This window comes from Sporosarcina sp. 6E9, assembly GCF_017921835.1.
Lineage (GTDB): Bacteria > Bacillota > Bacilli > Bacillales_A > Planococcaceae > Sporosarcina.
On the sequence record NZ_JAGEMN010000006.1, the window covers coordinates 57,672 to 115,342 of the forward strand.

Here is a 57,671-nt window from a genome sequence, read left to right on the forward strand (position 1 = left end):
ATCGCGATTGCCAAACAAATTGGTATTTTAAAAGATCCATTAGAAGCGATTGAAGGTCATGAAATTGAAAGATTAACGGATCAGCAACTTCAAGAAAAGGTTCAAGATATCTCAGTCTATGCCCGCGTCACACCAGAGCATAAGATTCGTATCGTTAAAGCTTGGCAGGAAAAAGGAAATGTCGTCGCGATGACGGGAGATGGTGTCAATGATGGCCCGGCCTTAAAACAAGCGGATATCGGCGTCGCAATGGGTATAACCGGTACCGAGGTAGCGAAAGATGCATCCTCTATGATCTTAACGGATGATAATTTCTCCACAATTGTCAAAGCGATTTCGAATGGAAGAAGTATGTACACGAACATTAAAAACGCCATTCTATTCTTATTATCGGGGAATGCAGGTGCCATATTTGTTGTTTTATATGCAACGGTATTAGGTCTGCCCGTTCCTTTTGCACCCGTGCATTTATTATTTATTAACTTACTGACCGATAGTTTGCCGGCGATTGCAATCGGTCTAGAACCGCATAATAAAAAAACAATGAGGGACAAGCCGCGTGATATTCATACGCCATTATTAAATAAGTCTTTTACTACGCAAGTAGTGCTGGAAGGTTCATTGATAGCCATCTCTACGATTATTGCTTTTCGAATGGGATTGGCATCAGGAGATACGCTAACGGCAAGTACAATGGCATTTACAACATTATGCTTGTCGAGATTAATTCACGGCTTTAATTCCAGATCTAAAGAATCAATTTTCACGATAGGTATATTTTCGAATAAATACACTTGGCTAGCATTTTTAATCGGTTTTGTATGTCTACATGCAGTATTATTTATGCCATCACTTACGGGCGTGTTTCAAGTCGCAAATTTAACAGGCTCACAATTAAGTATGATTTATTGTTTGTCCTTTCTGCCATTTTTGGTGAATCAGTGGTATAAAGTACTGTTTGTAAGAAGTAAATGACAGATGCCTGTCCTCATTGGGGGCGGGCATTCTTTGATAACATGCACGTGTATTTAATAGCGTATAAAGGTATTGTTTATTCCAATGTTGAATATGTAGATTGGTAAAAGAATTAGATTATGACGGGCAAAGTTTCAATTCTTTAAAAACATTAATGTATTAAGGATTCCATTGACTGGAAATCAAAGGGGGAAGTTTTTAAATGAAAAAGCGGATATTATGGACGCTATTAATTATAAGTCTTTGCTTCAACGTGTACGCTATAGGCAAAAACTTTTGGGTTGGCATGTATACACCTAACCTAGAGGATCAAGATATTTTAGGTGAGATGACACAACTCGTTGTAGAAAGCGATGCTTATCAAAAACTTACTGAAACGGAAAAGGTTTATGCCATTACAACAGGAGTAGATCGTAATAAGGGCGGCGTATATCCGTTTCATTACGGCGTGTCGGTAAGAACCGATAAGCAATCCTATATTTTCAGCTGTAAAGACAAAACATGTTCGGAGATGAATATCGGAGAGTCGACGTACTCTAGATATAGTGAAGAAGATCCTGTATTACCCCTTAAGTGATAGATGGAGATATGGCAGTCAATAGAATAGGAGGCGGATATTGTGATTCATCTTGTATTTGGAAACGCTGCAACGGGCAGTGTAAAACGTAAGCGAAATCGTAAGGTTATTGGATTCCCCGTCGATTTTGCGGTTGGACCTATTACCAATATTCATTAGGAAAGTGGCATAATACATCATTTTGATTGGTTGAAATCTTCATTCCGCACAGAGTTGAATTGGGGGGATTTTGACGAAGATCAAACAGCGTATTGTGAATCTCTGCAAAAGTTGTTGAAAATAGAAGATGGTGAGCAAGTAACCATTTGGACTTGTGAAAATGCATCAGAGCAAATAGGCCTTCGAACCAGCTGCTATTTATTGAAAGATAAAGATGTCGAAATAAATGTTGTCAATACATTCACAGCAATGCATGATTACATGAAGCATAAAGAAGTCCGATTTGATATTCGTCATACGGCTGAATGTCATGCTGAGCTGCTCGCTCATTTTTATAAGCATTCTACATATCCAATTTCAGAAGTAATGAAAAGAGATTATGTGCAGAGTGGGGAAAAATTGCTTCGCAGTGAAAGCGTTGTTCGTTCTTGGCAACACGGAGAAGTCATAGATGATTTGGAAACAAGAGACGATGCATTTATATTGGAATGTGCCACAAGACTACATAATGAAATGCCTGATCAAGAATTTATAAATGCACCAAGAGTAATCGGCGAAGTGTTGGGTCATTCAGTTCAATCATTGTCTGACACATGGATTGAGTATAGACTCCGCTCGCTCATTAATTCCAACCAATTAGCGTATAAAGGTAATCTCAACTCGATGCGTATGTATGAAATAAAAGTTATCTAGTAAACTGCTGGAGAGAGGTATGAGAACATTAAAAAGCATCGGCATTATATACCGATGCTTTTTTAGATTAACGGACTTGTGATATTTTGGTAAACACGCCGAGCTTATCAAGCGTGAATGCATATAGTTCCGCGGCTTCCTTCAAGTGATTGAAGCGACCAGACTTGCCGAAATGACCGGCACCCATATTCGTTTTCAGTATGATTGTGTTGTTATCGGTTTTTAGCGCTCTCAAGCGTGCCACCCACTTGGCTGGCTCCCAATACCCGACACGCGGATCGTTGAGGCCAGTTGTAATATACATATGCGGATAGTCTTTCGCTTCTACATTGTCATATGGGCTATATGACTTCATATATAAATAATCATCCCGCTTCCGAGGGTCTCCCCATTCGTCCCACTCCAAAGTGGTAAGCGGAATCGTGGTGTCGAGCATCGTTGAAACGACATCGACAAATGGCACTGCTGGGATAACAACTTCAAACAGCTCACCGGCCATATTGGCCACTGCGCCTATGAGAAGGCCACCTGCACTGCCACCGCGCGCCGCCATTTGGCTCTTAGTTGTGTAGCCCTGCTCAATAAGAAATTTTGCAACAGCGATAAAGTCGGTGAACGTGTTGCGCTTATTTTGCATCTTTCCATCCTCATACCAATTTCGTCCCATTTCGGAACCACCGCGAACTTGTGCTGTGACAAATACAATTCCCTTTTCTAACATTGGTAGTCCGTATGGGCTGAAGTAGGGATCACTGTTAGCTCCATATGACCCGTACCCGTTTAAAATCAACGGAGCTGGCCCATTTTCAAGTGCGCCTTTCTGATAGACCATGGTCATCGGCACTTTGACGCCGTCCTCGGCTACCGCCCATAATTGTTTTTGAATGAAACGATTAGGATCAAAATCGCCACTGACAGGCGCAACTTGCAAACAATGTTTTTCTCCAGTCAAAAGATCCAACCCGTATGTTGTTTTGGGGGTGAGATGTGATTCATAATTAAATAATACTTCTGTCGTCTCGTAGCTTTGATCGGATAAGATCGACACGGTGTAAAGCGGTTCGTCCCATTTGATTTGCTTCAATTCATCGTTTTCTAATGACCAAATTTGTGTCAGGCCATTCTCGCGTCCAGCGACGAGCAACTCGTCTTGAAATGGGTAAATACTTTGAAGGTAGCGTTCCTTACGATACGGAACGACGTTCTCTCTTGATTGAAGATCATTGACCGGGCAACGGATCAACTGGAAATTCAAGGCCTCTTCGTTTGTCAGAATCAGCAAATCCTCTCCCCAATGCTCGACATCATATAAGATCCCCTCACGCCGTGCGTCTACTAGTTTCAAGGGAGAGAGCGGCGAATCCGCGTCAAGTAGGCGGATTTCGCTCGTCATTTTTGAGCTGGAATGCACAAAAATAAACTTCCCGCTTTGTGATTTTGTCACGAATAAAGTGAACGTCGTGTCTTTTTCTACGAAGACTAACTCATCATTTTCCTTCTCGCTACCCAAGCGATGTCGCCATAGCTGGGATGGACGCTGGTTCTCATCGACGCTGATGTAAAAAATATAATCACCACATCGGCTCCATTCCATGCTGCCATACAAAAAGACATCGGGAATCCGGTCAGGTAGCAGCTCGCCCGTTTCCATGTCTTTGATATGAATTGTATACCGGTCGGTGCCGTCCCGGTTCTCCAAATAGGCAAGACGGGTATGGTCGTAGGACATACGTTGTGCCGTTACGCTTAAATACTCATCTTCTTCAGCCAATTCATTCAAATTGAGCACAATTTCCTCGGACGTTTTTGACAACAGTTCACGGTTTGCAGCCGGTTTACGCGCATAAATTGGATACTGCTTGTCTTTGTCTTGGCGGGAGTAATAGAAGAATGGACCGCGTTGCACCGGCACATTTACTTCTGTTTCAGGAACACGGTCAATCATACTTTGATAAAGTTCTTTGGTTTGTTCTTTAAGTGGCTTCATAATTTCATCGAAATACTTATTTTCCTCTTCTAGATAATGGATGACTTCCGGGTTTTCGCGGTCCTTCAACCAATAAAAGTCGTCCTCTCGCACATCGCCATGCAATTCATGGGGATGGGAAATACGTTTTGCTATAGGTGGTTTCATAAGGATCCTCCTTTATTTTATAAGTAATAGTTTCGTGACATGTTCCTGAAAATCCTCTATTTTAGAACACTATAAATCCTCTGCTAGCAGGGGTTTCATTACGGAAGGTATGCACGTCTTGGAAAAATCGAGAAAGACTGCTAAGGTGATTGAAAGTACAGATAATAATGGAGGTCATTGATGTGAAATGCGGTGCTAAACAATATCATATTGAAATTGAAATAGATGGGGAAAAGAAAACAAAGACTATCGCGGCAAGAACACCTGCTGAAGCAAGGAAAAAGGTCCGCGTCGAGTACGGAGAAAAACTACAGATTATATCAGTCAGGGTTTAATGATCTAAAAGGAAGCCAATCAATTATTTCATTGAGTGGCTTCCTACCTGCATTGATGTAGACATGTATAAAATTAGTAATAAAACAAATAATACCAAGGAAAATGAAATTGAAAGTTGTGGTGTCCTTGGTTCAAAAAAGTCTTATCATACTTTTCATGATTGCTTATCTCGCTCCATCTCTATCAATTTATGAGGGGAAAAATGAGAACACGGTATCAGCAATATTAACTACTAAAGTCACAACAACTTCTGAAGAGGATGGTACACCAATTAGTAACGCACGAATTATTGTAGTGAATTCATCAGGTGAAGTAATCGGAACAGAGTTAACAAACTCTGAAGGACAAGTAAACATACCTGTTACAGTTCAGAAAGACCCTAGATTTCCAATGAAAAACATGGGGGAAGTTACTGTCATCGCAGTTGCTAATGGGTATAACGAGTATGTCGACTTTAGTGTTCCGATTAATGAATTCGATGATCATACTGGCACAGTTTTTATACCCCTTTGGAATATAGACCCTACTAGACGCAATGAACCGCAATTTCTCAACGGAAGTTTTCATCGTCTTACAGTCTTTGAAATGCTTGATGATTATGCGGAGAAAATTGGATTGAAAAGGCAAGAACTAAAAGTAGATATTGGGAAGGAAACACCTTGGAGTTCCGATTTTAAAGTCAATTAATCATATACCCAAAAGCATCGGCACTATAACCGATGCTTTTTTGGTCGTTGAAGTCAAAGAAGAAAAAATCCAATCCCCATAATTAAATACGCCGCGAAAAGTATTAATCCCTCAAACCAATTCGATTCACCATCATTACTAAGATTAATAACAAGAAGCGTCGCGGTAATCATTGCGACCAATTCAGGTACTGTAAAGACAAGCGGCATTGGTTCGGGCATCAGCAGGGAAACCAGGACAAGTACGGGTGCAACGAACATAGCAACTTGCAGTGTCGAGCCGACAGCAATCTCGACCGTTACATCCATCTTGTTCTTCATCGCCATCGTAATGGCAGAGAAATGTTCAGCGGCATTACCAATGATGGCAACGACAATGACACCGATGAATAATTCGGTCCATCCGAATTTATCGCCGATTGTCTCAAATGTCTGGACCAGTCGTTCCGATACAAAAGCGACCGCGACCGTCGATAGAAGAAGCACCCAAATCGATTTGCGTTTCGTCCACTCCGGAATCTCCGTTTCGCCTTCTTCCTTATCAGAGGAACCGAAAACACCTCGGTGCGTAACAAGCTTAAAGAATAATCCTGCGAGATAAAGGGTAATCAGAATGACTGATATGCCGATACTTAAGCTTAATGTTTTCTGTGGATTCAACGTCATCGAAAATATTTCCGGAATGACAAATGCCACAATGACAGCGAAGATGAGCAGTCCAGAATTATAGCGGGCGTCATGAATACTGAAATTTTGGCGCTTAAACTTGAGGCCGCCCGCAAAGAATGAAAGGCCAAGCACGAGCAAAAGATTCCCAAGAACGGATCCAGTGAGTGACGCCAAAACGATACCAATCATCCCGGCTTTCAATGTGAAAATAGAAATGATCAGCTCAACCGCATTCCCGAAAGTCGCGTTCAACAAACCACCGACCCTCGGACCACTCACAATAGCCAAGCTTTCTGTTGCTCTTCCAATAACGCCCGCCAGCGCGATGATACTCAAACAACTAAGAAAAAACATCAATATATCATTCCAATGAAAAATTGCGCCCGCAATGACAAGCGGTATACCTGTAAAAATTATAATAGCGAATATTCGATTCAATAAAACCACCTCTTTAGTTCGTTAAATGAAGTATTCCCTTACTGAAAGTTTAAAACACATTTATGACTTCTATCATATTTTAGTTATACTTACACCACAATAAAAATATAGTCATAATCAGTAATTATTTATTGTTAAACGATAAATAACGTGTTAATATAAAATTAATAATAAATTAGTGAGGTGCTTTTTATGAAACGAGGTTCAACATTCTTTTTAAAAATAGCTGTTTTTTTAATCGGAGCTCCAGTTCTAGCACTTGGCATATTTGGCGTGACGTATTTAGTTAATAATCCCGCCAATCCAGATTACGCACATATTCTCTATCCGATAGTAATCGGCATGTATGTATCAGTAATTCCGTTTTTCGTTGCATTGTACCAGGCATTTAAACTTTTGAGCTATATTGACAAAAGCCAAGCTTTCTCTGATATGTCTGTAGTAGCTTTAAAGAAAATAAAATACTGTGCACTAATAATTAGCGGCTTGTATGCGGTAATTTTACCGTTTGTATTTCTTGTCGCAGATCTAGACGATGCACCGGGACTCGTAATCATTGGAATGGTCCCTGTTTTCGCTTCAATGGTGATTGCTGTCTTTGCCGCTGTTCTTCAAAGGCTTTTACAAGAAGCGATTACTATAAAATCCGAAAATGATTTAACGGTCTGAGGTGAATGATATGGCGATTATTGTAAATGTTGATGTGATGTTGGCAAAAAGGAAGATGAGCGTAACAGAACTAACGGAGAAGGTCGGAATCACGATGGCGAATATTTCGATACTGAAGAATGGAAAAGCAAAAGCGATTCGTTTTTCTACTTTAGAAGCGATATGTGAGGCATTAGACTGTCAGCCTGGAGATATTTTAGAATATCGAAAAGATGACAACCCAGATTAACTAGAAAATTTATTCAGCTGTAGGCCAAAACCTTGGGAGGTACAAAACATGCGCGCGCTAAAACAATTTGTTCGTTTCGGATGGGAGCAGGCCCTGTCATGTTTGTTTCCTGTCGTTATTTTTGCATCTTTGGCGATTACACAGATCATTCCACTTCCATTCCTGCCGAGGTATGACTGGATCCTCATCATCTGTATTTTGATGCAATGGTGGATGGTGCGTTCTGGGCTTGAAACACGAGATGAACTGAAAGTCATCTCATTGTTCCACCTTATTGGGCTTGCTCTCGAAGTTTTCAAGGTACATATGGGTTCCTGGTCATATCCGGAGGAAGGCTATTTCAAGATTTTTGGCGTGCCATTGTTTAGCGGCTTCATGTATGCAAGTGTAGCGAGTTATCTTTGCCAAGCATGGCGGAGATTCAATGTTGAACTGGTTAAGTGGCCGCCATTTTTGGCAGTTGTCCCTCTTGCGGCTGCGATTTACCTGAACTTTTTCACTCACCATTATTGGATAGACATGCGTTGGTGGTTATCTATACTAGTGATAATCGTTTTTTGGCAAGCATGGGTCACATACGAAGTTGGTGAAACTCGTTATCGGATGCCACTCGTATTTTCCTTTGTGCTCATTGGATTTTTTATATGGGTAGCCGAAAATATCGCAACATTTTTAGGCGCTTGGCAATATCCGAACCAAACCACTGCTTGGAGTCTCGTTCATCTAGGAAAGGTGAGTTCATGGCTATTACTCGTGATTGTTAGCTTTCTAATCGTAGCGTCTTTAAAGCAGGTTAAGGGGAAAATTCGAGTAGGTAAAGGTGCTAGGCAAGTTTTATAATTGAAAGTCGGATCCTTTCTTAATTAGGAATCCGACTTTTTTGTTTTATGAAACATATCGGTTGATAATAACGTATAGTATTTTGGTTTTATCAAACTAAAGATTAGAGGGGATCTGTCAGCCATGTGGAAAGAGTATATCCAAAATGTTACATCAGGTTACCATTTTGCAAAGCCCGCAAGAAAATCTGATATTCATCACATAAAAGAGAAACTAGGTGTTGAGCTGCCTACTGACTTATTGGAATTACTGAATGAAACGAATGGGGTATTTGACGCGTTTGATTGTCCGCTAATTTGGTCAACCAATCAAATCATCGAGGACAACTTATTCTTTCGAAGTTTCGAAGATTATAAAGATATTTATATGCCGTTCGACCATTTACTCTCTTTTTCGGATGCAGGAAATGGGGATTTATTCGGATATCCGATATTAAATGGAAGCATTCAAAGAGACGATGTTTTTGTTTGGGATCATGAATCGGATAGTCGTAAGTGGGTTGCATCTTCTTTAAAGGATTTCATTGAAGGCTGGGCGAATAGCAGAATTTCTGTATAAATAGTGTGTTTCCAAAGGAGTGTTGAAATGGAGTTCTGGGAATTAATTGAAAACCCGACAGGCGAAACGTATTGTCATTTAATTAAATTGTTATGTGATTACTCGGATACGTTTTATTTTGTGACAAGAAAAGAATTGAAATATAATTCGGTGGTTCTTGAAAAATTTGAACCGTATATGATTGAAGTTTATAAGACAAAGAGATGGGCGAACACGGAAACAAAAGGACCAGCTGCAACCGTGTATGTCATTGAAGCGAATTCGGATACTTGTAAGCTACTTCAACAATCAGCGAAATCGCTTTATGATTGGGTAGCCCCCAATTTGCCAGAGGACTTAACATTCAAGAAAAATGACTTTGCATGGTTTTCTTGCACAACACATGAAGAGTCTGGCGGTTTTTCCATACGATCTGACTATTATAGAAAGTTACTAGATCAAGTATCAGGTTTGAAAATAGTGAAAGTAGAATGAGTTCACTTTGAAAGGTGAGGAAATATGTGAAAAAGCTAACAGTTTTTATTGCATTGCTTATAGTAATTGTGTTTGGAATTTTATTCTATTCTAAAGTCTATTATCCTACCTTGCCAATAGACTCAGTATCTAAGCGTGAAGTTGTTAATAAAGGGAATTCCGCTAATGAAAAAATTATAAAATTGGCGGAAGAAAAGGGTTACGAATGGTACATCTCAAAAATAAATCAGGGAAATGCAAATGAACAACTAAAACAAATGATGGAAAGTAAAGGTTGGACTTTTAAGGAACAAATGGGGGCGGGATTCTTTTTTGAAAAGGATAATGAAGAAATTATTGTGGAAAGTGAAATGTGGACAGGAAAATACGTTATATTTCGAATGCCAAAGGCTCATTAGACAATGAATGCCAATCAACTATATAAAGACGAGGGAAAAAGATGGATACTAATATGTTGTATTACAAAATATATAAAGGCGATGTTAAGTCTTACGATTATATTAAATGGGCTATTAAGATGTTGGAAAATGATTGTTCCTCTGCAAGTATAAATGTACTTTCAGCCCTAGAAGAACCCTTGAATATATTTGAAGTGGAAGATTATTTTAATAGGGCTTCAAGTGAAATCGATTTGCGTAAACCTTCATGTGAGGAATGTAATCAGTCTTACAAGAACCATTTATTAAAAACCATTTTGAAAGATGAGAATAATGCTATTGATCTTGCTTATGAAGTATATAAAGTGGTTCGCGAAAAAACAAATACCGAAAATTTTTCAAGATGGTTTGAGCTTTCTGAGATGATAGATGATTTTCTGTACGGTGATAACGTTGAAAACTTAACCCGAACCTACTTAACATCAGTGATTGTTCAAGTAGCTGAAAATCAAATAAAAGAGAGCAGAAAGTAGCATTTGGATGTAATTATTGACAGGTGCCTCCGTAAGAAACGACCATGATTGTTTCTTTCGCAGGCACCTGTTTTAGAATTAACTCTTTGTCAGCACTTCAATTTTTCGGACAACTCGTTCTCCCATTTCCGGAGAAGCATTGTACAGATACGTTAAAATAATACGTCGCGTTTCATGGGATATACCAGCAAGATCAGCGGATAGATTATTCACTAGATGGTCTTTTTCCACAGTGGACAGCGCGTGATAAAATTGTCCTGCCTGCGTAAAATTATCTTGTTTTGGCAAATCGAATCGTACAAGATGCCCCTTCACAAATCTCCCCTTACCGCTAGTCACAAGAGAATCTGGCGACCAGTCTTTTTGATGATTAATCGGTATTTTGCGGAAGTCTGCTCCTAGACGCCGCCTCTGCGAATCCCAGTAAATATTGGCGCGTCCCTGTAGCATCTTATCATCTGATAACTCAACCCCTTCTAAAAGGTTGGAAGGGGAAAACGCGACCTTCTCTACTTGCTCCATATAATTATCCGGATTTCGGTTCAACGTCATGCGGCCAACTGGTATGAGAGGATACTGCTGTTCATCCCAAATTTTAGTATCATCCAATGGATCATAAGGAAGATTGCTTTCAGCTTTGGGATTCATCAGTTGCACATAAAGCCCATATTGAACAGGGTTTCCTTTCGCGATTGCATCATATAAATCCTGACCTGCAATATCTGGATTCTTACCATTCCATCGGGCGGCTTCTGTACTATCTATATTCTGTTCTCCAGCGTAAGGAACCCAATGATATTTAACATAATTGCGAACACCCTGCGCATTCTTCCAAACATAGGTGTTCACACTATGGCCTGGCATGTGACGAAAGCTTTTTAATGTGCCTGCATCTGAGTAAAGCCGAACAACAAAATGCGTTGATTCTGGAGCTCTGGCTACGAAACGCCAGAACCGTTCGGGATCCATCAAGTTATTTACTGGTGAGGGTAATAATGCATTAATCGCTTCTGGAAAACGAATCGCATCTCGTATTAAAAATACAGGGAGATGGTTACAGATTAAATCAAAAATACCTTTTCCAGTGTAAAACTTGGTAGCAAATCCACGTACATTTCGGGAAGTATCCGGTGTGCCTTTATTGCTTACGGCGAGCGAAAACCTTACCGTTACTGGAATCTGCTGCCCGGGGTTTTGTAAAAAGTTAAGTTTGGTGTATTTAGTCATAGAGTAGACCGTTTCAAAGTAACCGAAAGCACCAAAACCTTTCACATGTACCGGTCTTTCGATAATTTTGGTATGGACAAAAGTCTCCAAAGTTTCATGTAAAATACTATCCTGCTCCAGTACGGGACCTCTTTCACCTACTGTCTGGGAATGTATTTTCAGGTGAACAGAAGAATCTGTTTCCCGTCCATTATCTTCTATCATTTTTTCCGCCTCCTGTACCCTTGAGTTAAAATCAACGGGTTACCCTATTATTTATGTGAGGCTGAATGCAGTTATGAATGAACTCAGTTGTACGTTGTTTTTGCAGCATTTTCCTTGGTATTATAGGTAAGAAAGTGTTTATGCGAACACTTTTTCAATATAATGAAACATAACAAATCAAATGCCTATTAATAAGAAACTAGAACTTGGCATCCCAGGAGGCAATATAATGTCGAATGAAGAAGTTATTATAGGATCCGGAACAAAGTACCCGCTAAATGGATTATTGGAAATACCTGATGATACGAATGGATTAATTCCCGCGGTTGTATTGGTTCACGGCTCTGGACCAAGTAATATGGATGCGCAAATTGGAAATAACTATCCTTTTAAAGATCTCGCTGAAGGGTTGTCCAAAAAAGGAATTGGGGTACTTCGCTATGATAAGAGAACGCTTGTATACGGTAAAGAAATGAAGAATGACACGGGGTTATCGGTTAAGAAGGAAACGATTGAAGACGCGATCCTAGCTGCCAATTTATTACGAAAAGATTCACGTATTGATGCAAACAAAATATTTATCATAGGTCATAGTTTAGGTGGGATGTTAGCACCTCGTATTGATGCGGAAGGTGGGGACTTTGCCGGAATCATTATTATGGGTGGTTCCCCGCGTAAATTTGAAGAAATTTTGATGGATCAAAATAACGATGTTTTAAACTCATTAAATAAGTTTTTTAAAATGATTGCTAGGAAACAGATTGCGACACTATCTGCCAAGTTTTACAATATCCACAAAATGAGTGATGAAGAAGCAAAATCAACCACGGTTTTAGGGAAGTACACCAGGGCTTACTATTTCAAAGAGATGGGGGAACATCTCACCTACGACTATCTTAAAGTTTTGAATAAGCCAGTATTTATTTTACAAGGAGAGAAAGATTTCCATATATCAGTCGAAAAAGATTTTGGTGGTTATAAAGAAATATTAAATGACAAGCAAAATGTAACATTTAAACTTTACCCGAATTTGAATCATTTGTTTATGCCCTCTGTTTACGGCAATATAAAAAAGTCGAAACAAGAATATAAAGTCGCGCAACATGTGGATGAACAGGTAATCAATGATATTTCGGATTGGATTTTTTCTGTTTAGGTAGGATTGACCGTGATTCTCTAATCAAAAAGTTTGCGAAATTCGAGCTGCGTTATGCTGATAAAAGGTGTAGAATAGTTCGCTAAAATGGCTGAATATCTAGAAAGCCACCAGCTGGAAAGAATTTCTTTAACGCATCGCGAAATTTATCTTTCGGATATAGGAAGGATTGATCCGGAAAAATTGAAAACAGTTCTTAGATATCAAGTAAAACCACGCGCTTGAATCTTTACGCATGAAGATAATTTGAATGAGTGTAGAGGTTACTGAATCCAATAATGGATTCTTTTTTTTACTGCATTTTTATGAATTACAAATCATAATTGTTAGTAAACTTGACTTTTATCCAATCATACGCATTCGATTCAGTGTATCTGCGATTTTTCATTAATGTTTCTACTATATGATAAAGTTAATTCAACAGAGGTGAAACAGCGACTCAAATAATCAAAGGGATTAATGGGAATCTATTCAAATCCTTACCACCATTTCAAGAACTAGTAAATCTATTGGAATTGGAGTGAATGACAATGTCGCTGAACAAGGAAATTAAAGCGGATGGATCCTTTAATCGCCAAAAAATATTATTTTCCAGACCATTTGGAACAAAAGCAGGAGAGCTTCCAGTGGAAGAAAATCGATATCGTCTGATTTGGTCCGCAGCTTGTCCATGGTCACATCGGGTAGTGATTGTAAGAAACATTCTTGGGTTAGAAAATGTGATTAGTTTGGGTGCAGTGGATCCGATTCGTCCAGACGTTGACCGTATTGACTGGGCTTTTTCATTAGATGAAAACAATGTGGATCCGGAATTAGGGATTCAGTATTTAAGTGAGATTTACACGAAAATAGATGCCGAATACGCTGGACGTCCGACTGTCCCGGTGATGGTTGATTGTAATGAAAATATGGTTGTGAATAATGACTATTTCACACTGACAATCGTGCTTGAAACCGTTTGGGCACCTTTTCATAAAAGTGGTGCGCCAGATTTATACCCGGAACCACTACGTCAGCGGATTGATGCGTTAAATGATGTTATTTATGCTGATATTAATAATGGGGTGTACCGATGTGGATTTGCGGGGTCACAGGAAGCTTATGAACAGGCATACGATAATTTGTTTGAGAAAATGGCAATCCTTGATCAACTTTTAGCGACACAGCGTTTCTTATTAGGTGATTACATTACGGATGCCGATGTTCGATTATATGTTACGTTGGTACGATTTGATATTGCGTATTATTCGGTATTTAAAGCAAATAAACAGCGGCTAATTGATTTTTCACATTTATGGGCGTATGCACGTGATTTGTATCGTACGCCTGGCTTTGGCGATACAACTGACTTTGAAGCTATTAAAAAGCATTATCATTTATCTGCGCGTCTATCGGCTGATTTGAAAAAGGAAAAGGTGATTATCCCCAAAGGCCCGGACTTATCGGGCTGGGACGCGGAGCCTAACAGGCAGCATTTAAGTGGGAAAGAAGAGAAGTTTTTAAGGTAGCGACCGCGTGCTAGCCAATCAAGTTGGCTTGGATGATTATTGAGTTGGGAATCGGAAAAAACGTTAAAAAGTATAGCAAATGGGGATACAATTCATACTTGAATTGGTATCCTTTTTTTATGGTTACATCAATGTTTATAGCAAATAACAGCAGAAAACAATCCAATTGGTAAACTCATTAACAACAGTTAACAACAGCACGTAAAATTATGTGCCTCTGCAAATTACACTGCTAATAAGCTTGTTAATTGGAGGTTGAAACAACTTTTAGAAATAACTGAAAACATTGAAGGGGACAAATGATTGTGTGCTAAACTAGAGATATTAGAAGACGGCTAATTCAACAATCGGGCCAGATTGCGGAATAGGGGAAACCAAGGGTAAGTTTGTAATTCATAATCGTAGGGGTGAACGAAATTGGAGAAGAAAAATAATAATGGGGTTCTCATATTTCTAGGTATTTGTATTCTTTTTGCTGGAGGATTTATAGGAAGTGGTCTTGGCGATGTGGCGGAGAGTGTTAGTATTAATCAGTCCTATGATGGAGAAAGTGACTCATATAGAGTGGTTGTGCAAGATGGAATTATTTATATGTATGACATAACTACAGGACAAGTTTGGAGAAAGGCCGATAATTCCGATTCCAAATGGGAAGAAGTCGACGACTTGTATAGTGATTAAATAAGAGGTGCCTCAAACGGGTGCGATTGTTGCACAAATTTTATGCCGTTAATGGGACAGATTGTGAATTAGGGGGAATTAAAAATGCAGAGTAAAAACTTCAGGTATTCAGTAATAGGAATTATTATACTTGCGATCTGTTTTTCCCTAAAGGTAATTAATGATTATAGAGAAAAAGACTTAATTAGTCTGATAAACTACAAGCAAGCTGATTTTCTTTCTATGGGTTTTACCTCAGATATCAACGAAGTACTAGAAGGAAAAGGTTTTGAGTGGTTTACAAAGGACCAGGAACCAACTGATGAATTGATGGAGTTCTTAAGTCAGTACAGTGTAAAAAAGATAAACGAAGAGAAGTTTAATGAAATTAGAGAGAGTGGAGAGCGAATTGAATTTGATATTTATCATTCAAAAGCTAAGCCATCCATTGTTTGGATGTATGGAAACAGTGTTCACATTCTAGTCGGAAATTATTATGAAATTACAAATGGACCAATCGATATAGAATGGATAAGAAAATACAACGAAAAATACAATGATTTGTATGAAGAATAAAATGTTGCAATTTCGGAAAAGGGCGCGTATGCAGAAAAAAGGAAAAAAAGGATAGGATAAGAAAAATGCACAGGCATAATAACGAGGGCACTGAAAAAGTATGAAAAAGTATATTTTATTCCATTATTCTCTGATTTAGTGCGCAGTTGTGAGACTCCCGCGGAATCAGCGAAGTGCGAAAGAGAAGATCACTCTTTCCTAAGCCAAGACCCTGTAGGAAGAGCCGTTACGAAGAACGGCTTTTGCGACCTAAAAGCGCAGCGTTTGGGAGCACGATTTTAGCGACGAAGCGGCAGGTAAAGATTGAACTGTATCTTTCCGCACTTGGCGCTCGCCCGCAGGAAAGCGAAAAGAGAGCGAAAGAGAAGTTCGCTCTTTCTTTGGAGCACTAACTCATTATTAATGATAGCACTACATTAATCACACTTTTTCAGTGCCTTCATAATAACCTGGGCATTTTTTCTTGCTTTTTCTACTATTAATTTGGGTGCGTTTTCGTGTTTCTCCTCATCAACCGAACCCGTTAGGATACACCCACGGCCTCTTTATTTACACAATATAATCATCTTTGTGAACATCATTCGGTAGGCTCTTGTTATAATATTTACCTTTCGTGACCATGGCGATTATCACTGTCAGTATTGCCGCTAGAACCGCTGCAAAGAATGCGGCTGTACTTTGCAGGAAATTCCCCATGAAGCCTAGAGCAGCGATTGTACCTAGTAAGCTCGAAATGAATAAAGCCACGACGCCAACGGGATTCCATTTATACAAATATTCTTGCCGGCTCTCATAATAGCCAGGTCCAATTTTTAATAATCGTTTCACGATCATAGCGTCACTAACAAGTATGGCTGCCCAAGCTAACAGAAAGACACCTTGGAATGTCATGGCTGTATCCAAATGATTCACGATGTCACCAAACATTAATACCATCGCAGTAACCCCTGATACAACAACCCAGAATCGCCGGCCAGGTGTAAATTTAAAGATGTTTTCAAAGAAACTAGCAAGTGATAAGGAACTGCTATATATATTTGTTACGTTAATGCGCAGTTGAGTTAATATGGTAAATAACGCGCCACCGATACCAAGAAGCAAGACGATATAAACACCTGGGTTCGATTCATCCAGACGAACACCAAACCATATACCAAGACCGCCCATGACGCCAAAACAGAAAATCTGAGGAATAAATCCTATCGCAACCGCGCCTACCTTGATGTCTTTTGGTTTAAGGAAGCGTGTATAATCTGAAGCAAGAAGCGCTGTCAAACCCATTATGCCATGGTGCATTCCGATACATAATAACAAAGCTTCTCCACCTACTTGAACGCCATCTGGCATATAGGTCCAAAAACTACCTTTATAGACCGATGGGGTATAAATCGATACAACAATTGCGGCGATTAGAAAAATGAAGAAAATAGGTAAAGACCATTTTTGTAATTTGTCCAGTTGTTTAATTCCAAACCAATTTAAGGGGATGACAACGGTCCCAAAGAAAAGGATAATCACCCATTTCGGGATGACTGGGAAGAAGGTATGGACAGCATATACTAATATTAATCCTTCAAACGCACAATACATAATGAAATTTGTTGCATAAATGAACGATGTGAGCGATGCGCCTACATAACCAAATCCACCACCTCGGGATAAAAAATTGACGTTCATCCCAGATTTTGCGGAGAGATAAGAGATAAATGTTCCGAGTATGCCTGCGACGATGATTGCGTAAATGGAAGAAATGATTGCATTAATGGCGCCAAATTTTAGAGCCATCACACTTCCCATTTGAAAATAGAAAATGGCTGTTGCGATGCCAAAAGCAATATTCGTGATACTTAACCAACCCATAGTCCTTTGTTCTCGTGGCACTTTCACTAGTGTATAATCATTTGACGTTGCTTCTGGTGCATGGTGATCGCCCATAATTATCATCTCCGCTTATAATTTGGCTTCAAAATCTGCCCACTGATATATCTTTATAATCCCCCCATTATTAAATGAAAAACCACTTTTCGTAATTAAATATTTAGAGTCCTTTGTTTTTAAATTTAAACCTAGTAATAGAATGAAAAATAGAGGGAAATATTTACATCTGTCGAAGTAGTATAGTATCTACCATCGTCAGTGATTTAGTGATTAATGGTATACTGGAGCAACATGGATTAAAAAAGAGAAATATTATCAAAAGGGTGAAGAGAAAATGAATGCAATGGATAAGCAACTTTATGATTACATGATTGCCAATCTGCCCACGATAACAAACAAATGGCTAACCCTTCGTGAGGAAAAAAGGGGGTCCATTTATTCCTTGAAGGCTGGTGAATCTGCGGAAGTGTTACTTCGCCAACAAAACCGCTTAACCAATCTCACTGTCACCAGCATACTATTGAATGATAAACAGCTATTTGAAACCAATAAGGAAGAATGGGCGCGAGAATTGGCTGAAAGTAGAATAAAAAGCAATACATCTATACCGGAAGTGCTTGGAGCGCTTAGTAAAGCTAGGCAAACCTACTGGTCCTTCGTAAACGAGTTTGCAAAAACCAAAGGGATAGGAGTCACCCAAGATGATTTGATGAGGTGGGGAAATTCCATTCATTCCGCATTCGATGAACTTTATACGCATTATTCCGAAACGTATTACGAGATCATGAATGCTAGACTTGCGGCACAACAACGCTTAATCGCAGAATTGAGTTATCCAATCATAAAGCTAACTAAATCGATTGGTGTTTTGCCGATCATCGGTAATATAGATACGTTTCGGGGAGAAGGTTTTTGGGATTCTATCCCCACGAAATGCGTTGAATTGGATATAACTCATTTGTTCATCGATTTGTCAGGCGTGTCCGAAATTGACACGATTGAGGTGCAGCAAATGAAGCCTTTCATGCAAGTCCTAAAATTGCTAGGGATTAATTCGACATTGACGGGGATCTGCCCAGAAATTGCGAAATCAACCGTCCAGTTAGGATTGGAATTGAACCATTTCGATACATATAATTCCTTGAAACAAGCGCTTAGTGAGCTATACCCGTTAGCGATGCCAGAAAACTAAAAAAAAATCATATGTAAGCATAAGTTGAATATATTTCTATACCCGAACAGCCTATCTGAACTATATCCCTGAATCTCGCCTACGTTGAAAAAGGCAAGGGATTCGGGCTATAGTTCAATTTGATAGTGCATGATGGCTTACTGAAAACTGTTTACCAAAAAAATGCTGAAGCTAAGGCTATGCCCGTAATTGCGCCAAGAGCAATTCCAAATCCATATCTAAATCCGCCAAATCCGAATCCACCAAAACCTAGTCCATATCCGCCGAGACCTTCAGCAGGTCGAATCCAGACCATATCGCGGGTTACTCTCGTAATTTCTCCTCTATGAACCCGACCATCGCGGCAAGTAATTCTTACATTTCTTCCATGATATCTACAGCAAAGATTATAATAATTAGTTTGTGACATTAATACGCCTCCTTTCAATCATATTTACACATAGCATGTACTGTTAACATATGATGATAATAATGCCTAGTAACAGATAAGCGTCTAGACCCGTCCATATTTGTTTAAGGTTCTTAAATGATCCATTCAAAAAAGTATAAAGGATGAGAAACTCGGCAGTTATTCAAACACAAACATGGCTTTATAAATTTTTACATGCATGTTCGGAGAAATCGGAAGAAAATTCATACGTCCTTCAATGTAAGATGCTTTGTGCACCGATTGTGAAGCTATTTCCTGAAGTAAATCCGGAAGAATTGCAATATGAACTTCTAACTCATGGATTATTTGATCCTGATAATTGGGCGGATCTTAGAAATCAAGTTAAGATATTGGAACAGCGAAAGATTTGGAAGATTGTTGAACAGGAATATCTTTTTTTGAAAAATTTATGGAAAGGCCCAGAGGTAGCCATCTATATTTATCCGCTGAATACGGTGACTCTCCATAGGAATGAAAAAGCACCTACGAAAAATGGTTTAGCGTATAAAGGTGCCTTGTTTCTATTTATTACTGAGGGGCTTAGAATTGAGGAAATCAAGGCATTATTAGCGCATGAATACAACCATGTTTGTCGATTAAACTATTTAGGATTAGCAACTGAAACAATCCCATTAAAGGATTCGCTCATTATTGAAGGCTTTGGGGAGTTTGCAGTGAAAGAATTATACGGAGAACGGTGGCTTGCGCCGTGGACTGACTTTTATTCATTCAAAGAGTCAAAAGGAATATGGACCAAACACTTCATTCCGAACTTAAATTTGCGGGGGACTAAAAACCATCAACTTTATTTGTATGGGAAGACGAGAAGCCCTTTTCCTAAATGGATTGGCTATCATATAGGTTATCAAATTGTTGATTCATTCCACAGACAGCACGGCCCGTTTAACAATTCAGCGTTATATCGAAAGTCATCTGATGAGATCATCGCAGGATCCAACTTTCCTTTAAATTAAAACAATCTTTTTCTAGATAATTATCTAGGAAAAGATTGTTTTTTGTTTAACATAATTGATCAGCGGTCAAATCTGGAATTCTTTACAAATTAGTAACAGCCATACCCACCTTCAACATCATTTCCGATATAAGCTGCCCCAACAATGATAAGCAGGATAAATAATACAACGATTAACGTAAAGCCCGCGCCGTATCCTACGTTACAAGCTTCCTTCTCAATTTTAGAAGACATTCTATCCACTCCTTTCCTATAGACATATATATAGAATATGAGTCGGTTTTGGAAATCACAGGGCTAGTGTGCAAAAACATTTGATAAATCGTAAAGTACCCAGTTTACGATAAATAGTTTCTAGGATTCAGAAGAGTAGCCGTTCTTAGAAGGACACGTCATACATAAAATACAAAAAGGAGAAGAGGTGATGATATGTTTGAACTTTATGATGTGGTTATAATTCCTCTGATTATGGGGATTGTAGAGATGTTCAAAAGAGCAGGAGTAAGTAAGAAATTGTTACCGTTTATTGCGTTATTTATCGGTATAGCGGTCGGTGTGGTATACGTTACCGATTTTGATTGGAAGCAAGGCGTGCTGGTCGGTGGAATGCTAGGACTTTCTGCCAGCGGACTATACAGTAGTTCGAAAAATACATTTGAAAAGAGTGACGAGTAATCGTTACTCTTTTATGTGTAACCGTTCGTTCATGTAATGCAAGCTTTTTCGTTTCGGAATACCAGACATTTCTGCTTCTACATGTGCTACAATCGATAGGTAAATACATACTTAAATATGATTTATTTTTGAATATGGGGAATCATAAACATCATAACCAGTTTCTTACTAGTCGTCTCGGGGACTGGTGCTTTTTATAGGAGGATTTATAAATGACCATCAAGAATAATGACCGTCTACTTCGAATAAATACAACGAGTTTGAGCGAGGAACCGAGCCAATCCGTTCATTATAATCATTATGAAGCAACGCCGTATATCGTTTTAGACGCACTTTTTAATACATACAAATTAAAGAAATCAGACGGTCTTGTCGACTACGGTTGTGGAAAAGGACGCGTTATGTTTTATGTACATAGTCGTTTTAATATTCCGGTAACTGGGGTTGAGATGAACGATCAACTCTGTCATAAGGCACTCACGAACATGACCCATTATTTACAAAAAACAAAAGGGAAAAGTCCTGCGATCCGTGTTACCCGTTGTAAAGCGGAGGAATACGCTGTGGATGAACGAGAAAACCGGTTTTACTTTTTCAATCCCTTTTCGACGGAGATTTTCATGAAGACAGTCAATAATATTTTAAAATCGGTAGAAGAACATCCCCGTGAAGTCGACATCATTCTTTATTATCCGATTCCGGAGTATGTTGAATACCTTGAAACAAGTACGCCATTCAACTTATACCGTGAAGTTCAAATCCCAGGACTTTATAAAATCAATAATGATGAACGATTTTTGATTTATCGGCATGGAATATAAAAAACGCGAATCCCCCAATCACTCTGATTGGGGGATCCGTTTTTTAATCTTTGACAGTTCTCTGTGATGTCATTGTAGCTCTCATTAATTGAATAGGGGTCTGTTTCTACATAGGGTCATATCGAAGCGCTATAAGGCGCCACGGCTCTTCAACCTTAGCAACTAGTAGTAGATGGGCAGCGTATTAGCACTTTTTACAAGATTTACATTCGCTTCTTGGTGCACCACATTTCTTGCACTTCGCCACATATTCACTCCTTTAACTTGGAATCATTCCATTATATTCATCGATTCCAATGATTATGAACTAAACTAAAACTGTCATCTCTTGTTATGGTACAATTGTCTGAAATCTTGTCTTTCGACTAAGGAGGTATTTTTATGAAACCGAAAGTTTTTATTGCATATCCGATTACAAGAAATGTGGAAGATTTCATAGCAACGTACTGTGAGATTCATAAGTGGGAAGGGAAAGGAAGAGTCCCAACAGATACTTTGTTAGAAAAAATTGCGGAAGTTGAAGGGGTCTATACATCTGGTAGCATGACTGGGCCTATTAATGAAGAGTTATTAAAACATGCGCCGCTTTTAAAAGTCGTCAGCAATGTTTCGGTTGGTTACAATAACTTCGATTTGGCAGCGATGAAAAGCCACCACGTTATCGGAACAAACACCCCGAATGTATTGAATGAAACCGTCGCGGATTTGGCATTTGGCCTCCTATTGGCTACAGCAAGGCGAATTTCAGAATTAGACCATTTTGTGAAAGAAGGAAGTTGGACGCGGACAACCGATTATGTTGACCTTTATGGAAAGGACGTGCACGGTACAAAGCTGGGAATTATCGGGATGGGCAGAATCGGTGAAGCCATAGCCAAACGGGCTAAGTTCGGATTTGATATGGATATTCGGTATCATAATCGCAATAGAAACCATGAAGCTGAAAAGGCGTACGCTGCTGAGTATTGTGATTTGGATTCGCTATTAATGACATCGGATTATGTTTTGTTGATGACCCCCTTAACGAAGGCAACTTTTCATTTAATGGGAGAAAAAGAATTTAATTTAATGAAAGAAAACGCGGTTTTTATTAATGTATCACGCGGACAGACGGTCGATGAACAAGCGTTGATTGAGGCAGTGGAAAATAATAAGATCTACGGGGCTGGTTTAGATGTATTCGAAACGGAACCGGTAGCGCGCGACAATCCATTACTAAAGTTTCCAAATGTCGTTACAGTTCCACATATCGGTTCGGCAACAGCCAAAACAGAAGAAGCGATGGCAATGCGGGCAGCCGAAAACTTGGTCGCTGTTTTGACTGGAAAAGAGCCGATTGATCCGGTAGTTACTTAACAAATAGAAAGTTTAGGTACACTGATTTGCTTGCTTCAGCATTCGAATCAGTGCTTTTCCCATTTAAATAAAGCAAGCTATGGAATTATAAAAATCCCTTCTGCATACTATGTATAAACCATACCCTAAATGGAGGGGGATATAATGGGTATATTAAATAAGGTAAGGAATTTCAGAGAAGAAGAAGACAGACTTCAATGGGAGGGCACATTTGAGGAGTATTTAAACCTATTGAAGGAACGAAAAGAAGTCGCCCAAACTGCCCATTCACGTGTTTATAATATGATTAAAAGTGCTGGGGTGACTGAAAATGACGGCAGTAAGTTGTACAACTTTTTCGGTGAAGAAATCTTTGGTCTGGAAGAATCAATACAACGACTGGTAGAGGAATATTTTCACCCGGCAGCTAAAAGACTCGATGTCCGTAAACGGATTTTGTTATTAATGGGTCCGGTCAGTGGTGGGAAATCGACAATCGTCACGATGTTGAAACGTGGACTTGAACAATATTCAAAAACAGATGAGGGCGCGGTTTATGCGATTAAAGGCTGTCCGATGCACGAAGATCCACTTCATTTAATCCCGGTTCATTTGCGTGACGACTTTCACGAAGAGTACGGCATACGAATTGAAGGCAGTTTGTCGCCGCTGAACGCCATGCGGCTTGAACAGGAGTACGGCGGAGAAATTGAAAATGTCCTGGTGAAACGAATCTTTTTCGCGGAAGATAAACGTGTCGGCATTGGAACGTATACGCCTTCCGATCCGAAATCTCAAGATATTGCGGACTTGACAGGCAGCATCGACTTTTCGACAATTGCGGAATTTGGTTCAGAATCAGACCCACGTGCTTACCGTTTTGACGGCGAATTAAATAAAGCGAACCGAGGCATCATGGAGTTTCAGGAAATGTTGAAGTTGGATGAAAAGTTCCTTTGGCTTTTATTGTCATTGACGCAAGAAGGAAATTTCAAAGCTGGTAGATTCGCATTGATAAGCGCGGATGAACTAATTGTCGCGCATACGAATGAAACGGAATATCGCTCCTTTATATCAAATAAGAAAAATGAGGCGCTCCATTCAAGAATTATCGTCATGCCGATTCCTTATAACTTAAAAGTGCATCAAGAAGAGCGGATTTATGAAAAAATGATTAATGATAGTGAAATGGACCATATTCATATTGCACCGCATGCATTGCGCGTCGCAGCCATCTTTTCGATATTGACGAGATTAAAGGATTCAAAAAAAGCAGGAGTCGATCTTCTTAAGAAAATGCGACTTTATGACGGTGAAAACGTCGAAGGCTTTAATCGAGTGAATGTGGACGATTTGAAAAATGAGTTCCCTGATGAAGGCATGGACGGGATTGATCCGCGATATGTTATTAACCGGATTTCATCGGCGATTATTCAAAAGGAAGTCCCGGCGATCAATGCGCTTGATGTCCTACGTTCTTTAAAAGACGGACTTGACCAACATGCATCGATTTCGAATGAAGACCGTGAAAGGTATTTGAATTTCATCGGAATTGCAAGACGCGAATACGACGATATCGCGAAGAAAGAAGTCCAAAAGGCTTTCGTTTATTCATATGAGGAATCAGCGAAAACTTTAGTTGACAATTATCTGGATAACGTAGAAGCTTATTGCAATAAAAATAAGATGAGAGACTTGCTTACTGGGGAAGAGATGAATCCAGACGAAAAGCTCATGCGTTCGATCGAAGAACAAATTGGCGTGTCTGAAAACGCGAAAAAAGCATTCAGGGAAGAGATCCTCATTCGGATTTCGGCATATGCTCGCAAAGGGACTCGGTTTGATTACAATTCTCATGCGCGATTACGAGAAGCAGTGGAAAAGAAATTATTTTCGGATTTGAAAGACATTGTAAAAATCACGACATCCTCACAAACGCCAGACGAGTCACAGCTGAAAAAGATTAACGAAGTCGTTGCAAGCTTGATCAATGAATATGGCTATAATTCAATTTCTGCCAATGAATTACTACGTTATGTTGGAAGTTTATTAAACCGATAAGTCCCTTTTGGAAAGCAAGACTATTGTTTTAAAGGTAGTCTTGTTTTTTCATCTATGAAATTACTTGTTTGTACTTGCATATGATGAAGAAAGTATCCGCTCTAAACTCTTATAAGATAGTAGGTGAGGATAAAATGAACCAGAAAGAAAATGATCTTTTTATTGTCTCACAGGAAAATTGGTCTCTTCATCGGAAAGGTTATCAAGATCAGGACCGCCATATGGAGAAAGTGAAAGAAGCGATTAAGAATAACTTGCCGGATTTGATCAGCGAGGAAAGCATCATCTTATCGAATGGGCAAGAAGTCATTAAAATTCCAATCCGCTCATTAGATGAATATAAAATTCGCTATGATAATGATAAGTCGAAGCATGTTGGCCAAGGAAACGGCGATAGTCAAATAGGCGATGTTGTGGCAAGTGACGGCGGAAAGTCGGCTAGTGAGGGGGCAGGGAAAGGAAGAGAAGCAGGAGATCAACCAGGGCAAGATTATTATGAAACAGAAATCTCCATGACAGAAGTCGAGGAAGTGCTTTTCAAAGAGCTTGAACTTCCTGACCTAGAAGAAAAAGAACAGACAGAAATCGTTTCAGAGGATATCGAATTTAATGATATTCGGAAAAAAGGACTTATCGGTAATATTGATAAAAAACGTACGATTTTAACAGCCATAAAACGAAATGCAATCAAAGGGAAAGCTGAAATCTCGCCGATCCATTCAGACGATTTACGCTTTAAAACTTGGAATGAGGTAGAAAATCCGGAATCTCAAGCCGTTGTGCTTGCGATGATGGATACGAGTGGCTCGATGGGAACTTTTCAAAAATATATTGCACGAAGTTTCTTCTTCTGGATGACTCGCTTTCTACGCACGAAATACGAAACTGTAGAAATTGAATTTATCGCCCATCATACAGAAGCGAAAGTTGTATCTGAGGAAGACTTTTTTACGAAAGGTGAAAGTGGTGGCACGAGGTGTTCATCCGCTTATTTAACTGCTTTGAATCTAATTGAAGAAAAATACAACCCAGCCCGGTATAATATTTATCCATTTCATTTTTCAGACGGTGAAAATATGTCGTCCGACAATAATTTGTGCATCGATCTTGTTGGGAAATTAATGAAAGTATCGAATATGTTCGGTTACGGGGAAGTCAATGCCTATAGCCGCTATTCTACCTTGATGAACACGTATAAAAAAATCGAGGACCCGAAGTTTCGGCATTATGTTTTAAAGGAAAATCGTGACGTGTATCATGCGTTAAAAAGCTTTTTTCAAAATAAATCGGAAGGATTCGATTAATGGAGTTAAAATCGCTGCATTACGCAATCGATGAAATTACTGAGATTGCCACCGATTTCGGTCTCGATTTTTATCCGATGCGCTATGAAATTTGTCCTGCTCATATTATTTATACATTTGGCGCATACGGCATGCCGACAAGATTTACGCACTGGAGTTTCGGGAAACAGTTTCATAAAATGAAATTGCATTATGATCTTGGATTAAGCCAAATCTATGAACTCGTCATTAATTCGAATCCGTGTTATGCATTTTTATTGGACACGAATAGCTTGATTCAAAATAAGTTGATCATCGCCCATGTTCTTGCCCATTGTGATTTCTTCAAAAATAATGTGCGTTTCTCGAATACACGATCAGACATGGTGGAAAGCATGACGGCCACCGCTGAGCGCATCGCCAACTATGAAGTCGTTCACGGAAAAGACGAGGTAGAGCGCTTTCTGGATGCTATATTAGCGGTTCAAGAGCATGTTGACCCATCGATTATCAAGCGGGACAGAGCGGCTGAAGGGCTGAAAGAAGAAGCGGATAAGAAAAAAGTGAGTCGAAAAGGACCCTACGATGACTTATGGGGATTGGATGACAAAGAAGACGATGTGATTGACCCAAGTCAAAGCAGAAAGAAAAACCCTTCCAAACCCGAGAAAGATATTTTGTTATTCATTGAACAAAATAGTCGTGAACTCGAAGAATGGCAACGCGATATATTAACGATGATGCGGGAAGAGATGTTGTATTTTTGGCCGCAACTTGAAACGAAAATCATGAATGAAGGATGGGCTTCGTTTTGGCACCAACGAATTTTACGGGAGATGGAACTGACATCTGACGAATCGATTGAGTTCGCGAAGCTGAATGCAGATGTCGTGCAACCATCCAAAACAGGGATTAATCCGTACTATTTAGGATTGAAAATATTTGAAGATATTGAAAAACGGTATAATCAGCCATCCGCCGAAATGATGAAATACGGTGCTAAGCCGAATAGCGGTCGGGAGAAAATATATGAAGTCAGGGAAGTGGAGTCGGATATTTCCTTCATCCGCAATTATTTAACAAAGGAACTTGTCCAACAAGAAGATCTTTATCTATTTGAAAAAAAGGGGAAGGAATATCAAATAACCAGTAAGGAATATGAAGGTGTAAGAGACCAACTGATCAATATGCGGGTAAATGGTGGATTCCCATATATCGTCGTGAAAGATGGGGACTATTTACGAAATGGAGAACTTTACTTGGAACATCGTTATGAGCAAACGGAGCTTGATATTAACTATTTGGAAAATGTCCTTCCGTATATATACCAATTATGGGGACGCATTGTGCATATCGAAACGACTGTGAATAGAAGGAAGGTCGTCTTTTCATATGGCGGCAAGAAGGTCCACCGTGCTTATATTTAATAGTGAAATGCCCATTTACGAAACGAAATTCCGACGTTTCGCAAATGGGCATTTTTTTAATTGACTACGTATGTGACTAATCCTTTCACATTGGCATATAAGGCAGCGTGTGTCCGATCCGCTAGGTTCAGTTTCGCCAGCACTTGACTGACATGTTTTTTAACGGTGTATTCCGTAATATACAGTTTCTGCGAGATTTCTTTATTGGAATGACCCATCCCCAATTCGAGAAGGACCTCTTTTTCTTTTGGCGTTAGCTGTTCGATTTGACCATCGACTTTGACGGGATTCCTCGAGTCAATTAACAAGTCCATCACGCCCGGATCATAATATTTTCGTCCTCTGGCAATCACGCTCAGCGCATGAATGAGTTCTTCAGGCAACGCTTCTTTTAACACATACCCATCGACCCCAATTTCTTTCGCGCGTTTAAAGTCCGCCTCGTCAGTAGAAGAGGTGAGCACAATGAATTTACAATCCAGTTTCAGTTGAAGCGCTTCGGCGATTAAATCCAAACCGGATTCAGTACCCAACCGAAGATCTATCAAAGCCAAATCAGCTTTCTTAGATTTTAAAAGCTCGATTGCTTCTTGATGATTCCTAGCTTCACCGACTACGTCCATGCCTTCCAAAGTAAGTATTGTATTTAGACCTTTACGAACCAACGGATGATCGTCCACGATGATAACTTTCATATTAGCCGATTACCTCCTGTATTATTTTCGTTGTATATGGAATGTCTACAATTACTTCCGTACCCCCCTGGTGCCTTTGGGTGATTGAGAATTTACCGTCCAATGACCGAACGATGTTTTGCATATTGTATAAGCCGATCCCTTTTATTTTTTTATCGTTGTTACCATGCGTCTTAATCCCGATACCGTCATCTTGGATAACTAATACGGTTTTTTCTGCAAGGAGATCTAATTTCACATGAATCACATGACATTCCCCGTGGCGAACAGCATTTCCACAAGCCTCGCTAACAATTCGATAAATCCCTTGTTTTAATTCGGTAGGCATATTTATTTCATTTCCCGAAATTTGGTAGTCGATTCGAATATCATTGAGCTTCGCAAAGTCATCTAAATAAGTTCTTAAGCGAGCAAAAAAGGGTTTTTCACCTTTTTTAATGGAACTTAAACGAAATATCGCTGCCCTAAGTTCTTTGATGGTTAAATTGGCAGACTGTGAAAGAAATTGATATTCCTCATTTAATTGTTCGCTTGATAGGTTGCGACTTTTCGCCTGCAAACCGTGTAGGGAATAAACGATACCGAACAATCTCTGGGACACGCTGTCGTGAATTTCATTGGCGATGCGGTTTTGTTCTTCGATAATCACTGTCTTTTCCATGATTTTATCTAAAAAAACTCTTTCTAACATGATCTCACTGAGTTCTGTTAAAAATTCAAACGTATTTTTAAGCAGGTAGGAGAGCGTATCAATACTTGAACTTCTAATTTGAACACCCAAAACGCCAATTTTTTTAGAAGTTCTGATCACTCGCATCAAATAGAATTTATCATTCAAGCTGCGGATAAAAGGCGCTCGTGTTCCGCGAATGCTAGTCCATTCTTTCTTTAGGCTACTTTCTAGGTTAGCATTTTGGCTGGATGTAGAAAGATAGCTAGTGCTATGATTCAAATCAGTCAACCACACAAAAGTAGCCTCGCTTTGCGTGAATTTGAGCAAAGACGTCGTAATTTCATCAGCCAGTTTTTGCGGACTACTTTTAGAAGAAAAGTTATCCATAAGATGGTAAAGGGACATGATGTGATCTAATGTTTCTTCATATTTACCATTCGTTTCAATCAGTTCTTTATTTACAGTTAAGAGTTCTTCATGCTGCTCTTTTAAGATGGTTGCTTTCGAACTCAATTCTTTCGTTAGGCTAGAAAACAAACTTGCAAGTAATGTGATTAATAAACAAACCAGGTAGAAGTATGACTTTTCTTGCAAGATTGCCACCATACTGTCGGTTGGAAATAATGCGTAGGCAATCAAAGTAGCACTTCCAAGATAAAAAGTTAAGGCAACCCAACAAAACAATGGCGTCAGAAAACTTGCCGCAACAATTACTGGATTGAGCGCATACCAGATAAACGGACTAGAAATACCTCCCGTTGGAATTAACAACAACGTTAATCCAATTGTTTCAGTCAAAACGATAAGTCTTAGCACTTTATCATTTCCGACATACTTCCTTTGTAAATCAGTCAATATACCAGCAGCTACAACAAGTGCAACAACGACCAAAGCCTTAAAGATAAATGGAGACTGTGGTCCGAGTAAAAAAAAGAATGATGTTAGTAAGAGTGAACTGTACCGAAATAAGAGTACTAAACGAATCTTGCTAGACGAGCTACTACTGATGAAGTGGTAAATCTGATTAACCTTTTGCATAGGCTTCATCTCTATCTACAATATCTTCTGTGCTATGTGCTATCGTCAATTTAATGGTTTCATAGTTGTACAAATAATCCCCATCCGCAATAAAATACACGGCGCTTCCGTCTTCATGAATTCGATGGTGAAAGATTGGCAGTTCTTTTTCATCAGCAATTTTGATGATCGATTTAAATGATTGAAGCGTGATGACTGTCTTATCATCGGAATTAATCTTTTGCGATACAGGAATGATTCGATCGCCGTACTTTTTATTGATATTATCGACTTGGGTTGAAAGCGAACTTTTTCGAGTAGCTACTAAATTCGCATATAGATAAATAGTTGGGAGTAGAAAGATAATCGACATTATCGTGCTGATTATTCTAACTGGACCCAAAGGCAGGGCATTTCCAAAAAAGTTAAAAGTGTTCGTTATGATCTGGGATGATGTAAATGGAATTGTAGATGTGAATGCTTTATCGCTAATTAGAATAATCTCTTCATAGGAGGATTGGAAAACTAAATTCTCCTGTTCTGGAATTGGTATTTCATTTCCATCATAGGTAATCGTTCCATTTATATTTGGCGCCACTTCGAATAGGTATTGGTCTGATCTAATATTAGTTTCTTCCTCTACCTGTGTTATAAATGAATTAATTTCGTCGAGGTCAATGTTAAAATTAGTATCAATTAGAGGTATTTCTGTACCCATTAATTCAAAGGACTGTTGTACTGTTAAAGGGAAGACTCTTTCCCATAATTCGCCTGCTTTCACTACTAATTGAACCTCATAGGTACCAGCTGCGCTCACTTCAGCGTCTGAGTTAATGATTGATTTGAGATGGGCAGGAATTGCAGTCGTGATTTTCTTAAATATCGTATTACCCACATCGAATGTTCCGCCTTTTGGATAAAGGATATTTGGCGTGATTGTCGCCTGGTAATCATAACTTGTCCCTAAATGGGCTATATTGTCATTGCTTTGAATGGTGATAGTCTTTGTTTTTAAAGACGAGGAGATTGAGATAGTTGCCGCGATAATTAAGCATCCGGTGAGATATATTTTCATTTGTTTACTTTTTTTATTTAATAGATTAGAAAAGATTCGCTTCAATGAAAATCGCCCCTTAATTTATCCTTATCTATTTCTGGTCTACGGTTTCTTCAGCGTCTGTATCTACTTCAATAACTACATCTTCATCTATCTCTGTATTGTGATTATCCCCATCGTCTTCGGACGGTTCTGGATTTGTATTCGCTTCATTAGACTCTTCAACTGAACTTAGTCCAATTAATTCAGGAATTGTTGTATTGATTGTAGCGTTGCCGCCGTTCCAGCGGGCTGTAAATTGAATTACTTTGCCAGTTAAGCTATTTGGATCTCCGGCTAAGATAAAGTTTTGGCTTTTTCCTGGAACGATTGTGGTAGGATCATTTTTTACCACGGAAATAACAGCTTGATCATTTTCATTCACTACTTCTATATTCCTAACATCAATTGCTTTAGCTGTATTATTTGTTACGAAGAAGTTTCCACCTTCCCCGTACGTGATTGCGATGAGCGCATTCTCTTCTGAGACAATCGATAATATCGCATCATTTTTTATTTCAGCATTTGAAAAACTAGTGCCATGGTAAAGAAATAGTGAGATAAACAATAATAGGGCTGTTAAAGAAATGAACCGTTTCAACACGTCTCCTCCTGAAATCATAATAAAAACCCAATTAAACAGGACAAATGTCCAATCTAATTAGGCCGGTTGCACCAGTTACTCCATACGTCCAAGGTGCCCACATAAAGAACGTATATCACAGTTTCCTCGCTTAATATTCTATTGCATATACCAGTATAACCTATATATTTTGAATTTGGTGTCAATTTGTGTAATTGTTTCAGTTCTATTTATGTCTTTAAAGAGAGATTTTTGTCAGATCGCCTTGAAACTGACACTATTACTTAATGTCTATATTAGAATTGGCATACTATGATTATATTATTTTTTTAGTAAATGCAAAAAAGAAAGAATTGATGGGTTAACCACCAAATCTTCCTTTGTTTATTAATTTAACTTAATTTATTGCATCTGATGTAACGATTATTGAGCCCATAATTTCAGATTGTGAAACTGCGTGTCCTTTTGGAACGCTTATTTTCACTGCAATATATGCAAGATTTTGTTGTCCAGAATTAACTTCTTTGTTAATTCTATCAAGTACCAATGGTTGTCCTTTTGTGCCCCAAACAGGTGCTGCATTTGCTCTAGGATTGCTTGCTGTTCCAAGAGTGATATATTTGGCATAAGGTCCTTTAGCTTTAATTGTAACTTTTAATGTTTCTGCTGATTTATTCCTTAGTGTGAACAAAGGACTCCATTCGTAAACACTGTTGGGCTGAAGACCGTAGAATTCTGAAGCACCGGTTCCTCCATTAATACCTTTGCCAAATTCAAAGTAAAGCTCACCGTCTTTGACAACAGCTGTTTTATCCTTCGCGCCTACTGTATTTTCCCAACTCCATGGTGCGTTAGCTTCCAGGGATAAAAGTGCCTGATTAGTGTTAACTACTTTCAACGCTGATGCACTTGTAACAGTTGCCTTATTATAAGACATTGCTGCCATAATGCTAGATAGTGCTAGTAGTAAAACGACCATTAATAAACCTTTTTTCATCTTCATTAATAAATCTCCTCCTACATTTTTTAGGCTACACGCCGTTTTGAAACTACTTTAAGTATAAGAGTATTAATATGGGTTATCCTCACTCTGTAGTGGGATTTTTGGGAGGCATTTGTCTACTCTATCTACCACCTTTGTTACTGGAGGGTACACTTTCGTACCATACGGATTCTACTTTAGAGGGCTTATTCTTCTGCAGAATTACAATAAACTATAGATGAGGGGGAACTGGCATGAAACTATTTACTAGAATAATAAATGCGTTGCTAGCACTTGCTATCATATGTACGTTAATTGCCGCAGTTGGTTCAGCAATCACAAAAAAACCAGTCTTACTTAGTGTCATTCGTTCAAATAGTATGTACCCCGTTTGGGAACGCGGCGATATGGTGATTATAAAAAATATAAACGAAAAAGATGTCATACAAAATGGGGATATTGTCTTTTTTAAAACGGAAGAAGGTAGTCTTGCCGACAAAGGATGGATTGCACACCGAGTAATGGATGGAAATGAAAGTATAGGTTTCATAACAAAAGGTGATGCAAATAACTATACAGATCAAAATGATGGTACTGGTTTAATTGATCGTGAGTGGATTGCTGCCAAGGCTTTTACCATTGGCGATACCCCAATAGTGATTCCAAAACTAGGGCATCTATCATTATTAGTGGAAAAATATCAAGGTAGCTCATTTTTATTACCTGCGATTGCCTTAATTCTAGCTGCCTTAATCGGTATTGGAGAATTAAAGTCTTCACGAATACGAAAAAAGAGAGAAAACGGAATTGAATTGCAGTTTATTTATATATTAGGTGGCTTAACAATTGTCGTTATTATGGGGGCCACTATGCTCGCTTCGGGACAAAAGATGAATGTGATTTATGAAGTCTCCGAGCAAGGACACGGTGTTCTAATGGGAAGCGAAGTTGGGATATTACAAGTAGGAGATGAGGTTTCACAACCATTATCGGAACTTAAAAATGGCGGGTTCTTTCCATTAATCGGATCCATAACAACGAAAGATAAACAGATTATGGCCAGCCATAAAAATATAAAACTATCACAAGGCCAGCAACTAGAAACAACTTATACAGTAACCGCACAAAAGCCAGGTGCTTATAAATCATCTATACAAGTAGGATTGTTTTATCCATTTTTGCCAACTACATTCATCCATTTCCTTGCACAAAAAAGTTATTGGCTAGCGCTTATAGTGGTTTCCTTCATACCTGGATTGCCATTAATTATATACCCAATGATTGATGGAAAGATGAGAAGGGGAATGTTAAAGTTTTTTAGAAAGAAAAAAAGAAAACTCCGAAGTGCTTTACCGTTTTGAAAAATAAAGAGTAATAGACGTTCTCATGCGATGAAATGGGAACGTTTTTTATTTTGGATAGATTTAACTCATTGGAATATTGACAATGGATTTCATGTGAATTACTATTATGTCATACGGTATATCGTGTGGCATAATAGCGTTGGAGGTGTATCAATGGAATACACAGGTGGCCCGATGACGGAGGCAATGTACTATGTGTTATTAACACTGATGAATCCAAGTCATGGATATGGGCTGATGAATGAAATTAAGGAAGTTTCGAATGGTCGAATAGAAATGGGCCCTGGTACGCTTTACGGAGTACTTACACGTTTGCAAAAAGAAGGGCTTATTGCTTTAAAGAAGGATGACGGCAGAAGAAAAATATATACGATTACAGCGGAGGGGGAATATGCGCTTCGTCATGAATATGGCCGTCTAAAAGCATTGCTGAAAGACGGAGACATCTTGGAAGAAGGTGATACGAATGGCTAAGCAGGTTCGAAAGTTACTTGTGGTTGATCGTTGGCATATTGGTGAACATGAAAGTTGGTTTTCTGATATGGCTAGCGATGGTCTACATGTGAAAAAGATTGGAAAGCTATTTGCATATTTTGAAATAGGTGACCCGAAAGAGGTGCGCTATAGAATTGATACCTCAATGAGTCGAGCGATTTCAGAAGAAGAGAAAAGACTATATAGGCAAGCTGGATGGGAGTATGAAACGAAATTTAGTGAATTTACTTTATTTTCATCAGAAACGAAACTAAATGCACCTGAGTTACATACTGATTCAGCCGAGCAATCCCATACATTAAAAAAATTTGATAATAAAATAAAAAAATCTACGATTCTCGTGGTCGTCCTAAGTTTACTACTAATTGGCATGCAGTTTTATTTATGGTTTTTTCTAGCAGGCCCGACATATTCCTTGGTTGAGGGAGGCGGGATCACCTATATGACAACATCATTATTACTCTCGGGTTTGGTTTACAAGATGATTCGTGGGATCTTTTACGTCCGTAAATTAAGAAACCACCTTAAAGAAGGAAGACCGATTAATCATCATGCTTCTTGGAGAAGTTCCCGTCGTGTAAATATCTCTTTGATTATAGCGGTAATTCCAATTATCGCGGTTGGTGTTCTCGTTCCTTGGATCCAACTTATCCTAGATCGAACTGAAAATTTACCACAGAAGAGTAGTGACCTACCATTCGTCCGCTTAGCAGATATAGAGCAAAATGACAGCTTAGTTCGGGAAGAATACTTTGTTGAGGAAAACAGAGATATTCTGAATCAGTATCATTATCATTGGAGCCCTTTTGCACCGCTTCAGTATGAAACACATGAATCAGGTATCATTTCCAGTGAGGTATGGCAGGATAGTAGTGGAGAATATTCACCGTATATGTATACACAGGTTTATAAGTTAACTTTTCCTTCAATGGGTGAAAACCTAATTAAAGATTTAATGAATAGATACGATTATCGCTACCTTGGCGGTGCCCTTAATAGGCAAGAAAGTGATGATTTTGATACGCTATTCATACGTGAAACGGATGAAGAAACTGAAGTTTTTGCCGCAAAAGGAAAAGGGCTCATCCATATTAACTATTACGGCTATGCAGAGTTAGACATCATCTTGAAAAGTGTTGGAGAAAAACTAGCGCTAATTGCTGAATAGCATTATTTTACTTCCTATTGAAGATTGCCTTACAATAGACAGATATGAGTTATTTAAAGGAGTAAATTTACCCATGAAAATCCCAATTCTGTATGAAGACAATCACTTACTGGTCGTTGAAAAGCCTGTCAATATTCCCGTGCAAGGAGACGACAGCCGTGATAAAGATTTACTTACGATATTAAAAGAAGATATAAAGGTTCGGTATAATAAACCAGGTAACGTTTACTTAGGGCTTGTTCACCGATTGGACCGTCCTGTTGGTGGGGTTATGGTTTTTGCGAAGACATCGAAGGCTGCATCGCGTTTATCGGATGTAATTCGGAAAAATGAACTTGAACGGAAGTATCTGGCCGTAGTAAGGGGTGTTCCGAATAAAAACAAGGCGAAACTGGAGCATTATTTATATAAAGATACGAAGAAAAACAAAGTGCATGCTGTTGCTGCCACGCACAAGGAAGGTAAGAAAGCTGTTCTCGATTACGAAACGATTCGCAGTTCAGACGGGCTCAGCCTTTTAGCTGTACGTCTCCACACGGGTCGTTCTCATCAAATACGTGTGCAACTTTCTGAATCAGGCTTTCCGCTATACGGCGATCAAAAATACGGGCAACACGTCAATCGTCCGGGACAGCAAATCGCGTTATGGGCAAATGTGCTTGAATTTCCTCATCCGACAACGAAGGAAATGATTCGAGTCGAATCACAACCACCGAATGATTATCCTTGGAATCTCTGGACAACTGACCAGATGAAATAAAAATAGGCTATTCCTAGACACTTGAAGTGAACGGGAATAGCCTATTTTCTTTGGTCGGATTTTGTTAAGCTTTTTGTGTCGTAAGATGTGCATCATGGGCATCAAAAATTACAAGCGATATCTCGTCAACCTACTTGTAAGACTTGTAATGTTGCTAGTTTACAATGGAAGTGTTCTTGTAATTCTGCTATCAGTTTTATAACGTCGCCTTTTTGCAATGAGAATAGCTGAGTGGATGTTAGCGTATTCGAGGTAGTTGACTCAGTTACTGAAGATGATATTGTAATTTCATCATTAATGACAAGTTTAAAAGATGAAGGCGTACAAGTGATTACATTTGATTCAAGCAGAACTTTGTAGTCAATTTGGTATATGCCATCTTTAAGTATCTTTAAACCGTCATTTTTCAATTCAACATCTTGCAAAGGGCCTGCGATGAAAAATTTCACGGCACCCGATTCAAAAGCGCCTGATTCGTTATAGGCATAGCCATATGCAGATTTGAATGTTCCTTCAGGTCCCCTTTCTCCCCGTTCTCCTCTTGGACCAGTATCCCCTTTAGGTCCCGGCTCACCTTTTTCTCCATCATATCCTTGAGGACCTCTTGAACCTCGAGCGCCTGGGTCTCCTTTCGGTCCTTTTTCCCCGTCGTACCCCATTGGACCTTCATAGCCTCTTGGACCTCTAAATCCTCTAGGGCCGCGAGCACCTTTACAACGATCGCATTCGCTGCAGTGTTGACAGTCATTCATACAGTTTCCTCCTTTCTAATATTGTTTAGTTATCATGAAACATATTCACCTACGAATCGTGAATGGGACGTTTATGGCAGTGAATTTACAGATGTAGATTGAATTGAAATTGCGCGCATGATATCCAGTTTTACTGAAATTCCTTCGACTCGTTAAATGAATTAATCGGTCCTACTTTCATATTTATAAACCTCTCCTAGCATATATTTCAAAAACTTACTACTAGTGTATGTAAAAGAGGGATTGAGGGGTAGGTATAATGACATTGGTGAAAGAAGATTGATTTTACGATTAAATGTGGACAAGTTACGTCCGCTTCCGTAATTTCATAACGTATGTAGAGGTGGCTATGGATGGTTAAACTTGCTGCTATGATTTTTATCTATACGGATGTTTGTATTGTTCTTGGTTTTTACGCATATTTACGAGGAATTAAAAAACGAATCGGCTTTCAATTAGGCATGAATATTAGCATTGTAATGGGCGGCATGATTGCCATGCTCGCCGGCGTATTACTCATTACTCAATATCCTTTTCACTTTACGTTCATAACAATCATTTCTACATTGGTCGGATTAGGAGTAGGCGCATTGTTTGGACTCCTATTTGATTACCAAACCTTCATGACAGGATTAACGAATGGAATGGTCGTTGGGTTAATGTCTCCGATGATTGGAACAGTGATAGAAATGTCGTCCGTGTTTATCGTATTCATTCACGGATTATTAGTAGTCTGTTTACTCACAATCTTAAATTCGATTAGGAGGGCGTGATGTAAACAGTGCTTATTATCAGTACGTTATTTGTTTGGAACTTAGTCGAATTAACGACTGTGTATGTACTATTGAAAAAGAAAAAGATGTTATTTGATGACCGTTTTACAATGACGATGGGGACTGCGATTACGCCAGTATCTTCGATGGTAATAGCTCTTCACGTAAAATTATTGTTGCCTGAAGATCAAGCGGTTTTTTACCTTTCGCCAATTATTGTCGGTCTACTTATCGGTTGGAAATTCGGATCATTATTGAAAGCGCCAGCTGCCTTAAACGGAATTTACAACGGGATTATCGGCGGGGTCATGGGAACGATGCTAGGTGCTGTACTTAAGAACCCAGCATTATGTAAGATCCCCATCGAAGCGGAATCATTGATTGAGACAAATATGTTGAGTCTTGCTATTTTCTCGGCCTGTCTATTAACGCTCGTTTGTCGCATCATTCGCTACTCGTTCCGTGTTTAAGAGGAGGGAAGAATTTATTGAAAATCGTAAGAAGTACAGTTTTACTAGTGATTGGTTTCTTAGCTTTCTACTTCTTTTGGCCGCAGTCAATCGATTTGCCAAAACTCGGGACTGTAAAAGAATGGCCACTAACTGAAGGTGGAAATGATGGTCAGGAATTCCAAGAAAAACCGAAGCTAATCTCGTTTTTCTTTACGAATTGCCCAGACATTTGCCCCATGACAATGTGGGACTTAAAAGAGCTCCAACAACTGATGCGAGAAAAGGGGATAACAGATGACCGGTATATTGTCCTATCAATCACATTGGATCCTGAATATGATACGAGTGAGATAATAAACCAATATAAAGAGCGATTTGAAATTTCGAGTCCTAACTGGTTATTTTCACGAGGGTCACTAGAAGAAACAAAGAAATTCACACAGTATTTTAATTTCTATTATGAAAAAAATGAAGACGGCTTTGTCACTCACTCCACATCCATGTATATTGTCGATTCAAATGATTATATAAGAGCCCATCACGATATGGCGATAGGAAAAAAACGTGTCAATATTGAAGAGATTGCAAACCAATTGGAGCTGTTAATCAAATAACTTGGATTTATTTTCTCACAAGTTCATTGGAGGCCACGTATCATGCAAGATAATGAATTACCTATATCATTTTCATCTCCGACAAGTGCTGTTTCTTCAGAAGAAACGAGAGTACTAACAGAATATATTCACCAAAAAAACCTTTTCAGAATCACAAAGCAAGATGAAACACTTCGGAAGTCCTTGATGTTGAAACAGTTTTTTAAACTGAAACGAAACCAGCAAGTACTTGTTACTTCTGTCATTAAAGAGGCAACTGTAACAAATGAGGGTAAAGTTTCTACTATTGGAAGGGATTTTGTCATGGTGACAAATTTGAAAAAGCGAATTTGGATTCCTTACACAGCCATTGAATCTGCAACCATCCCCTTTGGTCATCCCACTTATTCCGATTCCCAACAACACTATATCTATGACAATCAATTACAACAAAAACTTGTCCTGCAATTTGGCGATACAGTAGCTAAAAGAGAAGAACTTATTCGACAGTTTTTTGAAGAATCCCTACAAACAAATCTTTATTCATGGAAAGATTTATGGGTAGAGGTGAAAACGGATCAGAAAACACATGTCGGGAAAATAAAGAATACGTCGAAAAAAGAACTGTTTCTGACGCGTTTTAAAAAAGAAAAGGTAATTCAATTGAATGAAGTACGTTCGCTGTCAACAGTCAGATGGTTCTCTATTTTACGAGGTCTAATCGTTAAGAAAGGGAGGTAGTTTAATGGTTAACCCAGCTTTCATACCCGATGAGGATTTATTGAATTTAAAAGGAAAAGAACTGTTAGTCATTACACGAGCGGTTCAACTAAACCTACTAGGCCAAGTTTTCCGACCGATTTTTAGTGGAAGAGTTTCTGAAGTTGGCGCAGGCCATCTGACACTTTCACCCGTCATCATAAAAATGGTAAATGCACCGTTTTATGAATTTCCGTTTCCACTCAGTATTCCACTTGAGCAAATTGTCTCTTATACGACAGAAGTTCCAAGCGATGCGGTATTTCCATTACTATGACCAGGGAGAGGTGTAGACATGACAAATGACCGTTCAATTGGAGCGATTAATACCATTAGGGACGAGGGAATTGTCGAACATTTCAGGAGAAGTATTGGGCGACGCGTGTTTATATTAACAGAAGCATTCCCATTCATGTTTGTAGGTAAGATTAAAGCAGTGAACAACGACATGGCTCTATTGGCTGTTGAAACGACATCCGTTCCTGCTTTGGAAGGAAAAGAATGGACGGTGCATATTCACTCAATAGATGTTTTTTATATAGAAACAGGAATCGGTGCAAAAATCCCTGAATTGAAAGATTGATAGAAAGGAGGTATCCCAATGATAAGAAGATACCATATAGTAGCGATTCCAATTCGAATCGTTTTGAATTCATTTGGGGATCATAATCCAAATGGAATGATTTTCGTGTTAAAAGAAAATGAACAGAAAGTAAAGAAAATGGTTGAGAAAAACCCTTTCTCTCCCGTGGACTTAGTTCAACCACTCATTATTCGGGCAAATGAAGGAGATACAGTGGAAGTTCTGCTGGAAAATCAACTACCTTTTCACGTGGGCCTCCATTTTCAACAAGCCGAGTATGACGTTAGAAACATGGATGGTGTGAACGTAGGATTAAACGGAGAGAGTACCGTTGAACCAAATGATTCTTTTGTATATCGAATTCATGTTATAAAAGAAGGCACCTATTATTTTTCTGATTTAGCAAATCCATCAAGTGGTGAAAATGGTTCGAATTCAAATGGCTTATTCGGAGCGTTGTTTGTTCAAAAGCGGTTTTCTTGGTGGACAAATCCCGAGACTGGAAAGCCGATGAATAGTGGCGTTTATGCTGATATCCATCACCCGATATTACCATCATTCCGAGAATATGCTTGGGTCTTTCATGATGAGATGGAAGTTGATGATTTAACGGGGAATCGCCCGATCAATCATTTATCGAACCAGGAAGAGGAATCATTTCACGGAGCTAATTACCGGTATGAACCGGTGAATAGACGCCAGCAGCTCATCTCAGAAGGGGTGGTTTGCCCGAATTGTGAGGGAGAAGAAGTCCATCATGATTCATGGGTATACGGAGATCCTTCTACGCCGATTTTACGCGGCTACGTCGGGGATCCTGCAAAAATAAGAGTTGTCCATGGGGGCGTAAAAGAAACACACGTCTTTCATTACCATGTTCATCAATGGTTAAGTGACCCCGGTGACCTTGCTTCTGAAATTTTCGATTCCCAAGCGACTAGCCCGCAGTCGCATTATACGATTGAACCGTTATACGGTTTGGGAAGTTTGCAAGGATCTTTTGGGGATGCAGTTATTCACTGTCATCTATATCCACATTTTGCAGCGGGGATGTGGGGAATGAACCGGGTTTTTAATACGCTTCAAGATGGTAGCGAGTGCTATCCTAACGGTGTTCCGATTAAGGCACTCCAGCCATTACCCGACCGAAAAGCACCGCCTAAACCGACAAAACTAAAACCTGGTTTTCCAAATTTTATTCCTGGAAAAGTAGGATACAAAGCACCGCGTCCGCCACTCGGAATTGTCGGCGGCAGGGGATTGACCGAATTAGAGAGAAATGCTGCAATTGAAAAGCCAAGACCAGGTGCGGTGTTTACGGATCCATGTATGAGTGAAGCACCAGTGAGGGTATTTAACATTTCGTTAATCGAGTTGCCAATCACCTATAACAAACAAGGTTGGCATGACCCAAAAGGTAGGGTGTATGTGTTAGATGAAGATTTAGAAGCTGTTTGTTCGGGGAAGAAAGAACCAGAACCGCTCGTCATTCATGCGCCTGCTCATACTTGTTTCCATATTAATTATACGAATCGGTGTCCTCATATTCTTGACGGGGATGCATTTCAGCTTGTTACAAGAACGTATGAAACTGGACTCCATATCCACTTTGTAAAGTTTGATGTTCTAGTTAATGACGGGGGGAATATCGGATGGAATTATGATTCATCTATATTACCGGGTGAAACGATGCAATACTCCTATTATGCAGACGTCGAATTAAAAGCTTGGTTCTTTCACGATCATATGTATCCAAACGCGCATCAACAGCACGGTGTATTTGGAACGGGCGTTGTTCATCCACGTTTCACCAAATTTCTGGACTGCAAAACAGGGGAAGACGTCGTTCATGGCACACAAATCACTTCTAGTCATCCACTCATTCCGAATTATCGAGATTTTGCATTATTTGTTCAAGATTTCGCTTTATTATTCGATAAAAATGGCAAACCACTTCAACCGCCAAATTTTCCAGGATCTGATGATGACCCCGGATTGTTTGGAGTGAATTATAAAAATGAACCGTTGCAATTTAGATTAGGTCCCGATGCTGACCCTGCTTATACATTTAGCTCCTATTTGAATGGGGATCCAATTACGCCAATATTAAGAGCTTATGAAGGCGATTCGATTCGCATTCGCCTCCTCCAAGGTGCTCAAGAAGAATCTCATAGCTTTAATGTCCATGGATTGAGTTGGCTGAAAGAACGTGGCAACTTAGATTCAAGTCAGAAAGAGCAACAGCATATCGGAATTTCTGAGTCGTTCACGATGGAATCGTATATTCCACGATCTGGCGATTACTTGTGGGCGTTTGAGACAGAAGAAGATTTATGGAACGGACTGTGGGGGTTAATCCGTGCTTATGATGAAAAAGTGCCAGACCTAATTCCTTTAGGGGACCGACCAAAGCCATTAAAGCGTTCAAAGCCGTTGCCTGAATGTACTGGAAAAAATCCGCCACCAGCAGATAATCCTGTACTTATACCTAACGAAAATGGACCGGTTCGCTATTTTGATGTAGTCGCTTTCCAATGTCCAATCGTTTATAACGACTTCGGAGATCATGATCCAAATGGCATTATTTTCGCGCTTCGAGAAGACATGGACGCAATTGTAAAAGGGACGAAAAATCCCGAGCCTTTAATTATTCGGGCCAATGTCGGCGATACCGTTGAAGTAACGTTGACGAGTCTGTTGGAACTTGATAAATTTCCCTTCAAAGATGGAATTCATCCTTATCCTGAAGTGAAAGAGCAAGCGTTTTATCCGCCGTCCTTGCGAATATCCCTACATCCCCAATTAATACAATATGATGTGAAAACTTCGGCAGGAGAAACTGTCGGGTTTAACGGAGACCAAACGATTGGTCCGGGTGAAAAAAGAACCTATCGTTGGTGGGTAGAATCTCAAGTAGGCGCTTGCGGCATGTGGGATATGGCGGATATTCGAAACCATAAATCGCATGGTGCATTCGGTGCCTTTATTGCTGAACCTAGGGGGACGAAATATTTGGATCCCTATACGCTAAAGCCGGTACGAACCGGAGCGAATGTTATTTTGCGCAATCCCTATTTACCGGATATACGAGAATTTGTCATGATTATGCATGACGGCGTGAGGTTACTGGATAAAAACAACGAAGTCATTTTTGATCCGGTTGATGGTATTTTGCTACCGCCACCAGAAATCGAAGAAGATTTACTGGATACGTACGATCAAGGTTCACGCGGTTTTAACTATCGAAGTGAACAATTAATTAACCGCTATCAAAAAGATCCAGTGCTACATGACTTGTTTAGTACACATAGATTTGGGGATCCAGCAACACCATTGTTTGAAAGTTATGTAGGGGATCCAGTAACAATCCGATTAATCACACCATCAGAAAGACGAAGATCACACACATTTAATCTTCATGGACATCGCTTCCGTTTTGATACGAAGGATATTAATTCCCGAACGGAATCATTCGTCGGATTTAATGTTGCAGGCGCTCTACGAAATTTAGAACTGTTGGGCGGAGCTGGTGCTTATGGGAACAATTCCGGAGATTATATGTACCGATCTGGAAATATTCAATGGGATATCGAGCAAGGTATGTGGGGCATAATGAGAGTTTATAACGAATTACAAAAACATTTGCCGCAACTAAAAAATGATGAAGATGGGAAGTGTCTTGATGGATAAGGAAGATATTTTGCCCGAAGAAGAACATTGTTGTCCTGAACGATTACCTTCGCCGCAACTTCCTTCACCGGCGGACTGTTTGCCCCCTGCTGAATTGGCTAAATTACTTGAAGAAATTAGGGATACAAACGAGTTGCTACTTGATCTAGCGTTGTCAGATAGTCGTCCACCCCAAGAATCCTATCGAAAGGTTTTCGATGGATTGACTGGATTACGAGTTGAAATTGCGGATCATAGTGGGGGGAAAGTTGAAGGTGTCGTTACTCTGGTGGGGTCTGATTTTCTGGTTCTAAGAGAAGGTGAGCATGCGACGCTAATTCCATTTGACAAGATTGATGGGATACAGCCATTTGGAAAATACGCAGACCCATATCCTGAGTCGGAAATTGATCGAATGAAACCGGCTTTGCAACGGCAATTAACCTACCATTTCGGTGAAGTCGTCGCTTCCTCTCCAAAACTCATCCAACTGTTTTTCGGTATCCCATTAGCTATCTATTTACTTTTACTAGAAGATAAACGCGTTAAAGTGACCTTGGAAGACGTCGTTATTGACGGGTCGATTATCGATGCAAATAAAGAATCAATCACGTTAGATATAGATGGAAATACGCAGGTCATACCACTTGGGGAAATTTCATTAATAGCTGTTAATGTATCGTAAGACGAAATTAAACGAGCACTTGGAAGCACTCAAGTACTCGTTTTTTATCATTTAGTCGATTTCCATTCCGAGCGGGCACTTTGCTACGGGGTAGTGTAGGTGTAAAGTCCCGACTTGCAAGCAAACCACCCGTTACTGCAAGCAAAATCAAACCAATTCAATCTTATGAATGTCTTTATCCAAGATAATTAAAGATTGTCCTTTTTCATGCAATCTCACATGTCTAGGACCTCCCATAATTATCTCCACAAAATTGAATCCGACAAAGTTTAAGGTCCCTTGGATTTTATTTCCGTTAACTAGCTCAACCATCACTTCATTCCAAATTAGCCCATACATCCTGTAGGTCAGACTATCATCCAGACCGCCTAACCGAACTGAAAAATTCGTATCGCAAAGCTCTTTTCTGCAACCCTCATGATTGCATGGCGGACAGGTACAAGGTTTGGTTTCGTGAACTTTCTCTTGATTTGTCTTCATGACTTTCCTCTTTTCATTTTATTACTAGTATATGAATAAGAAAGCAAAGTCAATGGACGTTGAACTCAAGGACTAACGACTGGTTCCATAACAGTCAATGTTCGATTATAGGTGTTCATATTTACTGTTGCGCCAATCGGTATCGTAGCTTTAAATCTGCCGTGCGCAGTAGCTAGGTTGGACATCAGCGGTTTCCCTAATGGCACCAAGAATTGATTGATCAAATCGGTATAAGATTTTCCATATGCGACTTGGCAATTCGTGCATTCGCCCATAATGATCCCTGCACAATGATCGAACTTCTTAGCCAATAAAAGGTGGTTCAAGTATCTGAAAACCGTATTAATCGGCTCATGGGTTTCTTCGAGTAACAGAATTTTGCCCTTCGTATTAATCTCAAATGAAGTTCCTAAACTACCTATGAAAGAGGTAAGATTTCCACCGACGATCGGTCCCGAAACATTTCCAGGTACCAAACTTTGCAAGGCCATGCCAGGTGGATTCGTAATTTGCCATGAGGATGTCGTATTTGAAGTCGCATAGAAGAATTGGTCGAAATTATATTTTGGCGTATTAGATTTAAAGTCGATTAGTAGAAGACTTTGAAATGTGATTATCTGGGCATACTCATAAAGCACATTCAATAAAATCGTGATATCGCTATATCCCGAAACAATTTTCGGATTTCGAGCAATTACAGAAAAGTCTAGATAAGGTAAAATTCCTTCAACGCCCACACCGCCTCGCGCAGGCAAAATCCATTTAACTTTTTTGTTTTCAAACATATTCATCAAATCCGTTGCCATCTGCTCCGGGGGTGCAGCTAAAAATCCATTCGAGGAATAGACATGTTCACCAACTATGACATTGTAGCCCAGTCCTTTTAAATAAGTGATGCCTGCATTAATTCTACTTGCTGCTAATGGACTTCCCAGCGTAACGATCCCGACAGTATCCCCTCTTTGTAAAAGGGGTGGTTTTATAACCAATTTTAAATCCTCCCGATTTTTAATGGTTAAATTTTTCAAGGAAAATAATTTGCCATCTTGGACATTTTAGCTGTTATCTTATACTATGATGTCAAAGGTAATAAAAGCATTGGAGGGTTTATGTATGAATTTATTACAAGTCCGAAAAGGTCAACTTGTCTATTATAAAAATGAATTGCACAAAATTTATTCTGTTCGTCCTTTATCAAGATTGTCCATAAAATTGTACCGGGTGAAAGACATGGAACAAGTGAATTGCAGGGCCGACGAACTTACTTTGCACCGTCCGCAACATTTGGATTCATTTTTGTTTCAAGGATCCCGTTACACGCTTCGTAAAGACAAGCCAGCAGAAGTTGATGGGTACATCTTAATTACACGTCCAGACCCTGGCCAATTAGATCATTATACGCTAAACGAATTTGAAAAAGTCGGCGAACTTATGGGCGATAAAGTGTATACGACGCTTTACAACACGGTAAAGCCGAAAGAGTTTTTAGTGATGGAACCCGGCGGAGCACCTGATAGTAAAGAGATTGATTACTTGGATCAATCTTTGGTTACCCCAGAACAGGAAGAAGAAGATCGGAAGTTAGAAGAAACTGCCAGTGAAGAGGCATCGAAAACTCCATCAGTAGGAGACATTTATCTTAACTTAGACAATGGGATTAAATCAATGGTCGTCGCATTAGTGGATGATGAGGCGATTATGGGACACGGTGAACGTGTGAAGGCTGTCGATTTGTTTAATTCGGATAACTGGACCGTCATATACGCTACAGGCGAAGAAGATTTTTAAATTTACATGTAAAAACATTGTTGCGACAGCTGGTTATGTCGCAACAATGTTTTTTAAATTTGATCGTACTTGAGACGAACCGCGAGATTTTTGATAGAATAGGGAGGTTGGGTTCGAAAGGAGATCTATGGTCATGCGTACTTTTAAACAATCATTAGCATTTGAATATATACAAATAATTGTAGGTGCCGCATTAGTCGGTTTAGCGTTTAATATATTCCTTCTGCCAGCTCGCTTGGCAGCCGGAGGAGTTTCAGGTATTAGTACAATTATTTATGAAGTATTTCAATTTAATCCGGCCTATGTGCAATGGCTCATTAATATTCCGTTATTAATTGTTGGCATTGTTTTTATCGGCAGGGAGTTCAGTTTGAAAACGTTTGTTGGAACATTGTTCGTGCCGTTTACAATATGGGTTACACAGGGCATGGATCTTTCCGTAGATAATCCATTACTCAGCGCGATATACGGTGGGATTATGCTAGGCGTAGGTCTTGGTATTGTTTACCGGGGAAACGGTTCAACGGGAGGTACGGCTTTAATCGCACAAGTGTTGAAGAAATTTACGGGTCTTTCAAGTGGTTTTTCACAACTGCTTGTTGATGGATTAGTTGTTGTTACATCAGCGTTTGTGTTTAACTTTGAACTGGCTTTGTATGCGCTCATGTCTATTTACGTTACAAGCAAAGTCATCGATTTCGTCCAACTGCAAACGTCACCGACAAAGTTAATCCTTGTCATTACGGATAAAGAAGAAAAAATTCAATCCATTATTAAAAATGAAATTAACCGAGGCTTAACGAAAGTGAAGACCTTAGGCGGTTATTCAAATGAAGAGAAGACAATGATTTTATGTGTCGTTGAACAATCTGAAGCCATCTATTTTAAAAAGCTGTTGCAAGAAGTCGAGCCGGACTCATTTGTTATTTTCGTAAATGCATCCGAGATTCTAGGGCGTGGTTTTTCCAAAGCGCAATATGATAAAGATTTTTGAATGCGCACTTCGTTCGAAAAACAATCCTCGGAAAAGAGAATAGGACATAAAAAATCCAGCACTCCTTGTGAGTACTGGATCGTTCTTTTTATTTGTTATCAGTCGGGTTATTATAAGCGCTCTTACTGCCCTTAAGCTGTTGTTGTGCTTCTTTTTTTAACTCAGATACTTGTTCTTCTGCTTTTTTTGCTGCATCCTCGGCATTTTTAGCCCAGTCAGTGCCCATCTCGACATTTTCGTTCTTTTTATTATTTGAAGAATCCATCTGTAAGCCTCCATTCAACTTTCAGGATTGTTCTTTCTATTTTCCCCAATCCTCTTAAAATTAAACTGGTTGTTTTATCCTGAATGGTTACAGATTGCTATCTTGAATTCCAAAATAAGCATTAATAATCATTTTCAACGTTTCTTCTGGCATATGAAGATGGTCAATTTCCGACCCTGCGATTAATTCGACAGTATTGTCATCTTTAAAATCGAAGGAACGAGATAGATAATCGATAAATACGCTGATCATGTCATTTAACCGAACTTCTTCGGTTGTGAGGTTTGCGTTTTCGGCATCCTCGATGATCTCTAATTTATCGAAGTCGAGTGCGTTTTTGATCAACGTTAAAATATCGAAATTCGTTGCTGGATCAGGATTCGTAATATTGTAAATTGTATTCGGTTTTGCCTTACTTTCAGCTAGCGCTAAAATATCTGCCACATAATTGACCGGCACGAAATTCGATGTAGCATGTTTACTGCCGAGAACCCGATAGACTCGGTCTGGTTCTTCAGATGACCTTGAAATCCGTCTTTTAAATACATCAAGCGCGCGCATAAAGCCATATAAGGTAAATTCTGAATCGGCTTCACCCGTAATGGAGTCGCCGACAATAATTGACGGTCGGAAAATAGACACATCAAAGTCTTTCGAATAAGTGAAAGCAAGATGTTCAGATTGTACTTTACTATCTTCGTATGGATTATGACCCGCAACATCAATTGGGTAAAGTTCCTCGATTCCATGCGCATGCTTGCCCACGGTATATGCTGTACTGATATAAAAGAATTTAGATACGTTTAAGCGTTTGGCAAGTTCAAGTGCCTGCTTCGTACCATCGTAATTAATCGAAAATATTTCGTCGCGTAATTCTATATCGAATTTCACGAGAGCAGCTAGATGATAAAATATCGATACTTCATTCGTCAGCTTGTTAACTTCATCTTCATTCAGTCCGCAGTTTGGTTTTGTGATATCTCCGCGAAGCAGTGTGATGCGATTTGTCGCGTCACCTGGAAGTGTTGAAACTAGTCGTTCAGCTTTCTCTATATCTCTCACAAGCACATATAAGTTATGCGTTGTCGATTGTAAAAGATTCGTTAGCAGTTTTCCACCTAAAAATCCTGTAGTACCAGTTAAAAAAATCGTCAAACCGTACGCCTCCATCAATTGGATTGAAAAAATAAAACCTTGTATCATTTCTATTTTAGATTATCGCATAAATCCCGATGAAAAGATAAGAATCGCCTCGTAAAATTGACAGTGTCCCTTTTTTCACGTAGATTTAAGGATGTGTGTGTTCTTATTTTAGCGTAATGAACGGCTATATAAATTTCATTTTACGAGGTGCCTGAAGGAAAGACACTTGTATAGAAATGAGGAGTTATTAATGAAAAAAGAAGACTTTCTACCAGTGATACTGGGATCTGACGATAATGCTTATGGAATGGCAAGAGCGTTCCATGAACAATACGGGATAAAGAGCATCGTAGTAACAAAAGGACATATATTGCCGACGATGCATAGTAAAATTGTAGAAAAAAAGATTTATGAGAAATTGGACGAACCAACGCATTTTATTCAAAGCATGCTTGAGTTACATAAAGAGTTAAAAAATCGTGCAGAAAAACTGCTCGTGATTGCAAGTAACGAAAACTACGCTGAACTTGCGATTCGTCACAAAGCAGCGCTTGAACCGCATTATATCCTGCCGTTCATCAGCGAAAAACTGATGGATCAGGTTGTTTATAAAGAACGTTTTTATGAAATGTGCGAGGAGCATGGGCTCGATTATCCGGACACGCTAATCTTCAAAAAAGGCATGGAACCGGAAATGGAGCTTCCATTCGATTTTCCGATTGTCGTAAAGCCGTCGGACAGTATGACTTATTTTAATGCGCAATTTGAAGGGAAGAAAAAGGCTTATGTTCTTCACGATAAGGCAAGTTTCATAAAGACAATTAACGATATTTATTCATCGACATATGAAGACTCACTCATCGTCCAAGATTATATTCCAGGTAACGACACGGTGATGCGCGTGTTAAATGCTTATGTCGATCAACATGGAAAAGTGCGTATGATGTGTTTAGGCCGCGTTATCCTAGAGGATTACACCCCGATTCTAATAGGTAACTACGTCGGGATTATTGGTGAGGAAAATCAAGAAATTTATGCGAAATATAAAAACTTCCTTGAGAAAATCGGATTTAGAGGCTACGCCAATATCGATTTGAAATACGACCGCCGCGATGGCAAGTATAAGATTTTCGAATTGAATATTCGTCAAGGTCGCAGTAGCTACTTTGTAACGGCAAATGGTTACAATATGGCGAAGTATCTCGTAGAGGACCGGGTTTACGATCGTCCTGCACCAACCGAATACGGCACGAATAATCATTTATGGCATACAGTGCCAAAAGATCTTTTGATCAAATATACGATGGATGAGGATTTGAAAAAACAAGTCATCAATCGATTCGATCAAGGTGAATCTTCAAGCACACTTTATTATCCCAAAGATTTAGGGCTTATTCGCCGATTCAAATTAAATTCGTTTTATAAGGATTACTATGGAAGATTTGAAAAATATTTTAAGTTGAAAGAGTAAGGTAATGTCTCGGATTATGGTTGATTCGAGAAAATGGAGGGTTTAACGGAATGGCTTTGCTTGATAAAACAAATAAGCAAGACGTGAAAAGATATGATGATTTTGTTCGAAACTCAAAGTTTCGTTCGGTGACTCAAGATCGTTTATGGTCTGAAGTGAAGGACGATTGGGGAAATGAACATGTCTATTTAGAGAGAAACGGTGAAATTGTTGCTGCGCTTTCAATATTGATCAAGCGTCTACCCGGTGGATATTCGGTTCTTTATGCACCGAGGGGACCGGTTTGCGATGTTTCAGATTTGGCACTCGTGGAAGAGCTGATAAAAGAAGCTGATATAGTCGCTAAAAAGTATAAAGCAATCATGTTAAAGTTCGATCCGGAAGTGTCGTATTCGGATGAATTGTACAATTTATATAAAAATAACGGTTATAGTTTAATTTCAAAAGATGATGATCAAGACAAATTGATACAACCGAGATTAAATATGATTCTTTATTTGGAAGATCATGATGAAGAGTCTATTATGATGAAGTTCTCGAAAAGATGTCGAAGCTCGATTCGCGGATCGGCTAGAAGAGGCGTAGAAGTTCGGTATTCACGTAGCGATGAGGACATAGAAATCCTTCACGATGCCTATATGACAATGGCTGCGCGGAATAAGATTTCAACTCGATCGGTTGAATACTTCAAACAAATCCGAGACTCTTTTGGCGAAGATTGCAGAATTTATATCGCAACGCATGAAGATGACATATTAGCAGCTGGTTTGACAATCAATTATTACGGGAAACTATATTTCCTTTATGCAGGAAGCACAAATATAAAGCGCAACTTGAATCCGAATCACCTCATGAATTATGAGATGATAAAATGGGGGATTGAAACAGGGGCCGAGCAATATGATTTCGGCGGCGTTTTCGAGCTATCGAACAATGATGGTTTATATATGTTTAAAAAGAGTTTTTGTGATAAAGATGAGCCGGCTCAGTACATTGGCGAGATAAATAAAGTTTATAAACCGTTTATGTACAATATACTAGAGTCTGTCGTACCTAAAATACAAAACTTGCGGAAGAAAATCAGTCGCAGGTAGTCGTTGGTGAAATCATAAAGTAAAGGTTTGAAGTGATATGAAAAAGAAAACTTTAGGCATTATCGGCGGTGTTGGTCCATTAGCGACGATGTATATTGGCGAAATGCTTGTACGACTTACAGATGCCGACACAGATCAGGAACATATAAATATGGTCATCACCAATAATACGACGATTCCAGACCGAACGGCATTTATTTTGGGTGAGAGTGCGGATGATCCTGTTCCGTATATTATTTCGGATGCGAATAAACTTCGCGTAGCTGAAGCCGAAGTATTAATCATGCCGTGCAATACTGCGCATTCTTTTTACAATCAAATTCAAATGGAATCAGACTTGCCCATTATTAATATGATTGATGAAACAGCTGCGCGAGTGCAACAAATGAATGCGAAACGTGTAGGAATACTTGCGACTACAGGGACAATTTCTTCTGGCGTTTATCAAGACGCGTGTGAAAAGTATGGGTTGACCCCAGTTTTGCCAGATGCTCATATCCAATCACTCGTCATGGCGCTCATTTATGACGATGTTAAAGCAGGAAAACCTGCGGATCGGGATAAATGGGAAGCAATTAGTCATGCGATGAAAGCATTAGAATGTGATGTTCTAATACTCGGCTGTACGGAATTGTCAATCGTGCGTAAAGAACTTAAGCTTGAAGGATGCATCGATTCACTTCTTGTGCTTGCTGAAGTAGCAATCAAGACATGCGGTTATCAATTAAAGTAAACTAAAGCATTCAGAAGTGTGCGATGGCAACTTCTGAATGTTTTTTAAATGGATAGTTATATGGGCTATGATACACTTGAACGAACAGACAGAAAGTAGGGATAAAGATGACTTTCGTAGAAAAAATGGACGATGTATTTAAAGATAAGTGGAAGTTTAAAAATGAAATGCCTATCCAGAAAAAAATGATTCCAGAATTTCTTGCAGGAAAGGATATCGTTGCTCAATCTCCGACAGGCACGGGAAAAACGCTTGCCTACACGATACCCCTTTTACATTTAGTGGACGGTAGCAAACAACAAACGCAAGGGCTAATTGTTGCGCCTTCACAAGAGTTGGCGATTCAAATCACAGATGTTATTCGGGAATGGATAGTAGGGACAAACATTACAGTGACACCTTTAATCGGCGGGGCAAATACTAAGCGCCAAATTGACCGATTAAAAAAGAAACCGACAATTGTCGTAGGCACGCCGGGTAGGCTTGCCGAGCTTATTCAGACAAAAAAGCTAAAGATATTCGAAGCGAAGCATATCATTCTGGATGAAGGCGATTTACTATTATCGCGCGATCATCGCGTCAGTATAAAAAATATGATTAGTGGTGCAAACCCCGACCGTCAAGTGGTCGTTGTATCCGCTACGATTACCGATGAAATCGAACGGGTTGCAAGTGAATTTATGAAAGAACCCCTACGTATTCATCTTGATGCGGAACATATGCCGAAACTGGGCACAATTACGCATTCATATATTAATACGACTTTGCGAGATAAAACAGATCTTTTAAGGGGGCTTTCTCACCTGAAAGGTATGCAAGCGCTCGCTTTTGTGAATCACATTGACCAAGCAAGAGTGAAAGATTTGAAGTTAAATTATAATAAGGCGCCAATTGTTGTTCTTCACTCTAATATGCGTTCAAATGATCGCCAAACCGCACTTGAACGTTTTCGGAAAGGGGACGCTTCAATTTTGATTGCTACGGATGTCGCTGCGCGTGGATTGGATATTGAAGGCCTCACACATGTTATCCACGTTGATACGCCGCATACAGTCGAACAGTATGTGCATCGTTCCGGAAGAACTGGACGCGCGGGTGCAGACGGGGAAGTGCTATCCTTATTGACACCAGCCGAAGAGCGGGATTATCGCAAATTGACAAGAGGGATTCGTCCAGTTGAAAAGATTTGGCGGAATGGCCGACTGCAAGAAGTATCCTCAATACCTAGAAGACCCACAAATAGAAGGAAATAAAAAAAGTTGTCGATGAAATCCTCTGTTGAGGATTTATCGACAACTTTTTATGTTCTGCCGCGCGGGAGCTGCTTTAAAAAAACAGACGCCCATTATTAGATTTCAGTCAAAATAATCGGTTTATCTTTTGTCACGATAATCGTATGTTCGATTTGTGCGACAAGTGAGTTGTCAGGCGTTACAAATGTCCATCCATCGCCTAATTCAATAATGCTTTCCGCTTTTTCCGAAATGAAAGGCTCCACAGCTAAAACCATTCCTTCTTTGAGCAATGTTTTATCCCATGCATCATAATAATTGAGAATATGTTGCGGTTCCTCGTGCAATGATTTTCCGATACCGTGACCTGTTAAGTTACGGATAACGGTTAAGCCGTTTCGTTTTGCTTCACTTTCGACAGCTTTTCCGATGCCACTTAAATTAGAACCAGCTTTTACACGTAACATAGCACGGTCAAATGCTTCTTTCGCTACATCGCATAATTTTTGTTTTCTTTCATCAGGGGTTCCCACGACAAATGAAATACCTGTATCTGCAAAATATCCACCCGCAGATCCTGAAACGTCTATGTTTACAATATCTCCATCTTTAATAACCCGTGACCCAGGAATGCCGTGCGCCACTTCATTATCGACACTGATGCAAGTGTATCCCGGAAAATCATATTCAGCGATTGGAGCAGAAACAGCACCTTTCTCTTTGAAAAGGCGTCCTCCGATTTCGTCTAATTCTTTCGTTGTCATACCAGGGACAGTCGCTTCCTTCATCGTATCTCTAATTTCAGCAACTATTTTCCCGATCTTTCTTAAGCCTGAAAAATCTTGTTCTGTTTTAGCAATCATGTATTGTACAATCCTTTCTTGCCTGCGTTTATTTACATCCTACACTATAGCATAAAAAACAATATAAAAAAGCCTGCACACATTAATAATGTATGCAGAAGAAATAGGAAAACGACTACTATTTCAACAGTTTCACACCGTGATATACATTCCATACGATGACGATTAAAAATAGTGCAGAATAGATGAGTGTGAATATAAATGGTGCAAAACTCCAAAAGTCAAAACCGCCGCTCAGAATACTAGTTACTCTATTTTCGAAGGAAAACATAGAAAGTGAAAAGATAATTATCCCAGCAATTAAAAGAATAACAGGAATCAGATGAGATATGAAAGCCCGTCTGGCATGATTTTTTACTTCTTGTTCATCCGTAACCAAATAGATGACAAACGGCAGCAATAAAGGAAAGAAGAATACACTAAAATAGCATAAAGAACTTACTAGTTTTTGATTTGTCATCGCTATCCTCCTTGAACGTATAAGGTCAGCTTGCTATAAAACACCATCTATTATACAATAGATTAGGAAAACTTAATAAGCTAAACCACAAGGGGAGCCGTTTCGGCTGAGATAAGACAACTCGTTTTGACCCTTCGAACCTGTAAGATTATTCTTGCGTAGGGATGTGGATGGAAACAGACCTTATTGAAAGACGTGCGTTTCGCTTCTTTCTTAATAGAGACGTCCCGTTCTATCCGGGATGTCTTTTTTTATTTCAATCCGGCATCCCTGCGACAACTAGTTGGGAGAAGATTATATTGAACAGAGGTAGATTACAATTATTATTGGAAATCGCAATTTTAGGCGCGCTTTCATTCGTACTTGATCAGTTAACGGTCTTTCAAATGCCGCAAGGTGGATCTGTCACACTATCAATGTTGCCAATCATTGTAATGGCATTTAGATGGGGCCTAGTTGGCGGTATGTTAACTGGATTTATAAGCGGATTGTTGCAATTAATAACAGGCGGTAAAGTGTTTCATTGGGCACAAGCGCTTCTTGATTATACATTAGCTTACACGCTAGTCGGAGTAGCCGCAATAACAGGAATTTGGTTAATGAGAAACATCGCGAAAAAGAACAAGGGCGGTATGACCGCCGCTATTATTACGGGAACAATCATTGGCGGGCTTCTTCGCTATCTAATCCATTTTATTGGCGGAATTGTCTTTTTCGGATCGTATGCACCCGAAGGTCAACCTGCATGGCTATATTCACTTCTTTATAACGGAAGCTATATGATTCCTTCCATCATCATTTGTGCGATTGTAGCAGTGCTATTATTCACGACGGCTCCAAGATTATTAAAACGCACATAAAAAATAACCTTTCCTCCCAAAGTGGGCGGAAAGGTTATTTTTCTGATGGTTTTAATAAATAAAAGCTAGCTCCAATAACGGCCGTAAGGAAAAGGGCAGCTGTAGAAACAAAGAGCTCATCAAAACCGTTTTTCACTGCAATGCCGATAAAAACCCATATGAATACCGCGTTAAAGGCAATATCACGATAATGATACAAAAAGTGAAGCGCAATTGCGGTTGAAACTGTCAAATAGATGACAGCCCACAGTGAATTACTTAGCCCCCATCCGCTCCATTCATGAAAGGTGAGCAGATAATTTATGAGTTCGATTAAAGAGATGACGCTGCAGCCAAATAACAATGAAATCGGAACTCTATCCCAAAAATGATTCTCTCTTTTTGGGTACGTAAAATAAAGAGCAGCAGTCAGCAGAAGCATTGATAGGATAACGATAAATTCTAAATTGAAAAATTCATAATGCCAAGAATAAATCATAATACTATTTAATAATGTGATGAAAATGAATAAAATGGCTCTAATGTTCAAGATTGCTTTATTATAATTGACTTGGGTACGCCAAAAGTTATAAATCCAACCGCCGAGCAATATATAGATGAATACCCAAATAGCTAGTACATAGCTAGCGGGTGTAAATAGAATGGGTAATCGATTCATGATTTCTGCTGCTGTTAAATTATTAAAAGGAATAGAAATTGAAATAACATAGACAGTAATCGTGAAAAGCAGTGATAACGCCATGGTGATTATTCGCAACATGTTAAAATCCTCCTAATAAATCAGTATACAGTTGAAAGCATGCCCGTGCGAATGTAATTATGAAACTTCTGTCACAAAAAGGATTCTTTTCGATTCTCGAAATTACATGGTATAATAGAGAGGTATATTTAGAAAATTGGAAATGCCTAGGGAGGAACAAAAATGAATGATGTGAAGTATTCTGAAGTATGGGATTTAGATGTATTTTTTAAAGGTGGAAGCGAATCTGAAGAATTAAGAACACATCTAAATGGTGTCGACGAGTTACTTAATTCATTAGAAAAAGAAGCGGTTAAATTTAACGTTCCCGAATCAGTAGGAGCTGCACAGAATATTGTTAACCTAATTGAATCGATTAAAACCGTCGCGTTGAACTTATCGCAAGCAGGCGCAGTAATTGGATGTTTCATTGCGGCAGATACAACAGACAAAAAAGCGCTTTTATTGCAGGGTGAAACGAGTACGCTTGGTGCACGATTCTCGACTGCAATGTTGAAAATTCAACAAACACTTTCAAAATCGGACGATGCAGTTTGGAATAGCCTTATGGAGTCAGTTGAACTAAAAGAATTTGCATTTGTACTAACAGAGTGGCGCGAAGAGGTATCGTTAAAACTTTCGGAAGAGGAAGAAAGTTTAGTAACAGCACTAAGTGTTGACGGGTATCACGGATGGG

General features: G+C 39.3%; 63 protein-coding genes, 1 pseudogene and 2 riboswitches (2 of these 66 cut by a window edge). Of the genes and pseudogenes, 45 read left to right on the top strand and 19 right to left on the bottom strand.

The genetic code is table 11. The features are described from left to right. From J4G36_RS16595 to J4G36_RS18595, 4 genes and pseudogenes are all read left to right on the top strand, one after another. Positions 1–975, top strand: partial view of a cation-translocating P-type ATPase gene (locus J4G36_RS16595; protein WP_210471614.1) — the 3' portion only. It extends 1,632 nt beyond the left edge of the window; only the last 975 of its 2,607 coding nucleotides appear in the window; the start codon falls outside the window, past its left edge; it ends in the stop codon at positions 973–975. A gap of 202 nt (positions 976–1,177) precedes the next feature. Continuing rightward, complete coding sequence (locus J4G36_RS16600; protein ID WP_210471522.1) at positions 1,178–1,552, top strand: hypothetical protein; 375 nt, start codon at positions 1,178–1,180, stop codon at positions 1,550–1,552. Between the two features lie 42 nt (positions 1,553–1,594). Beyond that, positions 1,595–1,939 (top strand): annotated as a pseudogene (locus tag J4G36_RS18590) (DUF1835 domain-containing protein); the annotation flags it as partial. Between the two features lie 33 nt (positions 1,940–1,972). Continuing rightward, complete coding sequence (locus tag J4G36_RS18595) at positions 1,973–2,404, top strand: DUF3658 domain-containing protein (protein ID WP_256439617.1); 432 nt, start codon at positions 1,973–1,975, stop codon at positions 2,402–2,404. A 67-nt stretch (positions 2,405–2,471) separates the two neighbouring features. Here the strand turns inward: J4G36_RS18595 and J4G36_RS16615 are convergent, their stop codons facing one another. Next, positions 2,472–4,538 carry a S9 family peptidase gene (locus J4G36_RS16615; RefSeq protein ID WP_210471525.1) on the bottom strand — a complete coding sequence of 689 codons (2,067 nt, stop codon included), beginning with the start codon at positions 4,536–4,538 and terminating at the stop codon, positions 2,472–2,474. A gap of 167 nt (positions 4,539–4,705) precedes the next feature. Here J4G36_RS16615 and J4G36_RS16620 point away from each other — a divergent pair, with 167 nt between their 5' ends. Both J4G36_RS16620 and J4G36_RS16625 read left to right on the top strand, forming a co-directional pair. Further along, positions 4,706–4,873 (top strand): hypothetical protein, encoded by a 168-nt coding sequence (locus J4G36_RS16620; RefSeq protein ID WP_210471623.1) that lies wholly within the window; start codon positions 4,706–4,708, stop codon positions 4,871–4,873. Positions 4,874–5,000: 127 nt separating this feature from the next. After that, complete coding sequence (locus J4G36_RS16625; RefSeq protein WP_210471526.1) at positions 5,001–5,561, top strand: hypothetical protein; 561 nt, start codon at positions 5,001–5,003, stop codon at positions 5,559–5,561. Between the two features lie 53 nt (positions 5,562–5,614). Here the strand turns inward: J4G36_RS16625 and cax are convergent, their stop codons facing one another. After that, entirely contained in the window at positions 5,615–6,667 is a 1,053-nt protein-coding gene (cax, locus tag J4G36_RS16630) for a calcium/proton exchanger (RefSeq protein ID WP_210471527.1), read from the bottom strand. Between the two features lie 192 nt (positions 6,668–6,859). On the opposite strand from cax, the gene J4G36_RS16635 reads away from it, so the two are divergent. From J4G36_RS16635 to J4G36_RS16665, 7 genes are all read left to right on the top strand, one after another. Then, entirely contained in the window at positions 6,860–7,336 is a 477-nt protein-coding gene (locus J4G36_RS16635; protein WP_210471528.1) for a DUF2975 domain-containing protein, read from the top strand. A 10-nt stretch (positions 7,337–7,346) separates the two neighbouring features. Beyond that, positions 7,347–7,565, top strand: a complete 219-nt coding sequence (locus J4G36_RS16640) for a helix-turn-helix domain-containing protein (protein WP_210471529.1) — start codon at positions 7,347–7,349, stop codon at positions 7,563–7,565. A gap of 48 nt (positions 7,566–7,613) precedes the next feature. Further along, positions 7,614–8,405 carry a DUF817 domain-containing protein gene (locus tag J4G36_RS16645; RefSeq protein ID WP_210471530.1) on the top strand — a complete coding sequence of 264 codons (792 nt, stop codon included), beginning with the start codon at positions 7,614–7,616 and terminating at the stop codon, positions 8,403–8,405. Between the two features lie 123 nt (positions 8,406–8,528). Beyond that, positions 8,529–8,963 carry an SMI1/KNR4 family protein gene (locus J4G36_RS16650; protein ID WP_210471531.1) on the top strand — a complete coding sequence of 145 codons (435 nt, stop codon included), beginning with the start codon at positions 8,529–8,531 and terminating at the stop codon, positions 8,961–8,963. A gap of 27 nt (positions 8,964–8,990) precedes the next feature. Further along, positions 8,991–9,437, top strand: a complete 447-nt coding sequence (locus tag J4G36_RS16655) for a hypothetical protein (RefSeq protein ID WP_210471532.1) — start codon at positions 8,991–8,993, stop codon at positions 9,435–9,437. Positions 9,438–9,463: 26 nt separating this feature from the next. Next, positions 9,464–9,835: a hypothetical protein gene (locus J4G36_RS16660; protein ID WP_210471533.1), complete on the top strand. Its 372-nt coding sequence runs from the start codon at positions 9,464–9,466 to the stop codon at positions 9,833–9,835. Positions 9,836–9,876: 41 nt separating this feature from the next. Beyond that, entirely contained in the window at positions 9,877–10,347 is a 471-nt protein-coding gene (locus tag J4G36_RS16665; RefSeq protein WP_210471534.1) for a hypothetical protein, read from the top strand. Positions 10,348–10,425: 78 nt separating this feature from the next. Here J4G36_RS16665 and J4G36_RS16670 read toward each other — a convergent pair whose 3' ends face one another. Then, positions 10,426–11,778 (bottom strand): catalase, encoded by a 1,353-nt coding sequence (locus J4G36_RS16670; protein WP_210471535.1) that lies wholly within the window; start codon positions 11,776–11,778, stop codon positions 10,426–10,428. Positions 11,779–12,007: 229 nt separating this feature from the next. Here J4G36_RS16670 and J4G36_RS16675 point away from each other — a divergent pair, with 229 nt between their 5' ends. The 4 genes from J4G36_RS16675 (at position 12,008) to J4G36_RS16690 (ending at position 15,678) form a co-directional block, all read left to right on the top strand. Then, on the top strand, positions 12,008–12,934 hold the full coding sequence (locus tag J4G36_RS16675) for an alpha/beta hydrolase family protein (protein WP_210471536.1): 927 nt from the start codon (positions 12,008–12,010) through the stop codon (positions 12,932–12,934). Between the two features lie 530 nt (positions 12,935–13,464). Beyond that, complete coding sequence (locus J4G36_RS16680) at positions 13,465–14,442, top strand: glutathione S-transferase family protein (protein WP_246880683.1); 978 nt, start codon at positions 13,465–13,467, stop codon at positions 14,440–14,442. Between the two features lie 417 nt (positions 14,443–14,859). Next, the gene (locus tag J4G36_RS16685) at positions 14,860–15,123 is read left to right on the top strand and encodes a hypothetical protein (protein WP_210467871.1); all 264 of its coding nucleotides are present in this window, start codon (positions 14,860–14,862) and stop codon (positions 15,121–15,123) included. Positions 15,124–15,207: 84 nt separating this feature from the next. Next, positions 15,208–15,678, top strand: a complete 471-nt coding sequence (locus J4G36_RS16690; protein WP_210471538.1) for a hypothetical protein — start codon at positions 15,208–15,210, stop codon at positions 15,676–15,678. Between the two features lie 549 nt (positions 15,679–16,227). On the opposite strand, the gene J4G36_RS16695 is transcribed toward J4G36_RS16690, so the two are convergent. Then, entirely contained in the window at positions 16,228–17,613 is a 1,386-nt protein-coding gene (locus J4G36_RS16695; RefSeq protein ID WP_246880684.1) for a purine-cytosine permease family protein, read from the bottom strand. A gap of 277 nt (positions 17,614–17,890) precedes the next feature. Here J4G36_RS16695 and J4G36_RS16700 point away from each other — a divergent pair, with 277 nt between their 5' ends. Further along, positions 17,891–18,748, top strand: coding sequence for an STAS domain-containing protein (locus tag J4G36_RS16700; RefSeq protein WP_210471540.1), 858 nt, complete (start codon positions 17,891–17,893; stop codon positions 18,746–18,748). A gap of 151 nt (positions 18,749–18,899) precedes the next feature. On the opposite strand, the gene J4G36_RS16705 is transcribed toward J4G36_RS16700, so the two are convergent. After that, a complete protein-coding gene (locus tag J4G36_RS16705; RefSeq protein WP_210471541.1) occupies positions 18,900–19,157 on the bottom strand; it encodes a hypothetical protein in 258 nt (85 codons plus the stop codon). A gap of 143 nt (positions 19,158–19,300) precedes the next feature. Here J4G36_RS16705 and J4G36_RS16710 point away from each other — a divergent pair, with 143 nt between their 5' ends. Next, on the top strand, positions 19,301–20,152 hold the full coding sequence (locus J4G36_RS16710) for a DUF2268 domain-containing putative Zn-dependent protease (RefSeq protein ID WP_210471542.1): 852 nt from the start codon (positions 19,301–19,303) through the stop codon (positions 20,150–20,152). Between the two features lie 89 nt (positions 20,153–20,241). Here J4G36_RS16710 and J4G36_RS16715 read toward each other — a convergent pair whose 3' ends face one another. After that, entirely contained in the window at positions 20,242–20,385 is a 144-nt protein-coding gene (locus tag J4G36_RS16715; protein ID WP_210471543.1) for a YjcZ family sporulation protein, read from the bottom strand. Positions 20,386–20,598: 213 nt separating this feature from the next. Between J4G36_RS16715 and J4G36_RS16720 the strand changes: the two genes are divergently transcribed. The 6 genes from J4G36_RS16720 to J4G36_RS16745 all read left to right on the top strand — a co-directional run bounded on the left by J4G36_RS16720 (position 20,599) and on the right by J4G36_RS16745 (position 27,753). Continuing rightward, positions 20,599–20,826: a hypothetical protein gene (locus J4G36_RS16720; RefSeq protein ID WP_368668800.1), complete on the top strand. Its 228-nt coding sequence runs from the start codon at positions 20,599–20,601 to the stop codon at positions 20,824–20,826. A gap of 212 nt (positions 20,827–21,038) precedes the next feature. Next, the gene (locus J4G36_RS16725) at positions 21,039–21,647 is read left to right on the top strand and encodes a class I SAM-dependent methyltransferase (RefSeq protein ID WP_210471545.1); all 609 of its coding nucleotides are present in this window, start codon (positions 21,039–21,041) and stop codon (positions 21,645–21,647) included. A gap of 381 nt (positions 21,648–22,028) precedes the next feature. Next, on the top strand, positions 22,029–23,003 hold the full coding sequence (locus J4G36_RS16730) for a 2-hydroxyacid dehydrogenase (RefSeq protein ID WP_210471546.1): 975 nt from the start codon (positions 22,029–22,031) through the stop codon (positions 23,001–23,003). Positions 23,004–23,147: 144 nt separating this feature from the next. After that, positions 23,148–25,043: a PrkA family serine protein kinase gene (locus J4G36_RS16735; RefSeq protein WP_210471547.1), complete on the top strand. Its 1,896-nt coding sequence runs from the start codon at positions 23,148–23,150 to the stop codon at positions 25,041–25,043. 134 nt (positions 25,044–25,177) lie between these two features. Next, entirely contained in the window at positions 25,178–26,347 is a 1,170-nt protein-coding gene (yhbH, locus tag J4G36_RS16740) for a sporulation protein YhbH (RefSeq protein ID WP_210471548.1), read from the top strand. Then, the gene (locus J4G36_RS16745; protein WP_210471549.1) at positions 26,347–27,753 is read left to right on the top strand and encodes a SpoVR family protein; all 1,407 of its coding nucleotides are present in this window, start codon (positions 26,347–26,349) and stop codon (positions 27,751–27,753) included. Before yhbH ends, J4G36_RS16745 begins: the two co-directional genes overlap by 1 nt. Positions 27,754–27,809: 56 nt before the next feature. Here the strand turns inward: J4G36_RS16745 and J4G36_RS16750 are convergent, their stop codons facing one another. From J4G36_RS16750 to J4G36_RS16770, 5 genes are all read right to left on the bottom strand, one after another. Further along, a complete protein-coding gene (locus J4G36_RS16750) occupies positions 27,810–28,448 on the bottom strand; it encodes a response regulator (RefSeq protein ID WP_210471550.1) in 639 nt (212 codons plus the stop codon). Position 28,449: 1 nt separating this feature from the next. Beyond that, a complete protein-coding gene (locus J4G36_RS16755) occupies positions 28,450–30,159 on the bottom strand; it encodes a sensor histidine kinase (RefSeq protein ID WP_210471551.1) in 1,710 nt (569 codons plus the stop codon). Beyond that, complete coding sequence (locus tag J4G36_RS16760) at positions 30,146–31,258, bottom strand: DUF5305 family protein (protein ID WP_210471552.1); 1,113 nt, start codon at positions 31,256–31,258, stop codon at positions 30,146–30,148. Before J4G36_RS16760 ends, J4G36_RS16755 begins: the two co-directional genes overlap by 14 nt. A 28-nt stretch (positions 31,259–31,286) precedes the next feature. Then, positions 31,287–31,835, bottom strand: coding sequence for a hypothetical protein (locus tag J4G36_RS16765; protein ID WP_210471553.1), 549 nt, complete (start codon positions 31,833–31,835; stop codon positions 31,287–31,289). A gap of 54 nt (positions 31,836–31,889) precedes the next feature. After that, positions 31,890–31,973, bottom strand: a riboswitch (cyclic di-GMP riboswitch). Between the two features lie 241 nt (positions 31,974–32,214). Beyond that, positions 32,215–32,820 (bottom strand): hypothetical protein, encoded by a 606-nt coding sequence (locus J4G36_RS16770; protein ID WP_210471554.1) that lies wholly within the window; start codon positions 32,818–32,820, stop codon positions 32,215–32,217. Between the two features lie 233 nt (positions 32,821–33,053). Here J4G36_RS16770 and J4G36_RS16775 point away from each other — a divergent pair, with 233 nt between their 5' ends. The 4 genes from J4G36_RS16775 to J4G36_RS16790 all read left to right on the top strand — a co-directional run bounded on the left by J4G36_RS16775 (position 33,054) and on the right by J4G36_RS16790 (position 36,586). Continuing rightward, positions 33,054–34,160, top strand: coding sequence for a signal peptidase I (locus tag J4G36_RS16775; RefSeq protein WP_210471555.1), 1,107 nt, complete (start codon positions 33,054–33,056; stop codon positions 34,158–34,160). A gap of 30 nt (positions 34,161–34,190) precedes the next feature. Continuing rightward, positions 34,191–34,637 (top strand): PadR family transcriptional regulator, encoded by a 447-nt coding sequence (locus tag J4G36_RS16780; protein WP_246880685.1) that lies wholly within the window; start codon positions 34,191–34,193, stop codon positions 34,635–34,637. After that, a complete protein-coding gene (locus J4G36_RS16785) occupies positions 34,630–35,826 on the top strand; it encodes a DUF2812 domain-containing protein (protein ID WP_210471556.1) in 1,197 nt (398 codons plus the stop codon). Before J4G36_RS16780 ends, J4G36_RS16785 begins: the two co-directional genes overlap by 8 nt. Before the next feature lie 73 nt (positions 35,827–35,899). Continuing rightward, a complete protein-coding gene (locus J4G36_RS16790) occupies positions 35,900–36,586 on the top strand; it encodes an RluA family pseudouridine synthase (protein WP_210471557.1) in 687 nt (228 codons plus the stop codon). A gap of 125 nt (positions 36,587–36,711) precedes the next feature. Here J4G36_RS16790 and J4G36_RS16795 read toward each other — a convergent pair whose 3' ends face one another. Beyond that, positions 36,712–37,338: a collagen-like protein gene (locus J4G36_RS16795; protein WP_210471558.1), complete on the bottom strand. Its 627-nt coding sequence runs from the start codon at positions 37,336–37,338 to the stop codon at positions 36,712–36,714. A gap of 353 nt (positions 37,339–37,691) precedes the next feature. On the opposite strand from J4G36_RS16795, the gene J4G36_RS16800 reads away from it, so the two are divergent. From J4G36_RS16800 to J4G36_RS16835, 8 genes are read left to right on the top strand one after another with little or no spacing between them, the layout of a single operon-like run. Further along, complete coding sequence (locus tag J4G36_RS16800) at positions 37,692–38,111, top strand: hypothetical protein (RefSeq protein ID WP_210471559.1); 420 nt, start codon at positions 37,692–37,694, stop codon at positions 38,109–38,111. Between the two features lie 8 nt (positions 38,112–38,119). Next, positions 38,120–38,581, top strand: coding sequence for a hypothetical protein (locus J4G36_RS16805; RefSeq protein ID WP_210471560.1), 462 nt, complete (start codon positions 38,120–38,122; stop codon positions 38,579–38,581). Positions 38,582–38,598: 17 nt separating this feature from the next. Then, entirely contained in the window at positions 38,599–39,177 is a 579-nt protein-coding gene (locus J4G36_RS16810) for an SCO family protein (RefSeq protein ID WP_210471561.1), read from the top strand. Positions 39,178–39,219: 42 nt separating this feature from the next. Continuing rightward, positions 39,220–39,897 carry a hypothetical protein gene (locus J4G36_RS16815; RefSeq protein ID WP_210471562.1) on the top strand — a complete coding sequence of 226 codons (678 nt, stop codon included), beginning with the start codon at positions 39,220–39,222 and terminating at the stop codon, positions 39,895–39,897. A gap of 4 nt (positions 39,898–39,901) precedes the next feature. Next, complete coding sequence (locus J4G36_RS16820) at positions 39,902–40,192, top strand: hypothetical protein (protein WP_210471563.1); 291 nt, start codon at positions 39,902–39,904, stop codon at positions 40,190–40,192. Positions 40,193–40,210: 18 nt separating this feature from the next. Further along, positions 40,211–40,498, top strand: a complete 288-nt coding sequence (locus J4G36_RS16825; RefSeq protein WP_210471564.1) for a hypothetical protein — start codon at positions 40,211–40,213, stop codon at positions 40,496–40,498. A gap of 18 nt (positions 40,499–40,516) precedes the next feature. Continuing rightward, the gene (locus J4G36_RS16830) at positions 40,517–44,188 is read left to right on the top strand and encodes a multicopper oxidase domain-containing protein (RefSeq protein ID WP_210471565.1); all 3,672 of its coding nucleotides are present in this window, start codon (positions 40,517–40,519) and stop codon (positions 44,186–44,188) included. Further along, positions 44,181–44,852 carry a hypothetical protein gene (locus J4G36_RS16835; RefSeq protein ID WP_210471566.1) on the top strand — a complete coding sequence of 224 codons (672 nt, stop codon included), beginning with the start codon at positions 44,181–44,183 and terminating at the stop codon, positions 44,850–44,852. Before J4G36_RS16830 ends, J4G36_RS16835 begins: the two co-directional genes overlap by 8 nt. Positions 44,853–44,999: 147 nt before the next feature. On the opposite strand, the gene J4G36_RS16840 is transcribed toward J4G36_RS16835, so the two are convergent. After that, positions 45,000–45,332 carry a hypothetical protein gene (locus J4G36_RS16840; protein ID WP_210471567.1) on the bottom strand — a complete coding sequence of 111 codons (333 nt, stop codon included), beginning with the start codon at positions 45,330–45,332 and terminating at the stop codon, positions 45,000–45,002. 65 nt (positions 45,333–45,397) lie between these two features. Further along, positions 45,398–46,321: a S66 peptidase family protein gene (locus tag J4G36_RS16845; RefSeq protein WP_210471568.1), complete on the bottom strand. Its 924-nt coding sequence runs from the start codon at positions 46,319–46,321 to the stop codon at positions 45,398–45,400. A 124-nt stretch (positions 46,322–46,445) separates the two neighbouring features. Between J4G36_RS16845 and J4G36_RS16850 the strand changes: the two genes are divergently transcribed. Together J4G36_RS16850 and J4G36_RS16855 are read left to right on the top strand one after the other, a co-directional pair. Beyond that, complete coding sequence (locus J4G36_RS16850; protein WP_210471569.1) at positions 46,446–47,120, top strand: hypothetical protein; 675 nt, start codon at positions 46,446–46,448, stop codon at positions 47,118–47,120. A gap of 133 nt (positions 47,121–47,253) precedes the next feature. After that, complete coding sequence (locus J4G36_RS16855) at positions 47,254–48,114, top strand: YitT family protein (protein WP_210471570.1); 861 nt, start codon at positions 47,254–47,256, stop codon at positions 48,112–48,114. Positions 48,115–48,202: 88 nt separating this feature from the next. Here the strand turns inward: J4G36_RS16855 and J4G36_RS16860 are convergent, their stop codons facing one another. Beyond that, complete coding sequence (locus J4G36_RS16860; protein WP_210471571.1) at positions 48,203–48,379, bottom strand: hypothetical protein; 177 nt, start codon at positions 48,377–48,379, stop codon at positions 48,203–48,205. Positions 48,380–48,466: 87 nt separating this feature from the next. Beyond that, positions 48,467–49,534, bottom strand: a complete 1,068-nt coding sequence (locus tag J4G36_RS16865; RefSeq protein WP_210471572.1) for an SDR family oxidoreductase — start codon at positions 49,532–49,534, stop codon at positions 48,467–48,469. Positions 49,535–49,772: 238 nt separating this feature from the next. On the opposite strand from J4G36_RS16865, the gene J4G36_RS16870 reads away from it, so the two are divergent. The 4 genes from J4G36_RS16870 (at position 49,773) to J4G36_RS16885 (ending at position 54,073) form a co-directional block, all read left to right on the top strand. Further along, positions 49,773–50,993 (top strand): carboxylate--amine ligase, encoded by a 1,221-nt coding sequence (locus J4G36_RS16870; protein ID WP_210471573.1) that lies wholly within the window; start codon positions 49,773–49,775, stop codon positions 50,991–50,993. A 50-nt stretch (positions 50,994–51,043) separates the two neighbouring features. Continuing rightward, the gene (locus J4G36_RS16875; protein WP_210471574.1) at positions 51,044–52,087 is read left to right on the top strand and encodes a lipid II:glycine glycyltransferase FemX; all 1,044 of its coding nucleotides are present in this window, start codon (positions 51,044–51,046) and stop codon (positions 52,085–52,087) included. A gap of 37 nt (positions 52,088–52,124) precedes the next feature. Then, positions 52,125–52,820, top strand: a complete 696-nt coding sequence (gene cuyB / locus J4G36_RS16880; RefSeq protein ID WP_210471575.1) for a cysteate racemase — start codon at positions 52,125–52,127, stop codon at positions 52,818–52,820. A 107-nt stretch (positions 52,821–52,927) separates the two neighbouring features. Further along, the gene (locus tag J4G36_RS16885) at positions 52,928–54,073 is read left to right on the top strand and encodes a DEAD/DEAH box helicase (RefSeq protein ID WP_210471576.1); all 1,146 of its coding nucleotides are present in this window, start codon (positions 52,928–52,930) and stop codon (positions 54,071–54,073) included. A 95-nt stretch (positions 54,074–54,168) separates the two neighbouring features. Here the strand turns inward: J4G36_RS16885 and map are convergent, their stop codons facing one another. Both map and J4G36_RS16895 read right to left on the bottom strand, forming a co-directional pair. After that, positions 54,169–54,915 (bottom strand): type I methionyl aminopeptidase, encoded by a 747-nt coding sequence (gene map, locus J4G36_RS16890; RefSeq protein ID WP_210471577.1) that lies wholly within the window; start codon positions 54,913–54,915, stop codon positions 54,169–54,171. Positions 54,916–55,033: 118 nt separating this feature from the next. Further along, the gene (locus J4G36_RS16895; protein WP_210471578.1) at positions 55,034–55,375 is read right to left on the bottom strand and encodes a magnetosome magnetite crystal formation protein family; all 342 of its coding nucleotides are present in this window, start codon (positions 55,373–55,375) and stop codon (positions 55,034–55,036) included. Positions 55,376–55,455: 80 nt separating this feature from the next. Next, positions 55,456–55,557, top strand: a riboswitch (TPP riboswitch). A gap of 114 nt (positions 55,558–55,671) precedes the next feature. Here J4G36_RS16895 and thiT point away from each other — a divergent pair. Continuing rightward, positions 55,672–56,235 (top strand): energy-coupled thiamine transporter ThiT, encoded by a 564-nt coding sequence (gene thiT / locus J4G36_RS16900; protein ID WP_483315911.1) that lies wholly within the window; start codon positions 55,672–55,674, stop codon positions 56,233–56,235. Positions 56,236–56,269: 34 nt separating this feature from the next. Here the strand turns inward: thiT and J4G36_RS16905 are convergent, their stop codons facing one another. Then, the gene (locus J4G36_RS16905; RefSeq protein ID WP_210471580.1) at positions 56,270–56,995 is read right to left on the bottom strand and encodes a tryptophan-rich sensory protein; all 726 of its coding nucleotides are present in this window, start codon (positions 56,993–56,995) and stop codon (positions 56,270–56,272) included. 162 nt (positions 56,996–57,157) lie between these two features. Here J4G36_RS16905 and J4G36_RS16910 point away from each other — a divergent pair, with 162 nt between their 5' ends. Then, a protein-coding gene (locus J4G36_RS16910; RefSeq protein WP_210471581.1) for a M3 family oligoendopeptidase crosses the window boundary here: on the top strand, positions 57,158–57,671 show its start. The gene runs 1,289 nt beyond the window's last position; 514 of the gene's 1,803 nt are visible here — the first part of the coding sequence; the start codon lies at positions 57,158–57,160; the stop codon falls past the right edge of the window.

Bases quoted from the DNA above. Each gene is read 5' to 3' on its own strand.
- J4G36_RS18595 (WP_256439617.1), top strand. From the start codon at position 1,973: ATGAAGCATAAAGAAGTCCGATTTGATATTCGTCATACGGCTGAATGT.
- map (WP_210471577.1), bottom strand. From the start codon at position 54,915: ATGATTGCTAAAACAGAACAAGATTTTTCAGGCTTAAGAAAGATCGGG.
- J4G36_RS16600 (WP_210471522.1), top strand. From the start codon at position 1,178: ATGAAAAAGCGGATATTATGGACGCTATTAATTATAAGTCTTTGCTTC.
- J4G36_RS16780 (WP_246880685.1), top strand. From the start codon at position 34,191: ATGAAATGGGAACGTTTTTTATTTTGGATAGATTTAACTCATTGGAAT.
- J4G36_RS16680 (WP_246880683.1), top strand. From the start codon at position 13,465: ATGTCGCTGAACAAGGAAATTAAAGCGGATGGATCCTTTAATCGCCAA.
- yhbH (WP_210471548.1), top strand. From the start codon at position 25,178: ATGAACCAGAAAGAAAATGATCTTTTTATTGTCTCACAGGAAAATTGG.
- J4G36_RS16690 (WP_210471538.1), top strand. From the start codon at position 15,208: ATGCAGAGTAAAAACTTCAGGTATTCAGTAATAGGAATTATTATACTT.
- J4G36_RS16665 (WP_210471534.1), top strand. From the start codon at position 9,877: ATGGATACTAATATGTTGTATTACAAAATATATAAAGGCGATGTTAAG.
- J4G36_RS16735 (WP_210471547.1), top strand. From the start codon at position 23,148: ATGGGTATATTAAATAAGGTAAGGAATTTCAGAGAAGAAGAAGACAGA.
- J4G36_RS16825 (WP_210471564.1), top strand. From the start codon at position 40,211: ATGACAAATGACCGTTCAATTGGAGCGATTAATACCATTAGGGACGAG.
- J4G36_RS16755 (WP_210471551.1), bottom strand. From the start codon at position 30,159: ATGCAAAAGGTTAATCAGATTTACCACTTCATCAGTAGTAGCTCGTCT.
- J4G36_RS16850 (WP_210471569.1), top strand. From the start codon at position 46,446: ATGAATTTATTACAAGTCCGAAAAGGTCAACTTGTCTATTATAAAAAT.
- J4G36_RS16620 (WP_210471623.1), top strand. From the start codon at position 4,706: ATGGAGGTCATTGATGTGAAATGCGGTGCTAAACAATATCATATTGAA.
- J4G36_RS16785 (WP_210471556.1), top strand. From the start codon at position 34,630: ATGGCTAAGCAGGTTCGAAAGTTACTTGTGGTTGATCGTTGGCATATT.
- J4G36_RS16745 (WP_210471549.1), top strand. From the start codon at position 26,347: ATGGAGTTAAAATCGCTGCATTACGCAATCGATGAAATTACTGAGATT.
- J4G36_RS16700 (WP_210471540.1), top strand. From the start codon at position 17,891: ATGAATGCAATGGATAAGCAACTTTATGATTACATGATTGCCAATCTG.
- J4G36_RS16800 (WP_210471559.1), top strand. From the start codon at position 37,692: ATGGTTAAACTTGCTGCTATGATTTTTATCTATACGGATGTTTGTATT.
- J4G36_RS16885 (WP_210471576.1), top strand. From the start codon at position 52,928: ATGACTTTCGTAGAAAAAATGGACGATGTATTTAAAGATAAGTGGAAG.
- J4G36_RS16635 (WP_210471528.1), top strand. From the start codon at position 6,860: ATGAAACGAGGTTCAACATTCTTTTTAAAAATAGCTGTTTTTTTAATC.
- J4G36_RS16840 (WP_210471567.1), bottom strand. From the start codon at position 45,332: ATGAAGACAAATCAAGAGAAAGTTCACGAAACCAAACCTTGTACCTGT.
- J4G36_RS16795 (WP_210471558.1), bottom strand. From the start codon at position 37,338: ATGAATGACTGTCAACACTGCAGCGAATGCGATCGTTGTAAAGGTGCT.
- J4G36_RS16695 (WP_246880684.1), bottom strand. From the start codon at position 17,613: ATGGGCGATCACCATGCACCAGAAGCAACGTCAAATGATTATACACTA.
- J4G36_RS16730 (WP_210471546.1), top strand. From the start codon at position 22,029: ATGAAACCGAAAGTTTTTATTGCATATCCGATTACAAGAAATGTGGAA.
- J4G36_RS16870 (WP_210471573.1), top strand. From the start codon at position 49,773: ATGAAAAAAGAAGACTTTCTACCAGTGATACTGGGATCTGACGATAAT.
- J4G36_RS16820 (WP_210471563.1), top strand. From the start codon at position 39,902: ATGGTTAACCCAGCTTTCATACCCGATGAGGATTTATTGAATTTAAAA.
- J4G36_RS16650 (WP_210471531.1), top strand. From the start codon at position 8,529: ATGTGGAAAGAGTATATCCAAAATGTTACATCAGGTTACCATTTTGCA.
- J4G36_RS16725 (WP_210471545.1), top strand. From the start codon at position 21,039: ATGACCATCAAGAATAATGACCGTCTACTTCGAATAAATACAACGAGT.
- J4G36_RS16860 (WP_210471571.1), bottom strand. From the start codon at position 48,379: ATGGATTCTTCAAATAATAAAAAGAACGAAAATGTCGAGATGGGCACT.
- J4G36_RS16770 (WP_210471554.1), bottom strand. From the start codon at position 32,820: ATGAAGATGAAAAAAGGTTTATTAATGGTCGTTTTACTACTAGCACTA.
- J4G36_RS16750 (WP_210471550.1), bottom strand. From the start codon at position 28,448: ATGAAAGTTATCATCGTGGACGATCATCCGTTGGTTCGTAAAGGTCTA.
- J4G36_RS16835 (WP_210471566.1), top strand. From the start codon at position 44,181: ATGGATAAGGAAGATATTTTGCCCGAAGAAGAACATTGTTGTCCTGAA.
- J4G36_RS16775 (WP_210471555.1), top strand. From the start codon at position 33,054: ATGAAACTATTTACTAGAATAATAAATGCGTTGCTAGCACTTGCTATC.
- J4G36_RS16675 (WP_210471536.1), top strand. From the start codon at position 12,008: ATGTCGAATGAAGAAGTTATTATAGGATCCGGAACAAAGTACCCGCTA.
- J4G36_RS16640 (WP_210471529.1), top strand. From the start codon at position 7,347: ATGGCGATTATTGTAAATGTTGATGTGATGTTGGCAAAAAGGAAGATG.
- J4G36_RS16705 (WP_210471541.1), bottom strand. From the start codon at position 19,157: ATGTCACAAACTAATTATTATAATCTTTGCTGTAGATATCATGGAAGA.
- J4G36_RS16875 (WP_210471574.1), top strand. From the start codon at position 51,044: ATGGCTTTGCTTGATAAAACAAATAAGCAAGACGTGAAAAGATATGAT.
- J4G36_RS16615 (WP_210471525.1), bottom strand. From the start codon at position 4,538: ATGAAACCACCTATAGCAAAACGTATTTCCCATCCCCATGAATTGCAT.
- J4G36_RS16710 (WP_210471542.1), top strand. From the start codon at position 19,301: ATGAGAAACTCGGCAGTTATTCAAACACAAACATGGCTTTATAAATTT.
- J4G36_RS16645 (WP_210471530.1), top strand. From the start codon at position 7,614: ATGCGCGCGCTAAAACAATTTGTTCGTTTCGGATGGGAGCAGGCCCTG.
- J4G36_RS16905 (WP_210471580.1), bottom strand. From the start codon at position 56,995: ATGTTGCGAATAATCACCATGGCGTTATCACTGCTTTTCACGATTACT.
- J4G36_RS16815 (WP_210471562.1), top strand. From the start codon at position 39,220: ATGCAAGATAATGAATTACCTATATCATTTTCATCTCCGACAAGTGCT.
- J4G36_RS16655 (WP_210471532.1), top strand. From the start codon at position 8,991: ATGGAGTTCTGGGAATTAATTGAAAACCCGACAGGCGAAACGTATTGT.
- cuyB (WP_210471575.1), top strand. From the start codon at position 52,125: ATGAAAAAGAAAACTTTAGGCATTATCGGCGGTGTTGGTCCATTAGCG.
- J4G36_RS16715 (WP_210471543.1), bottom strand. From the start codon at position 20,385: ATGTCTTCTAAAATTGAGAAGGAAGCTTGTAACGTAGGATACGGCGCG.
- J4G36_RS16790 (WP_210471557.1), top strand. From the start codon at position 35,900: ATGAAAATCCCAATTCTGTATGAAGACAATCACTTACTGGTCGTTGAA.
- J4G36_RS16855 (WP_210471570.1), top strand. From the start codon at position 47,254: ATGCGTACTTTTAAACAATCATTAGCATTTGAATATATACAAATAATT.
- J4G36_RS16895 (WP_210471578.1), bottom strand. From the start codon at position 55,375: ATGACAAATCAAAAACTAGTAAGTTCTTTATGCTATTTTAGTGTATTC.
- J4G36_RS16830 (WP_210471565.1), top strand. From the start codon at position 40,517: ATGATAAGAAGATACCATATAGTAGCGATTCCAATTCGAATCGTTTTG.
- J4G36_RS16670 (WP_210471535.1), bottom strand. From the start codon at position 11,778: ATGATAGAAGATAATGGACGGGAAACAGATTCTTCTGTTCACCTGAAA.